Consider the following 56,035-nt stretch of genomic DNA (forward strand, 5'->3'; position numbering starts at 1 on the left):
CCTGCTTCGAGGTTCGCGGTCAATTTCTGGCTAAAACCCGGCGCGATGTTTTCACGCTCTTCTACCACCATCACCCCTTTCAGGATTTCCCACTCCAGCGCTTTCTGGCTGTTGTTTTTGATGATGAACTGGGTTTTACCCGCCTGCACATTGAGTGACATCGGCTCACACTGTTTGTCAGTGACGGTAACCGTGACTTGCGGGATGGATGCAGCAGATGCAGCGCCTGAGAGAGCCAGCATTGAAACCAACAGCGCCTTACGGCGGAAGCGAATCGTCATAGTGATATCCCTGTTACATGGAAGAACAGGCGCGCAATCGCGCCTGATTTAATTTCAGCGTGTGGTGCGTGCAGCACTGGCCGTTGGGCGTGCCGGGAAGAAGAACAGCAGCAGCGCCGGAATCAGGTAGATAAGCCAGGCAGCCACTTCACTGACGCTTGGCGTTTCCTGATAACCGAGAATGCCTTCCAGCAGCGTACCGACCACCGAGTGGGTGGAGAGCGTGTTGCTAAGATCGAAAGCAATGTCCTGGAAGTGGTTCCAGAGCCCTGCTTCGTGGAAAGCACGGATCGCACCTGCCGCGAGGCCTGCGGCAACAAAGAGAATGAATAAGCTGGTCCAGCGGAAGAAGCTCGCCAGGTTGAGGCGGATGCCGCCGTAGTAGAGCAGCATGCCCAATACAATCGCCGTTAACAGGCCGAGTACTGCACCAATCGGCGGCGCGTAGCCGACATCCTGGGTGAAAGCGGCGAGCAGGAAGAATACCGATTCCAGCCCCTCACGAGCAACGGCCAGAAAGACCATGAGAACCAGCGGGAAGCCACCGCCGCCCTGTTTTTGCAATGCCTGATCCACCGAGCGTTCCAGTGTGGCTTTGATGTTGCGCGAGACTCTGCGCATCCAGAACACCATGGACGTGAGGATGACCACCGCGACGACCGCCACGATGCCTTCAAACAGTTCTTGTTGTTTTTGCGGAAATTCACCGGTGGTTTCATTGATGAAGATGCCAAGGCCTAAGCAGAGTGCCGCGGCAATGAAGACACCCGCCCACATCGCGGGGAACCACTGTGTACGCTGGGTGCGTTTCAGGTAGCTGGCAATCAGGCTGACGATGAGAGCTGCTTCAAGACCTTCACGCAGCATAATGAGAAACGGTACGAACATCACCAACCTCTTGATTGTTAAGCAGGGTAAACCTTAGGTAAAAATACGTAAATTGCAAACGATATCGATTATCATTATCGCGGGTAAAATTACAAGTCACTTAATGAAATTATTTCTCATTTGCGGGAAGGGCGACGGATTCTATGCCAAGGGGATCGCGGCGTTTCGTCTGGTAAGTGGAGTTTTAAGTCGTCGATCACCGCTAAGCCTGCAGTGGATGGGCATGAATTCATGTTCAGTGCAGGGGGATCGCTGTAGGTTTAGTGCACTGGTATCGCTGCAGGTTTAGTGCACTGGTATCGCTGCAGGTTTAGTGCAGTGGTATCGCTGCAGGTTCAGTGTAAAGGTATCGCTGCACGTTCAGCGCTCTGTCCACTAAAGGCCATCCCGATCGCGAAGAAACCACGCATCCCTGCAGATCGGCCGCGCCGTCCATGGCGCGGACGCTTCGCTCCTCGGAATGGCCTTTATTGGACGTTTGGCTATGGCATTGCTTTGAATTGAGGGTTTAAGCCTTGATGATTCGATACTAAAAACCGCCGTTTAACAGTCGGCAGTTCAAAGTGCGGACGCTTCGCTCCTCGGAATGGCCTTTATTGGACGCTGAGCTATGTCATCGCTTTGAATTGAGCGTTGAAGCGCTGTCGAATCAATAAAAAAGCCCGCCGTTTAACGGGCGGGCTTGATATGTCAGAGACCACATTACTTGGTGTTAAATTCAGCTTCAGCCGCAGCAAAGCGCGCTTGCGCTTCTTCTGATGGGCCTTTGCCGATCAGGCTGAACACCACAATCGCGATGCTGGCGAAGATGAAGCCTGGAATGATTTCATACATTTCGGTGTAACCATACTGTTTCCACAGCAGCACCGTCAGTGCACCAATCACCATCCCGGCCAGCGCGCCGTTGCGTGTCATACGCTTCCAGCACACCCCGAACATGACAACCGGACCGAAGGCGGCACCAAAGCCTGCCCATGCATAGCTGACCAGGCCCAGCACGCGGTTTTCCGGGTTGGCCGCCAGCGCGATAGCGATCAACGCAATCAGCAGCACCATCAAACGCCCTACCCACACCAGCTCTTTCTGGCTGGCATTTTTACGCAGGAAGCCTTTGTAGAGGTCTTCTGTCAGGGCGCTTGAGCACACCAGCAACTGGCAGCTCAGGGTGGACATCACCGCTGCCAGAATCGCAGACAGCAGGATGCCAGCAATCCATGGGTTAAACAGGATACGCGCCAGTTCAATGAACACGCGTTCACCGTTCTGGCTAACGCCTGCCGCTTGTTCAGGGTGGTTCTGGAAGTAGGCAATACCGAAGAAGCCTACCGCTACGGCACCGGCCAGGCACAGGATCATCCAGGTCATGCCAATGCGACGTGCTGTGCGAATCGAGTGATGTGAATCCGCCGCCATAAAGCGCGCCAGGATATGCGGTTGTCCAAAGTAGCCCAGGCCCCAGCCGAGTAAGGAGATCACAGCAACAAAGTTGAGCCCTTTCAGCATGTCGAGGTTTTCAAGACTTTTCGCTTCGATCACCGCCAGTGAATCATCGAAACCACCTACCGCGATAATCACAAACACCGGGGTGAGGATCAGCGCGAAGATCATCAGGCTGGCCTGCACGGTATCGGTCCAGCTGACCGCCAGGAATCCGCCCACCAGCGTATAAAGGATGGTTGCAGCAGCACCGGCCCACAGCGCGGTTTGGTAATCCATACCGAAGGTGCTTTCAAACAGACGTGCACCCGCAACCACGCCAGATGCGCAATAAATGGTGAAGAAGATGAGGATAACCACAGCGGAGATGACACGCAGCAGCTTGCTTTTGTCCTCGAAACGGCTGGAGAAGAAGTCCGGCAGCGTTAAGGCATTATCGTGATGTTCGGTCTGCACGCGCAGGCGACCTGCCACAATTTTCCAGTTCAGCCAGGCACCGATGGTCAGGCCAATGGCGATCCAGCTTTCTGAAATGCCGGAAAGGAAGATGGCGCCGGGTAAGCCCATCAGCAACCAACCGCTCATATCTGATGCACCCGCTGACAGTGCGGTGACCACGCTGCCTAAACTGCGTCCACCCAGAATGTAGTCGTCAAAGTTTTTGGTTGAACGGTAGGCAATAAAACCAATCAGCACCATTCCCAGGATATAAATTACAAAGGTCACCAACATCGGTGTGCTTACACTCATACTCTCTCCACTTATTATTTAATCCGTTAAGAGAAATCTTTTTCCTGCGTCATCGGAACGTGATAACGCAGGGCTTTACCGCATCCAGAGAAAGCGATTTCTCTTAAGGCGCGGTATCCTGCCGCAAAGGGGCGGCGCGCACAATGCATTTAACACAGCTGTCACAATGGTTTCACCTGACTTCGATGATTTAATGCCAATAGGTTGCACACGCTCACACTTTGAGTTGCACCTTATTCAACATGATAGTGCTCTCGTTGACCGGAGTTGCAACTTTGGCGAGCTTCTTGCAGCAAGTTCTGTGCCGCTTTTTCATCAGATTGATTTTAAGCGGTGATAAACGTGCAACTCAGGTCACATTTAACATGGTTGCACAAAGTTGCAACATGAGTGATAGTGCAGCCCACGCTGATGTCGAATCATATTTTGAGGACGAGGAAATCATGGGAACCACCACCATGGGGGTGAAGCTGGATGAAGCCACCCGCGATCGCATTAAACTGGCGGCAGGTAAAATTGACCGCACGCCACACTGGCTGATCAAACAGGCGATTTTTAACTACCTTTCGCAGCTGGAAGCCGGTGAATCTTTGCCAGAAATTCCCCTGCAACTTGCCGATGCCGCCAGTGAAGAAGGCACGCCAGACGAGTCATTCCAGCCCTTCCTCGACTTCGCTGAACATATTTTGCCGCAGTCGGTCACGCGCTCAGCCATCACCGCTGCGTGGCGTCGTCCGGAAACCGATGCGGTACCGATGCTGCTGGAGCAGGCGCGTCTCCCTGCCCCGCTGGCCGAGAAAACTCATCAGCTTGCTTACAGCCTGGCGGATAAGCTTCGGCACCAAAAAGGTGCAACCGGGCGCGCCGGAATGGTGCAAAGCCTGTTGCAGGAGTTCTCCCTTTCTTCACAGGAAGGCGTGGCGCTGATGTGTCTGGCGGAGGCGCTGCTGCGTATTCCCGACAAGCCAACCCGCGATGCGCTGATTCGCGACAAAATCAGTAACGGTAACTGGCAGTCGCACCTCGGCCGCAGCCCGTCGATGTTCGTCAATGCTGCGACCTGGGGACTGCTGTTTACCGGGCGTCTGGTATCGACCCACAATGAAGCCAATTTGTCGCGTTCGCTTAACCGCATTATTGGCAAGAGTGGCGAACCGCTGATCCGCAAAGGTGTGGATATGGCGATGCGTCTGATGGGCGAGCAGTTCGTCACCGGCGAAACCATTGCGGAAGCACTGGCCAATGCGCGCAAGCTGGAAGAGAAAGGCTTTCGCTACTCTTACGATATGCTGGGCGAAGCGGCACTGACCGCCAGCGATGCCAAAGCTTATCTGGTGTCTTATCAGCAGGCGATCCATGCCATTGGTAAAGCTTCCAATGGTCGTGGCATCTATGAAGGTCCAGGCATCTCAATCAAACTGTCGGCCCTGCATCCTCGCTATAGCCGTGCACAGTATGAGCGCGTGATGGAAGAGCTGTATCCGATCCTCAAATCACTGACCTTACTGGCGCGCTCTTACGACATCGGTATCAATATTGATGCAGAAGAAGCAGACCGTCTGGAGCTGTCGCTCGACCTGCTGGAAAAGCTATGCTTCGAGCCGGAACTGGACGGCTGGAACGGGATTGGCTTTGTCATTCAGGCATATCAGAAGCGCTGTCCGTTTGTGATCGACTCCCTGATCGATCTCGCCCAACGCAGCCGCCGTCGCCTGATGATTCGTCTGGTGAAAGGCGCGTATTGGGATAGCGAAATCAAACGCGCGCAGATTGAAGGGCTGGAAGGTTATCCGGTTTATACCCGCAAGGTGTACACCGACATCTCTTACCTGGCTTGCGCCCGCAAACTGCTGGCGGTACCGAATCTGATCTATCCGCAATTTGCTACCCACAACGCCCACACGCTGGCAGCGATCTATCAGCTGGCAGGCAATAACTACTATCCGGGTCAGTACGAGTTCCAGTGCCTGCACGGCATGGGCGAACCGCTGTATGAGCAGGTGGTCGGCAAAGTGGCAGACGGTAAACTGAACCGTCCGTGCCGTATCTACGCACCGGTCGGCACCCATGAAACCCTGCTCGCTTATCTGGTCCGTCGCTTACTGGAAAACGGGGCCAACACCTCGTTTGTTAACCGCATCGCGGATAACACCCTGCCGCTGGATGAGCTGGTTGCCGATCCGGTTTCTGCGGTGGAGAAGATGGCGCTGACCGAAGGCGCAGTCGGTTTACCGCATCCGAAAATCCCGCTGCCGCGCGATCTGTATGGTGAGAAGCGCGCCAACTCAGCCGGTCTGGATTTGGCGAACGAACATCGTCTGGCGTCACTCTCCAGCGCCCTGCTCAATAGCGCCAGCCAGCCATGGGTTGCCCAGCCGCTGGTCGAGGGTGAGCTGGGTGACGGCGTGAGCCGTCCGGTACTCAACCCTTCTGCACCAGCCGATGTGGTGGGCAGCGTGCGCGAAGCCAGCGAAGCAGAAGTTTCGGAAGCGCTGGATGCCGCAGTGAATGCCGGTCCAATCTGGTTTGCCACCCCGCCACAAGAACGCGCTGCGATTCTGGAGCGCGCAGCCGAAGCAATGGAAGGCCAGATGCAGCAGCTGATTGGCCTGCTGGTGCGTGAAGCAGGTAAGACCTACAACAACGCCATTGCCGAAGTGCGCGAAGCGGTCGATTTCCTCTATTACTACGCCGGTATGGTGCGTGATGATTTCGATAACGAAACCCATCGTCCGCTCGGCCCGGTGGTGTGCATCAGCCCATGGAACTTCCCGCTGGCGATCTTCACCGGTCAGATTGCTGCAGCACTGGCAGCCGGTAACAGCGTGCTGGCGAAACCCGCTGAGCAGACGCCGCTGATTGCCGCGCAGGCGGTACAAATCATGCTGGATGCGGGCGTGCCGTCAGGCGTGCTGCAACTGCTGCCGGGCCAGGGCGAGACTGTAGGTGCACAGTTAACGGGTGACGAGCGAGTACGCGGTGTGATGTTCACCGGTTCCACCGCCGTCGCGACGCTGCTGCAACGCAATCTGGCGGGTCGTCTCGATCCGCAAGGCCGCCCAACGCCGCTGATTGCTGAAACCGGCGGCATGAACGCCATGATCGTGGATTCCTCGGCGCTGACTGAGCAGGTGGTGATCGATATCGTTGCCTCCGCCTTTGACAGCGCCGGACAACGTTGCTCGGCGCTGCGTCTGCTGTGCGTACAAGATGATGTCGCCGATCACACCCTGAAAATGCTGCGTGGCGCGATGGCCGAATGCCGCATGGGCAATCCGGAACGTCTCTCAACGGATATCGGCCCGGTGATCGATGCCGAAGCCAAAGGCAACATCGAGCGCCATATTCAGGCGATGCGCAATAAAGGTTTCACCGTGTATCAGGCGGCACAGGACAATCCGCAAGACAGCAAAGAGTGGACCAGCGGCACCTTTATCAAGCCAACCCTGATCGAGCTGGGTCAGGTCAGCGATCTGGATAAAGAAGTGTTCGGCCCGGTGCTGCACGTGGTGCGTTATGCGCGTAATAACCTGCCACAGCTGATCGATCAGATTAACGCCTCTGGTTACGGTCTGACGCTGGGTGTGCATACGCGTATCGATGAAACCATCGCGCAGGTCACGGCAGGTGCGAAGGTCGGTAACCTGTATGTGAACCGCAATATGGTCGGCGCGGTCGTCGGCGTGCAGCCCTTTGGTGGTGAAGGTTTATCGGGCACCGGTCCAAAAGCCGGCGGTCCTTTGTATCTCTATCGCCTGCTGGCAAACCGCCCGGACAATGCACTGCGTAAGACCTTCGATCGTCAGGATGCCGAGCGTCCGGTTGACAGTTCCGTGCGTGCTGAGCTGATGAGCGCGCACCAGGCATTGCAGAGCTGGGCGCAGGATAAACCTGAGCTGCTGGCACTCTGTCAGCGTTATGACGAGTTGGCGCAGGCGGGTACGGTGCGACTGCTGCCGGGTCCAACCGGTGAACGTAACACCTTCACGCTGCTGCCGCGCGATCACGTCCTCTGTATTGCGGATAACGAGCAGGATGCACTGACGCAACTGGCGGCAGTAACCAGCGTGGGCAGCCAGGCGCTGTGGCAGGATGATGAGTTGCATCGCGCGCTGCGCAAATCTCTACCTGCGGCCGTACAAAAACACGTAGTGCTGGTGAAAGATGTGCTGGCAGCCGGGTTTGATGCGGTGATCTATCACGGGGACGCGGATCAATTGCGTGTGCTGTGCGAGCAGGTTGCCGCGCGGGACGGTGCGATTGTTTCGGTGCAGGGCTTCGCGCGTGGCGAAACCAATCTACTGCTGGAACGTCTGTTGATAGAGCGCTCACTGAGCGTGAATACCGCCGCAGCGGGTGGTAACGCCAGTTTGATGACCATTGGTTAAAAAGATAAGGGCCCAAACGGGCCCTTATCCATGACGCGCCGCGACGAATTTACCTATTCGTTGCGGCGTTGTTTTTGACGCTTTGTATTTACGCCGCAGACTTGTTGCGCTTCATGCCAATCAAGGTCGGGAAAACAAACAGCGACTGCCCCAACCCACGATTGGTTACAGACCACACCGCCACCGACAGCAGTGAGCAAATCCCCACAATCGCAACCGGATAGAAACACGCCCACAGCACGGAGAACCAGGCATAATCAAACAGATGATGGCGCTGAGCGAACAAAATCGCTGACATGCCGAAAAACTCAATGAAAATGCGATGAATCACGTAGATTTGCAGGGTGTTACGGCCAATCCAGTTAAAGTACGTCATCTTAAAGTGCGCATTGAGCCAGCGGCAGGCCGCCACGCTCGCCAGCACTGCGATGATGCACAGGAACAGGCTCTTATCCAGACCGAAGATAATGTGAATCCCTGAGACCGCCGCCAGCAGCGCCCATGGCACGAGATTTTCACTACGCCATTCGCTCATACGCAGCATCAGCGGGCTCCAGAACGCGCCCAGCAGGAAGAACAGGAAGTACTGCGCCACGCTTTGCGGTCCCCAGTATGGAATGATCTTCTCCACCGCCAGATAGTTAAGCGCAACCGCGACCACCAACAACGCCACTTTCTGTTTGTGGAAGATCTTCGCACACAGGAAATACAGTGCCAGTCCGTACAGATACCACGAGGTGCTCATCGCCATAAACGTCAGCTTCAGGAACTCCAACAGTGAACCCGCATAGGCGGCATTCAGATTGTGTGAGATGCGCTGGCCGGTAATCTCTGTCGAGATACCCACAATCGACCACCACTGAATAAAGCCCCACAAAATATAGAGATAGAACAGATTGGTAATACGACTGGTAAATACCTGCTTCCAGGGACGATTAAGAATCCCGTTGGTTGCCAGCAAGCCCGAAACAAAGAAAAAGGCTGGCATACGCAGCGGAGATAAAACGGTATTAAACTGCACCCATATTTCTGCCGGTATCCAACCCGCCGTCAATAATTTCACCGTTCCTTCAAATCCGGGTAATACGGTGTGGTACAACACCACCAGCAATATGCAGGCCCCTTTCAGGGTATTGACCCATGCAATATCTTCTTTCCTGGCGTTATTCATATGATTAACTCCCGCTGCTGTGTAGGTCTAAAAGGAGAAGTATGAGGAAATAAGCAATGATGCATTTCTGGTTATTCAACGATTATTAAACAAGCTGGCGGGGGATGACTCTAGCGAAAGTCCTAAAAGTTTTTTACTGGTCCTGATATAACAATACTTTACAGTTCCAGACATTAATCAAATGCTAAGCAGGCTAACAATATCTTCCCAAATTAGAGTCACTAAGGGTATGAAGAGGGAAATAAGGTGAGCAATTAATACAGGGAAATTAAGAGCAATCCACCACAAACAAACCAAATTAAAATCAAATTTTATTCGGATAATTATGAAATGTGGCAGATGGATAAACGCGGATATTAATATTGTGCTAGGCGGAAATAATTAGGGCCAGCAAACTGGCCCTATTTGATTATTGCAGCGGTGCCGCTTTTGTCTCTGGCACGGGTTTTCGCAACAGTCGAGGATAAAGGAATAACATTCTGCCTGGACCGCGATTCAGCAGTGACCACACCGCCAGGGAGATTGTCACGCAGAGCGCCACGCCCGTTATCGGCATCAGCAGCGCCCATGCCCAACTGAAGGCCGCATGACCAAACCAGCCGTAATGCAGCGCCAGGGCAATCGCGCTCAGTCCCAGCAACTCAATGAAGATGCGGTGCAGGACATAAATCTGCAGCGTGTTACGGCCAATCCAGTTCAGCCACGCCATGTTCAGGCGCTCATTGAGGAAACGGCACACAACGATACCAAACACGATGGTCAACAGACTGTAGAACGGATTTTTATAGATCCCCCCCACATGATGCACCACGCCAATCACCGCGATGCCTGCCAGCAGCAGCCAGTGTTGGCGCTTAAGTTGGCTGATCTCAATCAGAGACTGGCTGAAGAATACGCCGAGCAGGAAGTAGAGATAGTTTTGCGCCACGCTGGCCGGCCCCCAACCGGGGATCAGGCTGAACTGCGCAGCGTAGGTTGCGACAATCGCCAGTGCCATCAGCGCCATTTTCTGGCGATGGAACAGCTTGGTGAACAGGAAGAAACCCGCCAGCGCGTACAGATACCACAGGCTGGTCATGGAGGTCAGCAGCAGTTTAAGGAACTCTAACGGCGTGTCGGCATAGGCCGCGTTTTTGGTGCTGGATAGCCGCTCACCGAGGTGCGTGGAGATATAGTGAATGCTCAGCCACTGAATCACTCCCCACAGCAAATAGAGATACACGATATTGCTGAACTTCTTGGTGAACACCTCTTTCCAGCTCTTCTTGACGATCGAACTGGCCGCCAGCAGGCCCGAGACAAAGAAAAAGGCGGGCATACGCAGCGGAGAAAGATAGGTATTGAAGGTCACCCACCAGTGCGCAGGCACCATGCCGGCCGTGAGGTGATGCAGGGAGGGAGCGAAAGTGGTGATGATCGAGTGGTGCAGCACTACGAGTAAGATGCAGGCCCCTTTTAGCGTGTTGATCCAGAGGACTTCATTTCTGGCATGTGTCATTTTATGATCCTGATTGCGCCATGAATTTGTAAAGAATTATTTATATTTACAAAGATGTCTCAACCAGAGGCGTCTTAAAAATCATTCTGCCTGTTGCCAGTGAAATTCTGCAGACAATAAAATATTATATTTCAGTTAGTTAATTGAAGTTTCTTTAACAATTTTCAGAGGATACTGAGAGGGAGAATTCAGACAGGAGAAGAGAAAGCGCCGTCAGTTCCAGACGACGCTTGAGACTATTGGTTAAGAAACTTGTCAAGAAATTGCCGGGTACGTGCCTGCTGCGGATGGCTGAACAGCTCTTTCGCTGCGCCCTGCTCCACGATACGGCCCTGATCCATAAAGATCGCTCGATCGGCCACATCACGCGCAAAACTCATCTCATGCGTGACGATCACCATGGTGCGCTTCTCCTGCGCCAGCGCGCGAATGGTATTCAGCACTTCGCCCACCAACTCTGGGTCCAGGGCCGAAGTCGGCTCATCAAACAGAATCACTTCCGGGCGCATCGCCAGCGCACGCGCAATGGCAACACGCTGCTGCTGTCCACCGGACAGACGACGCGGAAAACTCTCCTCTTTGCCGTGCAGACCGACCTTTTCCAGTAAGCTGCGGGCGCGGGCAATGGCTTCCGCTTTCGGTTCACCCTTCACGATCACCGGCCCTTCAATGATGTTCTCCAGCACTGAACGATGCGGGAACAAATTGAAGTTCTGGAACACGAAACCCACCTGCTGACGCAAACGGCGAACCTGCTCCTTCTGCTTATTGAGCCCGATACTGGCATCAATGGTGATATTACCCACCGTGACGCGACCGCTATCGGGCACTTCCAGCAGATTAATACTGCGCAGCAAGGTGGTTTTTCCCGAACCGCTTGGCCCAATAATCGCCACCACTTCGCCCGGAGCCACATCCAAATCGATACCGTGCAACACGGTCTGGCCGTGGAACTGCTTGACCAGCTGACGTACTTCAATCGCACTCATTTTGCCTCCCGATCCTGTCGATTCACATGCGCTTCCAGGCGATTTTGCAATGCCGACAGCACGGTCGCCATTACCCAGTAAATCAGCGAGGCAGCCAGATACATGGTGAACACTTCCAGCGTACGTGAGGTGATCAATTGCGCCTGACGGAATAGCTCGGGCACCTGAATGGTGGCCGCCAGCGAGGTGTCTTTCACCAGACTGATAAAGCTGTTACCCAACGGCGGCAAAGCAGTGCGCGCTGCTTGCGGCAGGATCACGCGGCGCAAGGTTTGCCATGGCGTCATGCCGATACTGGCCGCCGCTTCCCACTGTCCACGTTCAATGGCAGCAATCGCACCACGCAGTGATTCAGAGGCGTAAGCGGCGGTATTGAGTGACAAACCGATCATCGCTGATGGGATAGGATCCAGCTCGATACCGAACTGCGGCAAGCCGTAGTAGATCATAAACAGCTGGGCGATCAGCGGCGTGCCACGGAAAATAGACACATAGATACGCGCCAGCCAGTTTACTGGCCAGAAATGTGACAGGCGCATCAGCGCCAGCACAAAGCCGAGTACCAGACCGAAGAACATCCCGCCGATACTCAGCTGCAGCGTGAACAGCGCGCCTTTGAGTAAGAATGGTGCTGAATCCAGCACCAGTTGTAAGCTTTCCTGCATTATTTTGTGACGTCCGCGCCGAACCATTTCTCAGAGAGTTTGCTCAGCGAGCCATCTTTCTGCATATCAGCAATCGCTGCATCAATGGCTTTCAGCAGGTCGTCATTGCCCTTACGCAGCGCCACGCCGGATTCCAGACGGGAGAAGGCCGGGCCCGCTACCGCCATGGTGTCGCCGGTTTTCTTCACCAGATCCAGCGCCGCTAAGCGGTCCACCAGAATGGCATCAACACGGCCTGAGCGCAGATCCTGGTATTTGGTTGGGTCATCATCATAGGTACGGATATCGACGCCTTTGACGTTGTCACGCAGCCACTGCTCGTAGTTAGAACCCAGGCCGACACCGACTTTCTTACCAGAGAGATCCTCTGGCTTGGTGATGCTGCCGGCATTTTTCTTCATCGTCAGCGCCTGAACGCCAGAGATGGTGTATGGCGTGGAGAAGTCATACTTCTTCTTACGCTCGGGTGAAATCGTTACCTGATTGATCACCACGTCGATACGCTTAGAATCCAGTGCCGCCAGCATGCCATCCCACTTGGTCGGTTTCAGATCCGCTTTGACGCCAAGGTGCTTCGCCAGCTCTTGCGCGAACTCCACTTCGAAACCGGTCAGCTTGCCGCTCTCATCCTGGAAACTGAACGGCGGATAGGTGCCTTCCAGACCCACGCGCAGCTCACCTTTACTCTTCACCTGCGCCAGCAGATCTTCTGCGGCGAACGTTTTGACGTTAACGCCCGCGACCAGCGCGACCGCCATCATGCCCATCACCAGTTGGCGACGAATTGGAGAGAAAGCCATGTTTACCCCATTTATTGTGATGTGTTGTGTGCTATGAGGCAGCGAAACCGGGGTTTGCCGCCTTATCGTTATTGGCGCTGCATTCAGGCCCATTTCAGGCCAGAACAGCAGCTGCAGGATTATAAACCTTTTTTATCTTAGCCTTAGACCGAAGGATGATAAGCAAATAACGCAGGCGCGCCGCCAGTATGAATAAACAGCAGCGGCCCTTCACGACGGAAGCGATTCTGCGCAATGCCATCAATCAATCCGGCCATCGCTTTACCGGTGTAGACCGGGTCCAGCATGATGCCTTCAAGGCGCGCCAGCAGTTTCACCGCTTCCATGCCTTCCTCATTAGGTTCACCGTAACGCGGCGCGAAATAGTCATCCCAAAGCGTGATCGGCGCGTGCGTCTGCACTTCCAGTTGTTCAGCCAGCGCGCTGCAGATGCGCTCTACCACCGGCAACTGCGCGTCAACTTTGCGTGAAACCGTCACGCCGACCAGCTCTGTATTGGGCAGCAACTGGCCCAGCCCCACCGCCAAACCTGCATGGGTGCCGGCGCTGCCCGATGCTACCACCACAGCGGCGAAATCCACCACGCCTTCGCTTTGATGCGCGATCTCCTGCGCACACTCCACGTAGCCGAGCGCGCCCAGTGCGTTGGAACCGCCAACCGGCACGATATAAGGACGGAAACCCTGAGCTTCGAGACGTTCAGCCTGTTCGGCCAGCTGTTCAGTGGGATTGTGCAACGCATCGACCATCACCACCTCGACGTCCATCAGGTCGAGCATCAGGCGATTGCCGTTGGTGAGGTAGTTTTCTGAGGTGGTGCCAATCGGATTTTCCAGCAGCGCCACACACTTGAGGCCAAGGCGCGCCGCCACCGCCGCTGTCTGACGCACATGGTTGGATTGAATCGCGCCCGCCGTCAGCAGAACATCCGCGCCCTCGCGCAGCGCATCGGCCGCCAGGAATTCGAGTTTGCGCAGTTTGTTGCCGCCCATCGCCACAGGCGTGAAGTCATCGCGCTTGATAAAGATATCGCGACCGAGATAATCAGAAAGCCGTGGCAGATGCTCAAGCGGCGTAGGTGCACCGAGTAATTCAAGACGTGGGAACTGGTGCAAGAGATGTAAAGACAATGCAGCCTCCATTCGGGCAATGTGCAATTATCCATACAGTGTTGCAGAAGATGAGAAAAGTCGCACCCGGAATTCTGCGAGTGCGGCCCCTGTTGCTGCTATGCTCAGCAACAACAAGGGCAGGATCACAATCAGCCCTGCTGCCAGCCTAAAAACTGGTCATATTTACGCAGTGCGATGCGGTAATTGTTGTGACCCGCATCCGGCAAATCGTTTTCCAAACATTCATGCCAGCTGTTGCCCCGTAATCTGTCGGCCGGGAAATTTTTCGCTTTCAGCATGTCATCAAGACGACGCAGCCGCACCACATACTCGCGAATGGTGCTGTGACTCATCTCGGTCTGCTCAAACAGATACTGTTTGAACGCCATAATGTCGAAGTAATTAGGATGGGTATTACAAAAAATATCGCTGCAGAAACGACATAACGCGGTCAGTTCCGGCTGGAGTTTCATCCATACCTGGTCATCAATCATCTGGTCCATCCGCGCGATGGCCTCTTTATTGATGATCTGTCCACGAAACACTAACGCCATACGATCTAAAACTTTGCCACAATGTGAACAGTTGCTTTGGCTGTGTTTATAGTCTTTAAGATAACGACTTAAAGGTCTGGCTTTGGCTTTGGCTCCCATTGCTGAGTCCCCGGTATTTTTATTTTTTCGATGCCAGGTACTGAGTCTGTCAGCGCGCCCCCGCTAACCGGGCACGCAGGCGTTTAATCGCCTGACTGTGCAGTTGACTGACGCGGGATTCCCCCACTTCCAGCACTGCGCCAATCTCTTTCAGGTTCAGTTCTTCCTGGTAGTACAGTGTGAGCACTAATTTTTCACGATCGGGCAATGCCTCGATGGCTTCAATCACGCGATCACGCAGGCTTCCTTCCATTAACTGATGAAGCGGGTTGGCTTCTTCATGCCCCTCCGTCACCAGCTCCGCGCTGTCACCGTGCTCTTCCCGATACTCGTCGTAGGAGAAGAGTTGGCTGTTATTGGTATCGAGCAGAATCTGCCGATACTCTTCCAGCGAAACATTCAACTGTTCAGCCACTTCCTGCTCAGTAGCCGAGCGCCCCAACGCTTGTTCTACCTGATGCATCGCACCGGCTACTTCGCGCGCATTACGACGCACGCTGCGAGGTGCCCAGTCGCGGCTGCGCAGTTCATCCAGCATTGCGCCCCGGATACGCTGCACGGCATAAGTGGTAAAGGCGGTGCCTTGCAGCGCGTCGTAGCGCTCCACGGCATTTAATAAACCAATGCCACCGGCCTGCAGCAGATCGTCAAGCTCAACGCTGGCTGGCAGACGTACCTGCAAGCGCAACGCTTCGTGTCGCACCAGAGGAACGTAGCGCTGCCAGAGCGAATGTTTATCCATCACGCCTTCGGGCGTATAGAGATCGTTCACGGTGACTACCCTGCGTTAATAAAGTTATCGGCATGATTATCCAATTCTGTAGGGGTTTCGATTGGCAGAATAGGCGGGCAAAAGCGAGGTTATTTCAAATTTGTTATGGATGGCGGTGGAATGCACCGCCATAGGCGAAGCCGCTAGCGTAGATTGCGCAGCCGTTGCCGCGTGCCAGGCGGCACGGCGTCCCACAATGCACAGGTTTTACCATCAAGTGCCTGATAAAAATCGCTAATCGGCGCTTCAGTTTCCAGCAGTGGATTAAACATCACCTGCCCGGATTCCGCGTCGATACTTATCATTTTATTGATAAACAACCGCTGTAAGTCACTGCGCAGGAACAAGCCGTTATCGACGCTGTTATCGGCAAGAAAACCTTCTTCATTTTCCTGTGTATCGATATAACATGCCTCCACCCACGGCCAGCTGTGACGTTCCGTAAGCTGCGTGCCGGTGATAATACAGGCGCCATAGCGCGCTTTAACGGCTGAATTAAACTCTGCCTGGCTGGCACGCTGGAACACTTTCGCCTTTACGCGCCGCCCGACTTCTGCGCCTGGCATCACCGCCGTCGGCACTTTATGCTGCGGCGTACTCAGCACCACCAGAAACTGAATTTTGCGCGACAGCGGGAAGCAAGGGTGTGCATGCGGGTCGAACAGCTGCCAGTACTCCTCCTCTTCCGTCTGTCGCATCAACACCAGCTTGAAGCCCCGACTGGTGAGCAGGTTCTGCGCTTCTGCCGAATTCGGATCCAGCATGGCGTAAACCTGGGTTTCACCCACCACCTTCCAGCGCCCCTCCTTCTTTATTTCATCGTTACGGCGGAAATAAAGGAAAGCTTGCTGGCTTTTTAAATAGTGCTCAAAACGGCGCAGATAGTTTTTGCGCTCGTTATCGTCAGAGACGAACAGCAGATCCTCTAACGGACTGTTGATCTCCTCCTGCGCGAACACCGCGCGGATCACCAAATTGCGAAAGCTGGTCGACGGGCTCAGCAACCCGCGGGCGGTGAGTTCTTTCTCATCAGGATGCTGCTGCGCATAGCGCAACGCGATCTCTTCGAAGGTCAGTAACTCACCCGGTAACAAGTCATAATTGAAGCGCATAGACACCCCAGAAACAGAAAAAAGTCGTGCAAAAAAATGAGAATGATTCTGGGGTAGTTATCGGCATTTCAGCACGGGACTGTAACAGGTTGGTTACTTTTTTGGGGTTATAGGGTGCTGGGGGAAATCATCGTCGCTGATGAGATCAAATTTGGTTTAATGCAGGAATTATCACTGCGGTGCGAAGTTGATCACCATATGTTTGGTCTTCTCATGCACTTCTGCCGAAGGCGGTGCCGGCAGCTCAGCATGCTTAGCCGCATACAACGCTACAGTACAGAGCGATAAATCTCCGGTGCGCATATGTACGCCGCTTAACTGCCCTTTGTCATCCAGATCAATGTCTATCTGACAGGTTTTACCAATGAAGTGGTCGGCGTCAAAAAACTGCGTCTGAATAGCAAAGTGGACGGCGTCATAATAGCTTTTGAGATCGGTCACGACGGGTACAGGAGGATTTTGCGTGTGTGTGCGATGGTGTTTTATCGGCGCGCAGCCAGAAACCAGGAGAAGCGTTAATAGGGCAAATCGATTACGCATGGCTCACGTCCTGTGAAAAGTAAGAGAAATGAGTATACCTGCATATTCATGATATGCAGGTATAAAAAAACCCCGCCGAAGCGGGGTTTGATAAGCAAGGAGCTTAAGTAGCGATTAGCCCTGCAGCAGAGACAGAACCTGCTGTGGAACCTGGTTAGCTTTAGCCAACACTGAGTTACCCGCCTGCTGGATGATCTGTGCTTTAGACATGTTTGAAACTTCAGTAGCGTAGTCAGCATCCTGAATACGAGACTGTGCTTCAGACAGGTTGGTAGTGGTGTTGTTCAGGTTAGTTACCGCTGAATCCAGACGGTTCTGAATCGCACCCAGTGAAGAACGGAACTTATCGATGCTGCTGATAGCTGAGTCCAGTGCTGCCAGTGGATCAGTAGTAGCGGTACCGGCGCTGGTGGTTTCAGTAGTCAGTTTACCAGCAGAGTTAACGTAAGCCTGCGCACCAACTTCTGCAGCATATTTGCCAGTTGCACCCGCACCATTAGAAGCAACGGTTACAGTACCAGTATCTTTATCTACATTATAGTTAACAGTGTATGAAGCAGTAGTTGTCAGTTCTTTATCACTGTCAACATAGGTGTTCAATGCATTTCCAGCACCGTTGGTGTTAGCACCACCGAATGTGGCAGCGAAGGTCTGCACACCGCTGTTGTAATTGATAGTTGCGCCGGTTACAGCGGCGTTCGCCGTTGCAGCAGCGTTAATATCACTAAGAACAGCATCTTTGCTAACAGTTTTGGTGTAAGTTAAGCCTGAATCAGCAGTGCCCGCGAAGTTGTAAGTTGTTCCGCTAAGTTTGATAGAACCTGCTGAAGCGACATCACTTCCACTTTGGAACATAGTTGCCAATGTAGCAGCAGTAGTACCTGCACCAGCGTTGTTCGTTGTCAGGTTACCTTCAGTTGTCAGGTAAGCTGCTTGACCGCCAATTGTTACTGCACCGTTTGCATCAACATCAAAATCGACACTGCCTGTGCTACGAGTGTAAGTACCAGAAGCGGTAGTTCCAGCCGCAGGCTTCAAGGTGTTTGCAAAGGTAGTTGTATTAGCATCGGTAACAGTTGCAGTAGTGGTGAAATTGCCTTTATCTGCGTCGTACGTATACGTAGCACCACTGGTACCAGTAGTAACAACAGTGTCACCAGTTTTCAGGCGAGACAGCGCATCGCTTGCGGTCAGAGATGCGTTAGTAGTGGTGACAGCATATGGGCCTGCACCAGTAACGTTAGCACCAGCAGCAGACAGGTCACTAATAGTAGCTGCTTTGTTAGCAATGGTGCCTGAACCATTCACATTGAAACCGTTCAGACCCAGAGTAGAAGAGTCGATCTTCTTCAGGTCGATAGAGATGGTCTGGCCATCGTTCGCGCCAACCTGAATTTTCAGGGAGCCGTCTTTTGACAGTACGTTCACGCCGTTGAACTGAGTCTGACCTGATACGCGGTCAATTTCGTCCAGACGTGATTTGATTTCGTCCTGAATTGAGTCCAGGTCAGACTGGCTGTTGGTGCCGTTCTGAGACTGTACAGTCAGTTCACGAACACGCTGTAAGTTGTTGTTGATTTCAGACAGTGCGCCTTCAGTCGTCTGCGCAGCAGAGATACCGTCGTTGGCGTTACGAGCAGCCTGAGTCAAGCCGGTGATGTTAGACTGGAAGCGGTTGGCAATTGCCTGACCAGCTGCATCGTCTTTTGCGCTGTTGATACGCAGACCAGATGACAGACGCTCGATAGAGGTTGAGAGCGCTGACTGGTTTTTGTTGATGTTGTTCTGGGTGATCAGCGAGAGGCTGTTGGTGTTAATTACTTGAGCCATGGTTAAGTTCCTATTAATCAAGTCTTTGGTTAAGGTGTGGGCTTCAACCCGCCGGCTTCAGCGCCGTCAAAGTTGTTATCGTCTGCCTTCAAACAACCTTTAGATTTTTTTTAGTACCAGGCGAAAATTTTTCCCTTCAACCTGTCACGCTTATCTTTATCGCCCTGCCCCCGCACTTCTTTAGTGCAACTTGATCATTTTTCTAGCGCCAGAAATACCCTTCTCTATAGCCTTTATTCGCTTTATCACTCGCTGGTAAATAAATCTAAACTTTGCCTCAAATAAGCCGATAACCGCGGTATTCACTCTCCGTGTCGACATGAAAAGGAAACAACATGGCTAGTATCACTACCCTCGGTGTCGGTTCAGGCCTCGACTTAAGTAGTATCCTGGATAGCTTATCCACTGCGGAAAAAGCCTCCTTAACACCGATCTCCAATCAGCAGAGCGCTTATACCGCAAAGCTGAGTGCCTACGGTACGCTCTCCAGTGCGTTGACGACTTTCCAGACCGCCAACACCGCGCTGAACAGTGCAGACCTGTTCTCTGCCACCACCGCCACCAGTAGCAGCAGCGCCTTTAGCGCGACAACGTCTGGCACTGTGGTTGCCGGTAAATATAATGTGGCTGTCACGCAGTTGGCACAGTCGCAGACCCTGACCTCTGCGGTGCAAACCAGCAACACCACCGCATTGGGCGACAGCTCTGCCACCAGCCGCACCCTGACCATCAAGCTCGCTGATGGCTCCAGCAAAGATATCTCGCTGACCACCGACCAGACGTCATTGACTGGCATGCGTGACGCCATCAACGGTGCCAGCGCCGGCGTCAGCGCAAGTATTATCAAAGTGGCTGACGGCTCTTACCGCTTGTCGCTGACCTCTTCCAAAACGGGTGAGGCCAATGCCGTTTCATCGATTAGCGTGACGGGCGATGACACCCTGAACAATATCGTAGGTTTTGATTCGACCAAGACCGATGCCGATAACCCGATGGACGTGAGCGTGGCGGCGCAGGATGCCAAACTGACGGTGAACAACGTTGAGATCACCAACAGCAGCAACACCATCAGTGATGCGCTGGAAGGGATCACGCTCAACCTTAATGACACGACCACCGGTAACCAGACGCTGACCGTCGCGCAAGATACCTCTAAAGCGACCACTGCAATCTCAAACTTTGTCACTGCATACAACACACTGCTGGATCAGTTCAATAGCCTGACCAAATACACAGCAGTCGACGTTGGTTCAGATGCGCAAGACACCAGTAACGGCGCTCTGGTGGGTGATAGCACACTGCGCGGGATCCAGACCCAGATAAAGAGCATGCTGACCAACTCGTCCAGCTCTTCAACCTATAAAACGCTGGCACAGATTGGCATTACGACTGACCCGACGACGGGTGAGTTAACGCTGGATTCCGACAAGCTCAAAACCGAGCTGACGAAGGATCCGGATGGCATCAAGCAGATGATTGTGGGTGACGGTAAAACCACCGGCATCACCACCACCTTAGCCACTAACCTCACCAGCTGGCTCTCTTCCACTGGCAGCATTCAGTCAGCGAAAGACGGCGTGAGTAAAACGCTGAACAATCTGACCGAGCAGTACAACGACATGAACACGCGTATCAACAATATGATCGCGCGTTACAAAGCGCAGTTTACCCAGCTCGACGTCACCATGAGCTCGCTGAACAGCACCAGTTCTTACCTGACGCAGCAGTTCGATACGTCAAGCAGCTCTAGCTCGAAATCGTAAGGAGTGAACATGTACAGCGCAAATGGCACTCAGGCCTATGCAAAAATTGGTGTGGAAAGCTCCGTAATGAGCGCCAACCAACAGCAACTGATTACGCTGCTGTTTGACGGCGCGATCAGTGCACTGATCCGTGCTCGCCTGTTTATGCAGGATGGCAATATTCAGGGAAAAGGTAATTCGATTTCCAAAGCGATTAACATCATCGAAAGTGGACTGAAGCAGGGTCTGGATGAGCAGTCAGGCGATGACCTCACCGACAATCTGTTAGGTCTTTATGCCTATATGGTTCGCCGTTTGATTCAGGCGAATCTGCGTAATGATGTTGAAGCTCTCGAAGAAGTAGAAGGCCTTCTGCGTAACATCGCGGATGCCTGGAAAGAAGTCGCACAACCTCAACACCTTCAGGACGCCGTTTAATGAATAACGCACCGCAACTGATAAACGTTTACCAACAGCTACTCGATCTCAGCCATGGAATGCTGCGCCTGGCCGCAGACGGCGAATGGGATGACCTGATTATTAAGGAAGTGGATTACGTCAGTGCGGTGCAAACGTTGGCCCGCTCGACTGAGGCCTCGCCACCGTCCAACTCTATGCAAGAACAACTGCGCCCGGTACTGCGCCATATCCTGGACAATGAGAGTGAAGTCAGACGTCTACTACAGGCGCGCATGGACGAACTGTCGCAGTTGATTGGTCAATCCACGATGCAAAAGTCGGTGATGAGTGCTTACGGCAAGCAAGGAAATGTGTATCTGCCGCAGAATTAATGCGCGGCGGGCTGAATGAGAAACGGGTGAGCTGATGCTCACCCGTTTTTTTATGCTTTGCTTACGGCATCACTTCTGCGCAGGGACCGACACTGGCTCCATAATCTGCGGCTGAATATCCTGAATCACCGCCTCTTTTGGACGCTTCGCCACCTGCTCCAGCGCCTGCTGGCACTCAACGGTGGGTTGATCGACCTTGCGCATGCGCAAGCCGTCATAACGCAGTTCACCGTTCTCCAGCGTTATCGGCATGACGCGCACCTGACGCGTCACGTTGACCCACTCATCGCTCAGGCGGGTTAACTTGCCCGGCTTAGCAATCACGCGCTGCCACTGGCGGCAGTCCAGTGTGTCGCCTTCTGCACCAATGATCAGGCTGCCCATTGCCTGGCCACTGATCAACTTGCTCTGCGGTCCGACAGTTTGCCAGTTACCTTGCAATTCCACTGGTGCCGGGGTTTTTACCGCTTCATCGTAATTGCTGATTTGCGCACATCCGCTCAAGCCCAGCGCGGCCAATACCATCCACTTTTTCATTCCTGGTCCCTACACTCGCCTCAATGGCGGCTACGTTATAATTTTTCGCGTAAGTTACGCAAGGAATCTCGGTGAAAACCCGGCTGAGCCTGACAATACGGCTCGCGCACGTTACACTAGCGCGCAAGTCGATAAGCAGGAAATTCGCATGAAAACCCCAGAAGAGTATTACGCCCAGGCACGCACGATGTTTATTGCCGCGCACGCTGATTTTCAAGCCGCGCTGGATGAACTGACCGAGAGCGACGCACGCGCGGCCAACTTGTCACTGCGCCAACTGCGCGAGTGGCACGCTGAGCGCATTTATGCGGCATTCTTACGCCAGAAAAAGCTGGATGGCATGCTGTTTTCCATCCAACTGGCAGAGCCTGATAAAGCGGTTGCTGCTGAAGCCATTGAAACTTACCTGAAATCACATGCGGAAGCGCTCGGCATGACGTGGGAAGAGTTTTGCATCAAGAACGAACTTTAAGCGCAGCGGCCCTAAAAATATATCTCAAGCACACCTCCAACCACACAAATCGGCAAGGAAAAAGTTGTACAAGTCAGCAGAAGTTGTATAACTTGTATCTGACGGCTTCGGTCGTAGATTGTCCTTGAACGAAGGTGCTGTTGCGCCGCCTCTGGAGGAGTTGCTGGATTTCCCCTCCAGAGGTAGTATTTTTTGGTTACCCCTCGCGCTCAATCCCTTTCACTTCCACATAACTTGCCACCGCCAACAGACGATTAATGTGCGTCAGAAGCAGATCCACATCGGACTGTAAAAATTGCTGCCCGGCACGCGATGCGGTCAAAATGGCATCCTGCACAGTGTCGCTAATGGTTAAGTTGTTATCCTGCTTCGCCTGAATCAATAAGGCCGCAATCAATAATGACTGAGCCTCAACCTGCGCCACCAACTCTTTTGCTTCCGTATCCATTTTTGCCATTTTCAACAAAATATCGATCACCAGTTGACGCATGTTTACCCCCTAAATAAGCCAATTCCCTGTTTAACGCTGTTGAGTATCAGTGTAAATCCCGCCAACCACATCTCAGAAAGAAAAATATTACGCCTCACAGGGCTTCGAGCCTTGCCACTGTTTTTATTTACAGTAATATGACGCACCCTCATTAAAGAATGGACTGCCCTGATGTTTGTGGAGCTGATTTACGATAAGCGCAACGTCGCCGGTTTACCGGGCGCACGTGAGATGATATTGCAGGAATTGGAGAAGCGCGTGCAACGCGTATTTCCCGAGATCGAGGTACGCGTCAAGCCAATGGAGCGAAACGCCATTGATACCGATCTGAGTAAGAATGATAAAGCGACGGTGGCACGTATTGTCGAAGAGATGTTCGATGAAGCCGAGATGTGGCTGGTGGCCGATTAAGCCACCAGCGCGAGGGAACTTAGCCTTCTTGCTCGCTGTGATTGATGGCGATCTCTAAATCCTGAATCGCCAGCTCAATATCATCTAACAGCTGTCCCTGCTTGTTGAGCAGCGTGTCAAAACGTCCCGCATACTCTTTGTCTTTGTACTCGCCTGCATCAAATGCCAACCAGTGGCTGGATAGCGTCTCAGTATTAGTCTGCGCATAGTGACGCATCTCTTTTAACTGGGAGGTGACATCACGCAGGTAGTCAGTTTTGGTTTTGATTGCCTCTGTATCACTCATGCTATCTTCCTTTTCGCTAATTAAACCCGTTTAAATAACGTCTGAATGATTAAAGTTAGTAGAAAATAGCGAGACCGCATTAAGAATAATCGGAAGATGAAAAGGCGACCCGAAGGCCGCCACAGAATTAAAGATACTTGCGCGCGAGGGCAATCAGCTCATCCTTTGCCGCCGCACCTAGCTTCTCAACCCCATTTTCAACAAAGTTAAATGCCTGAGTAAAGTCCTTCACGCTGGCGTTGATGTCCTGACTGACAGCATCCGTAATGACTCCTGCTACAGGCTGCTCAGCCAGATTGCCGACGGTAGAAGCCGATGAAGGCCCGGCGCTGGCAGAACCGTTTGCTAGCGGATCCGGCGTGGCCAACTGCTGAGTGAGATCCGTTGCATCCGCTACGGCCGCTGCAGGTTGTGCCTCGCTGCCAGCATTCACTGCTGGCGTTGAGGTGTCTGGGACAGCTGCACTGTCTTCAGCGGGAAGTGTGGCGTCAGCTGCTGGAAAACTATTCACCGCGGGCGTAGAAGCATCCGACGCTGGCACGCTACTCACGGCTGCTGTTGAGACGTCCTGTGCTGGTTCACTATCCACGTTTGTCGTTGAAGCATCCGTTGCAGGCACGCTGCTTAACACTGGTGCTATGGCGTCCTGCCCTGGCGCGTTACTCACGGCTGAGGTTGAGCCATCTGCCGCTGATGCACTGCTCTCCGCCTTCCCCGCCACCTCATTAGCAAAACTCTCTAACGGTGACAGCGTGCTGGCATCCGGTGTTGCAGTTGTTGCACTATTTTCGATTACAGTTTGGTCGCTCATAATTTTCTCCTTCTTGCTTAATAAAGACCGCAATCGGCCGAAGCCAACTGCAATCCGCTCGGTAATACTCATCATGGCCTCCTTAATGCGTCGATTCGGGCGGCGCGTCCTCCCCCACAACCTGCTTCACTTTGTCCGCCGTTTTGTTCGCGGTGCGATCGGGCAAGCCGTCGAGTTTTTTCTGCAACGTCACTAACTGGCTGGTCAGTTCGGCCACCCGCGCCTCCCTCCGGTCCGAAATCGCACGGTACTGCTGGCGAATGTCTTCCACCCGGCGATTGGCGCTGTTATTCACGAACACGAACATAATTGTCATCGCCACACACAGCAGCGACAGCATCAGTAGCAGGCCGCCTAGCAGTAGCTGGCGCCGGTGGCCTCGCACTGAAAACTCACTGTTTATCTGCACCATCGCGACTCTCCTCTAAGGTGGTGATCAGTTGATTGATCTGACTGCGGAATTTATCGCTATGATCAGATTCCGTGGTGGCTAACAGAATGCCCAACGCGTTCTTTATCAGCCGTAGATCGGTCTCCAGCGAAGAGATGCGCCGCAGGTTTTTGTCGTGGCGAATACGCAGGTCATCATTCTCCTGGCGCATCAGCGCATGGCTCTCTTTGAGAAGCATCACCTGCTCTTTATAGCTGGTGATGATCTCGCCGCCGGCGCGATTGCTGGTGACGATGGCCGCGATGCCTGCCATTAAGGGTTTCCAGAACACAGCTGCCGCACCGCCACCGAGAAGCAGCGCACCGACGCTGGTCACCAAACTACTTTCCATGCCTCACCTCTCTTTACTGGCAAGGGATCCACCTGAGGAACATGTTGCCCGCCCTTGCCAGTGATGCGGCCAACATCAGAATTTAAGTTTACTTTAATTAATGAATTTAAGTATACTTAAGTAAAACACAGAGGAGTTGTCAAGATGATGAAAAAAGAATCTGTGGGTGAGCGCATCCGCAGCCGTCGTAAAAACCTGAAGCTGACACAGCAAGGGGTGGCAAGCGGCATTGGCGTGTCACACGTTGCTGTTTCACAATGGGAAAAGGACGAGACCCTTCCGCGTGGCGAGAATCTGTTAAGGCTGGCAGAACTGCTGCAATGTACTGCCGCATGGATTATTGATGGTGAGGGCGAGGTGTTTACCACCCCGTCTAAAGTCAGTGACGTCAGCGCCCTGCCGTTGATCACTCTGACACAAGCGGCAGCATGGATGCAGGAGCAGCGCTTATTGATTCAGCAGCAGGCAACCCGCTTTCTCTATAGCGATAGCAAACTGAGTGAATCGGCGTTGGCGATCACTCTGGATGATGCCGCGATGCAACCTGACTACCGACCCGGCGATACGCTGATTTTCGACCCAGCGGTTGCGCCGCAACCGGGTGATGTGGTGTTGGCGCACATCAATAGCGAGGTTCTGGTACGTATTTATCGCCTGATGACTGAACAGCACGACGAACAAATTTTCTCGTTACGACCGTTGAATGAGGATTTTCCTGTGCAGACATCGTCTGAGAAAAAGATTGAATTAATCGGAACTATGATGGAAATGCGCCGCTATCGCGTCAGGTAACAGAATGCAAAAAACCCGCCTATGAGCGGGTCAAAACAAGCAAAACTACGGCAATTATTACAAAACGTCGGTCAGATGATCGACGACAACCCTCCCGTGCACATCCTTCTGCGTAATGCGATAGTTAACGCAATATGAGCGGCGATTGCAGAGCTTGTCGAACAGCGTCACGCTGCCTTTTTGCTTGCCGTCTACGCTAACAATATGCCATTCAGTGACATCTTCCTGACCGCGGTTGTTGAGTCTTAATACGCTCTGTTCAACTAAACGGTCGCTATCATCAATCTTTAAATAGTCGCGTAACATTATGCTCACCTCTGGTTAACGAGGGCCAAGATACGCTTTTTATTTATCCATTCAATCGAAATTATTTATCGTAGATACTCCCCCAGTGCAATTAATTAACAATTCGATTTGACGCCCTTTCGCTAGCCGTTTCGGTTAGCTCATAAATTGGAAAATAGTTTACGGTTCGAGTCTATATTGGTGGACAGCCCCCGCCCCAAGCCTGCTACTGTAGGCCCCACAATAAAAAGCTGTCCGGACAATCGCTATGCTTACCACCATCATTTATCGCAGCCACCTCCATGACCATGTTCCTATCAAGACACTCGAAGACATGGTGAAAAAAGCGAATAACAAAAACAGCTCGCACGATGTCACAGGCATTCTGCTTTTTGATGGACTGCACTTCTTCCAGCTACTTGAAGGGCCACGCGAAGCCGTACAGGGTATTTATGATCGCATCTGCCAGGACGCCCGCCACCACAATCTGGTGGAGTTAATGCATGACTTTGCTCCCGCTCGCCGCTTCGGCAAAGTTGGGATGGAGCTGTTTGATTTACGCGAGCATGATAAATCCATGGTGCTACAAGCCGTGTTAGACAAAGGCACCTCGCGCTATCAGCTGACCTACGATGATCGCGCATTGCAATTCCTGCGCACCTTTGTAATCGCTCGTGATAAAGAAAACTACTTTGAAATCCCCGCAGCCAGCACCTGGGAATTCATTGCGGATGAGCCCTCTCGTACCCTTCAGGATGAAGTCATTGACTCACTGAAAGAGTGCCACTTTGCCTTTCAGCCGATTATCGATCCGTTTGCACGCCGCGTGGCGTCATATGAGGCGTTAATCCGCACCCCGAATGGCGGTTCACCTGACGAGTACTTTTCTGCCTTTGGTGGCGAGGCTGTTTATCAAGCGGATATTCAGTCTAAAAAGCTGGCGTTCGAACTGGCGAAAAAGTTAGGTATTGGCGAACACAGTATCTCCATTAACCTGCTGCCAATGTCTTTGGTCACGGTTCCTGATGCGGTGGAGTTTCTGCTGACGCAGATTGAAGCCAATGGTTTGGTACCCGAGCAGGTGATTGTTGAAGTCACTGAAAATGAGATCATCTCGCGCACCGATGAGTTTGCGGCACAGGTGCGTAAACTGAAATCGGCGGGTATCAGTCTGGCATTGGATGATTTCGGCGCGGGCTTTGCTGGCCTGTCACTATTATCCAAATTCCAGCCGGACAAAATTAAGATTGATCGTGAGTTGATCAGCGATGTGCACAAAAGCGGTCCTAAACAGGCCATTTTGCATGCCATCATTAAGTGCTGTAACTCGCTGGAAATTGCGGTCATCGCCGAAGGCGTGGAGAAAGCGGAAGAGTGGATGTGGCTGGAAGCCGCGGGCATTAGCCAGTTCCAGGGATATTTGTTCGCCCGTCCGCAGTTAAACGGCTTCCCGGCCATCGCCTGGCCGGAAATTAAGTCCTGAGCCCCAGAAATGACAAAAACCGCCCATCAGCCGGCGGTTTTTTAATTTAAAGCGGGAAATAACCCGGTGGTAATAATCGATCGCTGATGACCTGGTAATTCATTAACTTAAAAGAGCTTAACGTGATGGGCACGGCAACGCAGGGACGATACCAGCCAAACTGCTTTATATATCGCCAGACTTCTGGTGGATTATCTTTATCTCTAACCCAGTAATAACCTTCTTTCATTCTTACACGCTTCTTGTCGCTGCAGCCCTTACTCAACACTCCTCAACGCCTCGCGTGATGCGCATGTTGCACACCGAGTTCCCTGCTCTGAAGAATGCTTTCCTGACTGGCACACTCTATCATACCGAAGGCGTATTTGATCAGTAAGTTATTGTTTTATTTAGCGCTTCGCTTATCGACGCCGATATTAACGGCGTAAAAAAAGCCGCATTTGCGGCTTACTCAGGCATCAATAATAGGTGACATCTATGGTGCCGTACTGCCTATCCGTCACTTGCCCTGCGGCGTCGGTGGTTACGGTGTCGCAACGGAAAGGGACATCATTCTTATATTGGCACTGGGTGGTGACCGTCTTGCTCTGCTCGTTTCTTTGCACCGTCGTGACCACGTCGGATATCTTTTTCGCGTCCGTATCATGTTTGGCACTGGCGCGTGAAACTTCCTCATCGCCCTTCTTAATACTTAACAGCGTCATATCACCGACGTTATTGTAGGTCAGATGGAATTTAACATCAGAGGCGGGAGAGGAGATTTGATCGACCCAACCCTGTTCGTTATAGCCAATATCCACCGTCATGGTGGGCGTGACTTTTTTTAATAGCGCGCACTGCTTATTCAGCGTGACGACCACATCCTGGCCGTTCTCAGTGCCAGTCAGTTTATCACCTTCCCGCGTCACTTCGGTGATCTCTCCGGCTTTATCGATCGATTTCACATGGGAAATACAGCCTTGCCCATCGAACGCGATATCGACATCAAAGATTGGCGTGTCATCGGCGCTAAACAGGCGCTGATGAGTGCTTTTGACTTTGCCGGGAATGGCTTCGAACTGATAGAGGTAAGCGTAATTTTTCATCTGCGGTGCAAAGTCCGCATTTTTATTATCACAGCCGGATAGCAAGATCGTTGCCATCAGCAGCAGCAGGGTGGGCTTCACGTGAGAATCCTCTTCTCGATATACGCTGTGTGTCAGGCCAGCATCATGCCGCTGTTACTGAAAAAGATAAATGCTTTCCCGCCTGACACCGCAACAATCTGTGCCGCTACTACACCTGCATATTCATGATATCGGTGTACGCCGAGACCAGTTTGTTACGCACCTGAATCCCCATTTGCATGGAAATGGAGGATTTCTGCAGATCGACCATCACATCGTTTAACTGGATGCCCGGTTTGCCCATTTCAAAATCCTGCGCCTGGGTGCGAGCCGCGGTTTGCGTGTCGCTGATCTTATCCAGTGCGGCTTTCATGGTGGCACCAAAATCTACCTGATTGGTTGACTCGGCCTGCTTGCCGCTGGCCTGTAACGACGTTAACTGCAGCTGCTGCAACACACCATCAATTGCCTGAATCGACATTGCCTGTACCTCATTAAAGAAGGGTTTAAATTTTCACGCTGCAAAAGTTAACACACTGTCAATAGGACAAAGGCGCTAAATAAACGTAAAAAACCCAGCTTATCCAGCCATCGAAGTGACCCGATTCATCAATAATGCCAGCCATAAGATTGGAATTTCATTTTTCATTTGGCCCCCAAAATAGTTCGCGCTGTAGCAAGGCGGCAAGTTCGCGAATCCCCAGGAGCTTACTCGAGTAAGTGACTGGGGTGAACGAACGCAGCCAACGCAGCTACAACGCGAAATATGATGGGGGAAGTCAGGGAGTCTGTTTTGTCACCACAACTTACCCGGTCAATTATGTCAGGCAGGAATCGGTCATGAATGCGAGTGCAGCCGCCACACAAGATACCGCAAAGAAAGGTCTGAATGACCTTCTGGCCCGCCTGCGCGCCAATCCGCGAATTCCTATCATTGTTGCTGCCGCTGCCGCTATCGCAGTGGTTTTTGCATTGGTGCTGTGGGCTAAAGCCCCTGACTATCGCGTCCTTTATAACAACCTCTCCGATGAGGATGGCGGTGCGATTGTCACCCAACTGACGCAAATGAACATTCCTTACCAGTTCGCCGAAAACGGCGGTGCCTTGATGGTGCCTGCCGATAAGGTACATGAACTGCGTCTGCGCCTGGCGCAACAGGGGCTGCCGAAAGGTGGCTCTGTTGGCTTTGAGCTGATGGACAAAGAGAAGTTCGGCATCAGCCAGTTCAGCGAGCAGATCAACTACCAGCGTGCGCTGGAAGGTGAGCTGGCCCGCACCATTGAAACGCTCGGCCCGGTCAAGAGCGCGCGCGTGCATCTGGCGATGCCAAAGCCCACGCTGTTCGTGCGTGAGCAGAAAGCGCCTTCGGCCTCCGTGACATTGAACCTGCAACCGGGTCGTGCATTAGATGAAGGCCAGATTCAGGCCATTCAGCATATGGTGTCGAGCAGCGTCGCCGGTCTGCCGCCAGGCAACGTGACCGTGGTGGATCAGGCCGGTCGCCTGCTGACCCGTTCTGACAGCGAAGGTCGTGACCTGAATGATGCACAGCTGAAGTACGCGTCAGAAGTGGAAGCGCGTTACCAGCAACGTATCGAAGCCATCCTGAATCCGATCGTTGGCCAGGGCAATGTGCATGCGCAGGTGACAGCGCAGATCAACTTTGACCGCAGCGAACAAACTGACGAGAAGTACAAACCGAACGCCGATCCGAACAGCACGGCGATTCGCTCGCGTCAGACCAATACTAACCAGCAGAACGGTAGCCCTTACCCAGGCGGCGTGCCGGGTGCGTTGTCGAATCAACCTGCCCCTGCGAATACTGCGCCGGTTACCAATCCGCAGCAGCAAAATGCCAACGGTCAGAATGCCAATGGTCAGAATGCTAATGGCCAGAACAACGCGGCAAACAACAACGGCACCACCACCAGCACGCAGCAAAGCAGCGGCCCGAGCAGTTCAAGCCGTAACGACACCGTGAACTACGAGCTGGACCGCACCATTCGCCACACCAAGGTGAACGTCGGCGATGTGCAGCGTCTGTCAGTGGCCGTGGTGGTGAACTACCGTGATGACGGCAAAGGCAAAGCCGTTGCACTGAACGATCAGCAGATCAAACAGATTGAAGACCTGACCCGTGAAGCGATGGGCTACTCGCAGAATCGTGGCGACAGCATCAACGTGGTTAACTCGCAGTTCAACATGACTGAGCCGTCTGGCGGTGACCTGCCGTTCTGGCAATCGCAAGCCTTCTTCGACATGTTGATGAGCGGTGGTCGCTGGCTGCTGGTGGCGCTGGTTGCCTTCATCCTGTATCGCAAACTGGTTCGTCCGCAGCTGATGCGTAAGAAAGCGCAGGAGCAGGCAGCAGCAGAGGCGGCGGCAGCACGTGCAGAAGCACTGGAATCTGAAGAAGCCTACAGTGTGCAGCTCAGTAAAGATGAGTTGGATCAAGAGCGTAAATCGAATAACCGCATGAGCGCCGAGGTGATGAGCCAGCGCATCCGCGATATGTCTGAAAACGATCCGCGCGTTGTGGCGCTGGTTATCCGCGAATGGATGAGTAAAGAACTATGAGTCTGACCGGTACTGAAAAAAGCGCCATTCTGATGATGACCATTGGCGAAGAGCGTGCGGCCGAGGTGTTCAAACATCTCAACCAGCGTGAAGTGCAGCACCTGAGCGCCGCGATGGCGGGGATGCGTCAGGTGTCGCACAAGCAACTGACCGAAGTGCTGCGCGAGTTTGAAGCGGATGCCGAGCAGTTTGCGGCGCTGAGCCTCAACTCCAACGACTACCTGCGTTCGGTGCTGATCAAAGCGCTGGGCGAGGAGCGTGCCTCCAGCCTGCTGGAAGATATTCTCGAGAAAAACGAGACCACCAGCGGCATGGAAACGCTCAACTTTATGGAACCGCAGGCAGCGGCCGATCTTATCCGCGACGAACATCCGCAGATTATCGCCACCATCCTGGTGCACCTCAAACGTGGCCAGGCCGCAGATATTCTGGCGCTGTTCGACGAACGCCTGCGTCACGACGTGATGCTGCGTATTGCCACCTTCGGCGGTGTCCAGCCAGCGGCGCTGGCAGAACTGACCGAGGTACTGAACGGTCTGCTGGATGGTACCAACCTCAAGCGTGCGAAGATGGGCGGCGTGAGAACCGCAGCCGAAATCATCAACCTGATGAAAACGCAGCAGGAAGAGGCGGTTATCGAAGCGGTACGCGACTTCGACGGCGAGCTGGCACAGAAGATCATCGACGAGATGTTCCTGTTCGAAAACCTGGTGGAAGTGGACGATCGCAGCATCCAGCGCCTGCTGCAGGAAGTGGAGTCCGAGCAGTTGCTGGTTGCACTGAAAGGTGCCGAACAGCCGCTGCGCGAGAAGTTCCTCAAGAACATGTCAGCGCGTGCAGCCGATATCCTGCGCGACGATCTGGCCAACCGTGGCCCGGTGCGTATGTCGGCCGTGGAGAACGAACAGAAAGCGATCCTGCTGGTGGTCCGTCGCCTGGCAGAATCCGGCGAAATGGTAATTGGTGGTGGCGAGGAAACTTATGTCTGATTCCTTTTCCGCCCGTGCGTGGCAGCGCTGGCAGCCTGATGATTTAGGCAGCACCTTCAAAGTGGCAGAAGAACCGCCGCAGGAAGAGCCGGCTGTGGATGTCGAAATGAGTGCCGAAGCTGAGCAACAGCAGATGCTGGAGCGCATGCAGCAGCAGATGCGCAAAGATGCACAGACGCAAGGCTACAGCGAAGGCTATCAAAAGGGTTTTGCCGAGTCGCAGCAGAACGGTTACGACGCCGGTTTCCAGCAGGGACTGGCCGATGCCCAACAGCAGCAGGCACCCTTGCAGGCGCGTATGCAGCAGTTAGTGACTGAGTTCCATCACACGCTGGAAGCGCTGGATAGCGTCATCGCCTCACGTCTGATGCAGCTGGCGCTGGAAGCAGCGCGCACGGTGATTGGCCAGGCCACACAAGTGGATGGCACCGCCCTGCTGCGCCAGATTCAGCAACTGATTCAGCAAGAACCGATGTTCAGCGGCAAACCGCAGCTGCGCGTGCATCCTGATGATTTACAGCGCATTGAGCAGACACTGGGCCCGACGCTGGATCTGCACGGCTGGAAACTGCTCGCCGATAACTCACTGCATCCCGGCGGCTGTAAACTCAGCGCCGAAGATGGTGATCTCGATGCCAGCGTGGCAACCCGCTGGCAGGAACTGTGCCGTCTGGCCGCACCGGGGACCTTGTAATGACCTCGTCGCGTCTTTCCCGCTGGCTTGGCGCACTCGATGCATTCGAGGATCGTATTTCGCAGGTGCAGACCGTGCGCCGCTATGGTCGTCTGACCCGCGCCACCGGTTTAGTACTGGAAGCCACCGGACTGCAACTGCCGCTCGGTGCGACCTGCATCATCGAACGTCACGACGGCAACAACATCACTGAAGTTGAAAGCGAAGTGGTGGGTTTCAACGGTCAGAAACTGTTGATGATGCCACTGGAAGAAGTGGACGGCATTTTGCCAGGTGCGCGCGTTTATGCCCGTTTTAGCGGTGACAACGCACAAGGCGGTAAACAACTGCTACTTGGGCCAGAACTGCTCGGCCGCGTGCTGGATGGCGCAGGCAAACCGCTGGATGGTTTACCTGCTCCGGACACCGGCTATCGCGCGCCGTTGATCACCGCACCGTTCAACCCACTGCAACGTACGCCAATCCACGATGTGCTGGATACCGGCGTCCGGGCGATCAACGCCCTGCTTACCGTTGGGCGCGGTCAGCGTATGGGCCTGTTTGCGGGTTCCGGCGTCGGTAAGTCGGTGCTGCTTGGCATGATGGCACGTTACACCAAAGCCGATGTGATTGTGGTTGGCCTGATCGGTGAACGTGGCCGTGAAGTTAAGGAATTCATTGAGAACATCCTCGGCGCTGAGGGTCGTGCGCGCTCGGTGGTGATCGCCGCACCAGCTGACGTTTCACCGCTGCTGCGTATGCAGGGTGCCGCGTATGCCACACGCATCGCGGAAGATTTCCGCGATCGCGGCCAGCACGTGCTGCTGATCATGGACTCCCTCACCCGCTACGCCATGGCGCAGCGTGAGATCGCCCTGGCGATTGGTGAGCCACCGGCCACCAAAGGTTATCCGCCTTCCGTGTTCGCGAAGCTCCCCGCCCTGGTGGAACGCGCCGGGAACGGCACCCACGGCGGCGGTTCGATTACGGCGTTCTATACCGTGCTTACCGAAGGTGACGATCAGCAAGACCCGATTGCCGACTCGGCGCGCGCCATTCTTGATGGTCACATTGTCTTGTCGCGCCGTCTGGCCGAAGCCGGTCACTATCCGGCGATTGATATTGAAGCCTCAATCAGCCGTGCGATGACCGCGTTAATTGATGACAACCACTACGCGCGCGTGCGTCAGTTCAAACAACTGCTCTCCAGTTTCCAGCGCAACCGCGATCTGGTGAGTGTAGGCGCGTATGCCGCTGGAAGCGATCCGATGCTCGATAAAGCCATCAAGCTTTACCCTGAGATGGAAGCCTTCCTGCAACAGGGTATTTTCGAACGCAGCGACTATGACGACGCCAGTCTGCACCTGCAGGCCATGTTCGGCTAGCGCGAACCCAAGCGAGGTAAGCCATGAAAACTGCCAGTGCAATCGATAAGCTGCGCGATATGGCGGAGCAGGATCTGGAACAGGCCGTGATTCATTTAGGTGACATGCGCCGTGGCGTAAAGCAGGCAGATGAGCAGCTCACCATGCTGCTCGACTATCAGGATGAGTACCGCAATAAGCTCAACACCGATATGTCAGGCGGTATTTCCAGCCTGCGCTGGACCAACTATCACCAGTTTATCCAGACGCTGGAAAAAGCCATTGAACAGCATCGGCAACAGTTGAATCAGTGGAATCAACGTTTGGATCAGGCGCTGAGCAGCTGGCAAGAAAAGCATAAGCGATTGAATGCTTATCAAACGCTGATCACTCGGGCTGCCGAAAACGCATTACGACAAGAAAACCGTCTCGATCAGAAACGGATGGATGAATTTGCCCAACGGGCCGCTATGAGGAGAGGCGAATGATTACGCTGCCAACTATGGTTACGCAAACCTCTAAAGTCAGCGATGCAGACAGTGCTGTTGCATCGGACAATTTACTGGGTACAGATGCGCTGCCACAGGGTTTTATCACTGAACTGGGTAACCGCTTACTGACACTGGCTCAGCAACAAGGTGTTAACACGCAATCGACTGATCTGACAGCAGAAGTCGATGAAAAAGGCGTCACAAAAGCGTCATTAAGCGCGTTATTGCAGGCACTGGACAAACCAGAGGCGTTAAACGCACTTTTACAACCGGAAAACACTAAAGCCACGCTGAAATCAGCCGATGATAAAGATAAGTCTGAAGCAAGTTCGTTAAGTGCCAGCGACTTACAGAATGTTCAGGCACTGTTCGCGATGTTACCGGTTGCGGTTGAGGCGCGAAACAGTCAGAGCGCCGTCAGCGCCAGCACGGATAAATCATCTGCCGACGCAAGGACTACGCTAAACGGATCATTGTTAAGCCGAACACTGCAGAGCGCCGTGAAAGATGAACAAGAGGCACAGTCCGACAGTACGCCTCATAAGAAATCCAGCGATGTGCTGAGCGGTGTTAGCCGAGATACCAGTACGACGCCAGCCAGTAGCAGTGCCGCTGCCGCCAGCACCACGGCCAGCAACAGTAACAGCGCGCTGTCACTGGATGAAAGCTTTAAGCAGGTGCTGAGCACGCTCAGCAAACCGGAAGAACATCGTAATACTCAGAGCGACACGGTAACAGCATTAACCAGCGCCCCGGTCAGCAGCAGTAGCACACTGACCAACAGTACGGCGACGACCAGCACCACTCCGTCGACGCCGATGCTGAATGCCCAACTCGGCAGCAATGAGTGGCAGCAGGCGTTAAGCCAGCAAATCGTGATGTTTAGTCGCAACGGTCAGCAAAATGCCGAATTGCGCTTACATCCCGAAGATTTGGGTGCAATCCAGATCAACCTGACCCTCGACAAGGATCAGGCGCAGTTAAGCATGGTTTCCAGCCACAGCCAAGTGAGGGCCGCGCTGGAAGCGGCTCTTCCTCAGCTGCGTTCAGCGCTGGCGGAGAGCGGTATTAACCTGGGACAGAGTAATGTCAGCAGCGACGCCTTCGCACAAAGCCAGAATTATCAGGGCCAGCAGGAAGGACGCCGTGATGGCCAGTACGGCAGCTTTACCCTCTCCCAGGACAGTGAAAACGAGATAACGCCTATTGCCGTCCCGGCAGCCCTCCAGGCGCGCGCGACAGGTAACGGCGCTGTCGATATCTTTGCCTGACAGCGGCTAAACGCTGAAGGTAAGCGTAAAACCCGCGTCTTTTCTTCCCATTGTTTGACTTAAGACGCGGGATAATCTGTCCAGGCGAGCCGAGAGGCTTGCCCATAATTCACAGGAAGTAACTGCAAACATGTCTGATAACGCGAAAGCTAAAGGCCGCAAACGTTCACTACTAATACCGGTGTTACTGATTGTAACGCTGGCCGCTTGCAGCGTGGCAGGCTATGCAGTCTGGCGAATGATGAATAAACACGGGGATGACAAACCGGAAGCGGCGAAAGTTGAGCCACCGGCCGCCCCTGTATTTTTTGCAATGGATACGTTTACGGTTAACCTGGTCAATCCTGACAACGATCCCGACCGTGTGTTGTACGTAGGATTTACCCTGCGTCTGCCCGATGAGGATACCCGTCGTCGGTTGAATGATTACCTGCCTGAGGTGCGCAGCCGTTTATTGCTGCTGCTCTCACGTCAAAGTGCCGCTCAGCTTGCCACCGAACAAGGTAAGCAGGCCCTGGTTGAGCAGATCAAACAGGCATTGGCGCCACCGCTGGTAAAAACGCAACCGCCACAGGTGGTCAGTGACGTGCTGTTTACCGCCTTCATTTTGAGGTGATTTAATGGGCGATAGCATTCTCTCCCAGGCTGAGATTGACGCGCTGCTTAATGGCGACAGTGACAGCGCGGAAGTAGAGAACAGTTCCAAAGGGACCGATGGCGATATCCGTCCCTATGATCCCAATACCCAGCGTCGCGTGGTGCGCGAGCGTCTGCAGGCGCTGGAGATCATTAACGAGCGTTTTGCCCGTCATTTTCGTATGGCGCTGTTTAACCTGCTGCGCCGTAGCCCGGATATCAGTGTCGGTGCGATCAAGATTCAGCCTTACCATGAGTTTGCCCGCAATTTACCGGTGCCAACCAACCTGAACCTGATCCACCTGAAACCGCTGCGCGGTACTGCGCTGGTGGTATTTTCACCGAGTCTGGTGTTTATCGCCGTAGATAACCTGTTTGGTGGTGATGGCCGTTTCCCGACCAAAGTGGAAGGCCGTGAGTTTACCCATACCGAGCAACGCGTCATCCGCCGCATGCTGAAGCTGGCGCTGGATGGTTACAGCGATGCCTGGAAAGCGATTTACCCGCTGGATGTTGAGTACGTCCGTTCGGAAATGCAGGTGAAATTTACCAACATCACCACTTCACCGAACGATATCGTCGTCAACACTCCGTTCCAGGTAGAGATTGGTAACCTGGTGGGTGAATTTAATATCTGTATTCCGTTTTCAATGATTGAGCCGCTGCGCGAGCTGCTGGTCAATCCACCACTGGAAAACTCCCGTCAGGAAGATACGCACTGGCGCGACAATCTGGTGAAACAGGTGCAGCACTCGGAGCTGGAGCTGATTGCCCACTTCGCGGAAACATCCATGCGCCTGTCACGTATTTTGCAATTGAAACCTGGTGACGTCCTGCCCATTGAGAAGCCGGACCGCATCATTGCTCACGTCGATGGCGTACCCGTGCTGACCAGCCAATATGGCACCATGAATGGCCAGTACGCGCTGCGTGTTGAACACCTGATTAACCCGATTTTGAATTCGCTGAACGAGGAACAGCCCGATGAGTGACAGCAAAAAACCGTCCGATGATATTTCTGCGGACGACCTGTGGGCTGAGGCAATGAACGAGCAGGCAACCACCAGCACGCCTGATCCAACAGAGAACGTTTTCAAATCGTTTGAGAGCAACGGCGCCAGTGGCTCGCTGCAAGACATCGATCTGATTATGGATATTCCGGTCAAACTCACCGTGGAACTGGGTCGCACCAAGATGACCATCAAAGAACTGTTGCGCCTGACGCAGGGTTCCGTGGTGGCATTGGATGGCCTGGCGGGTGAACCCCTGGATATTCTGATCAACGGCTACCTGATTGCGCAGGGCGAAGTCGTGGTCGTGAACGACAAATATGGCGTGCGTATCACCGACATTATTACGCCATCTGAACGTATGCGTCGTCTGAGCCGTTAAGCATGTTAAAGAACGCGCAAATTGGCCAGCCTGTTCATAGCCAGCCGGTGGTCTCTACCGGTTCGGTGATTGGACAAGTCAGCAGCGTGCTGGCAGTGATTGTTCTGCTGATTCTGGCCTGTGGCTGGCTGGCAAAACGCCTTGGCTTTGCGCCCAAAACCGTTAACACTCAGGCGCTAAAAATCAGCGCCAGCGTGCAGGTGGGTCGTCAGGAGCGGGTAGTGATTGTTGATACCGCCGATGCGCGTTTAGTGCTGGGCGTCACCGCCCAGCAAATTACCCATCTGCATTCACTGCCGCCGCTGCCACCTGAAGAGTTGGTGAGCAAAACCGTGGCGCCGCAGGATTTTCGTCAGCTGTTGCAGAACCTGGTTAAACGTCCCGGAAAACCCCAATGATGCGTCGATTGCTTCCCCTTTTGCCACTGCTGTTGCTGGCACCGGTTGCCCATGCGCAATTGCCAGGACTGGTCAGCCAGCCTCTGGCGAATGGCGGCCAGAGCTGGTCACTGCCGGTGCAGACGCTGGTGTTTATCACCTCGCTGACCTTTATTCCGGCCATTTTGCTGATGATGACCAGCTTCACGCGCATCATCATTGTTTTTGGCTTGCTGCGTAACGCCTTAGGCACGCCTTCTGCGCCACCCAATCAGGTTTTGCTTGGCCTTGCGCTGTTTTTAACCTTCTTTATTATGGCGCCGACCTTCGACAAGATTTACAGCGATGCCTATTTGCCGTTCAGCCAGGACAAAATCAGCATGGATGTAGCGATCGACAAAGGCGCTCAGCCGCTGCGTGAGTTTATGCTGCGCCAAACACGTGAAGCCGATTTAGCGCTGTTTGCTCGTCTTGCCAACACCGCGCCGATTCAAGGCCCGGAAGCCGTGCCGATGCGCATTTTGCTGCCGGCTTACGTCACCAGTGAACTGAAAACCGCTTTCCAGATTGGCTTTACTGTATTTATCCCGTTCCTGATCATCGACCTGGTGGTTGCCAGCGTGTTGATGGCGTTGGGGATGATGATGGTGCCGCCGGCGACCATTTCTCTGCCATTCAAGCTGATGTTATTTGTGTTGGTGGATGGCTGGCAGCTGCTGGTGGGTTCACTGGCACAAAGTTTCTACTCCTAGCGGCGCAGAGAAAAGTCGATGGCAACTCTCAATCCGGTCGGCCTCACAGCCGCAGCATATAACGCCAGGAGCGCAGCATGACACCCGAATCGGTTATGGTCATCGGCCAGGAAGCAATGCGAATTGCCCTGATGCTCGCCGCCCCGCTGTTGCTGGCGGCACTGGTCAGCGGTCTGATCATCAGTCTGTTACAGGCGGCCACGCAGGTCAACGAACAGACACTCTCCTTTATTCCTAAGATCCTTGCCGTTGCCGCCACCGCGGTGATTGCCGGTCCGTGGATGCTGAACCTGATACTGGATTACATGCGTAATCTGTTGACCAACTTGCCTTATATCATCGGCTGATGATTAATCTCGATAGCAGCCAGCTGGTCCATTGGGTCGCGCAATTTTTCTGGCCGATGGTGCGTTTGCTGGCACTCTTCGCCAGTGCGCCGGTGCTGAGTGAGAAATCCATTCCCAAGCGCGTGAAAGTGGGCCTCGCAGTTTTGACGACCTGGATCGTCATTCCTGTTTTGCCCCCGGTTGAAGTCACGTTATTTACCCCCGCCGGTTTTTGGATCCTGTTACAGCAATTATTGATTGGTGTAGGGATTGGCCTGACGATGCAACTGGCGTTTGCCGCGGTGCGTATGGCCGGTGAAGTCGTGGGTTTACAGATGGGCTTATCCTTTGCCACCTTCTTTGATCCTGGCAGCCGCCTTAACATGCCGGTGCTGGCGCGTTTTCTCGATATGCTGGCGATGCTGCTGTTTCTGACCTTCAACGGACACCTGTGGCTGATTTCGCTGCTGGTGGACAGTTTTCATACCCTGCCGATTAACGATCAACCCCTCAACGCCAATGCTTTTATGGCGCTGGTGAAGTCCGCCGGGTTAATTTTCCTTAATGGGATGATGTTAGCGCTACCCTTAATTGTTTTATTGCTCACGCTAAACATGGCACTAGGTTTGTTAAACCGTGTTTCACCACAACTGTCGGTTTTCGCGATTGGCTTTCCGATTACCTTAACGGTGGGGATCCTCAGCCTGGGTATGATGATGCCGCTGCTCGCCCCCTTCTGCGAACATCTCTTCGGCGAAGTCTTTGATTTACTCGCGCAGTTTGTCTCAGAACTCTCCCGCGCACGATAATTAACGATTCTGTAGAAGTTCTTATGCGATAGTTAAGTATTCAAAATCAATCTGCGCATTTTTCGAACCATATTTCTCAGAAATCAACTGAGGTTATTCTGATAAATGCGCATTTCAGGTGAAAATTATTCTTATTAAACGGCGCTTCGCGTATTTTAGTCAGACGATTCCTAAGGCGATAAACCTTGTGAATTGGTTGAATAAATGCTCAAAGGGCTGTTTTTAAACAAAAAAAATTTTACAGCGATTTTTCTTGTCTAAATCCCTTTTTTCCGGCATTGTCAACACTCGCTGAAACGTCACACTTTCGCGATTCAAATGTTTTTAAGAATTGTCCTATCAGATTTGTCTGTGACTTGCGCGATAGTGACAGGGCTCTCAAAAACAGAGCGAATTACACACTTAATGCAAACTCCCGGCGATTCCCACTATCGCGGGGACAAGAGTGACGTGGAAGTAACACAAAAAACTTCGCAGAAGGGTTCAGGGATAGAGTCATGATGGCGCACGGATATCATTCGCCAATCTGCCGAGCAGAATAAAAAAGTGTCTTTGGAAATCTCTCTCGTACCGCAAACGCGTATTCATCGTTGATTTAAACGGATAACAAATTGGTGAGGGTCGCTATAATGCCAACGATTATTATGGATTCATGTAACTACACACGCCTGGGATTATCAGACTATATGTCGGCCAAAGGAGTTAAAAAGAAAAATATTACTCCGGTCTCTGATATTGAACAATTGCAACAAAGATGTGAACAGCTTAAACCTGGTGTCGTCTTTATTAATGAAGAATGTTTTATTCATGAAGCTGATTCCAGCGATCGTATTCGCGCCATTATTATGCAGCATCCAGATACGCTATTTTTTATCTTTATGGCGATCTCGAACATCCATTTTGAGGAATACCTCTACGTTCGTAAGAACTTGATTATTACATCAAAATCGGTGAAAACTTCGACTCTGGACTCACTGCTTGGCACTTACCTGCAAAAGAAACTCAGCGCAACCCCGCGTATTTCAGCAGGCCTGGATATTCACCCACTGACATTAAGTCAGACTGAGTCAAATATGCTGAAAATGTGGATGTCAGGTCATGACACCATTCAAATTTCAGACAAGATGCAAATTAAAGCCAAAACGGTATCGTCACACAAAGGTAATATAAAACGCAAAATTAAGACACATAATAAACAGGTTATTTATCATGTGGTGCGACTGACCGATAACGTGACCTCCGGTATTTATGTCAACGTGCGATAGTCCTGCATGTGAACAGTTTGAGTAAATAGCCGTAGCCGACAAAGGGCCAATCCGCAGATTGGCCCTTTGTCGTTTTGCCTGGATCTGCGAGCCAGGTCTCACTTCGCCCCCTAATCCTTTGGCCTGAACTGCCGATGCTTGTTCTCAGAACACCTACCCAAAATGAGAGCAAGGATATGAAAACAGCATCGATTGATGAGCAATATAAGCTCAGCATCTGGCAGAACCTGCGCCTGATGCCTCTTTTCAGCATGATCTTTGGTGGCATTCTGCTACTTTTTGCCCTGTGTATCGGCCTCGCCAGCTATTTTTTAATCCAGAGTAATAATTCCCTCAACGATGCGACGGATGAAATTCAAATCCGTATGGGCATCTCTAATAGCTCGAACCATCTGCGTACCGCTCGCCTGAACGTGCTGCAATCCGGCGCCGCAGCCCGTATTGGGGAAATGGACGGCTATCGTGCCGATCTGGCACGCACCGAGACACGCATCAAGCAAGCGCGTGACGGTTTTAAAATCTATATGGACCGTAAGGCGAAAACGCCAGAAGATATCGCGCTGGATGCGCCACTCACCGCGTCATTTAATGACTATATCGATAAGGGATTAAAGCCGATGATTGAGTCGGCTAAGCAAGGCAGCTTCGAAGGGATCGTGGCGCAGGAAACCGACGTGACACGCAAGTTGGATGATGCGTATAACGCGGTATTACTGAAAGCGATAAAAATTCGTACTGACCGTGCCGAAGCGATCAACGCGGAAGCAGCGCACCAGTCCCGCGTCGGCTTTATTGCCATGGCTGTGGCCTTTGCTGCTGCACTGCTATTGGTGCTCCTCACCTTCGTCTTCCTGCGCCGTGTAGTGATCAGTCCACTGCGTCAGTCGGTTGAGCGCATCGGGCGCATTGCTCAGGGCGATCTGACCGCACCGGAACAAGCGTATGGCCGTAGCGAGATCGGCAGCCTGTTGCATAATCTGCAACTGATGCAGGCCGCACTGGTGCGTACCGTCGGCACCGTCCGCGAAGGCGCGGTTGCGATCTATCAAGGATCAAGCGAGATTTCCGCCGGTAACACCGATTTGTCCTCACGCACTGAAGAGCAGGCTTCTGCGCTGGAGCAAACTGCTGCCAGCATGGAACAGCTCACCGCGACCGTGAAGCAAAATGCGGAGAACGCCCACCATGCCAGTCAACTGGCTGCGGATGCTTCCGGTAAAGCCCGTAGCGGTGGCGAGTTGGTGCATGGCGTAGTGAAAACCATGAACAATATCTCTGGCAGCTCGAAGAAAATTGCTGAGATCACCAACGTCATTAACAGTATCGCCTTCCAGACCAATATCCTGGCGCTGAACGCGGCGGTAGAAGCAGCGCGTGCTGGTGAGCAAGGGCGTGGTTTCGCTGTCGTGGCGAGCGAAGTGCGCAATCTGGCCCAGCGCAGTGCCCAGGCCGCGAAAGAGATTGAATCGCTGATTGCCGAGTCGGTTGACCTGATTAATAACGGTTCACATCAGGTAGGTGAAGCCGGCTCGACCATGGGTGAGATCGTCGAGGCGGTGCGTCGTGTAACCGATATTATGTCGGAAATTGCCGCCGCCTCCGATGAGCAGAGCCGTGGCATTCAGCAGGTGAGCCTGGCGGTTACCGAGATGGACAACGTGACCCAGCAGAACGCCTCGCTGGTGGAAGAAGCCTCTTCAGCGGCAGCCTCGCTGGAAGATCAGGCGGGTCGTCTGACGCAGGCCGTTGCGGCATTTAAACTTAACGATTCGCCCGCATCGCGGGTGATGGCGCCTTCATCAGCCACCCTGAAGTCCCCTACGCTGACACCGCGTCCAGCATTGGCAGCGGCGAACAGCAATGACAACTGGGAAACGTTCTAAACCCTCTCGCCGATATTGATGGCAGGGGGTGATACGCATCAGGTGCACCTTATGTGCACCTGATTTTTTTACGCAGTCTTAAGCTTCCTCGTAGGGCTCAACAAATACCCCTTCCGCATGGTCGCTTTCATTAAAGAACCAAATCCCCAGCGGATAATCCTCCAGCGCCACCAGATACATGGTCCCTTCGTTAAAGCCTTCAACTGCCAGTACCGTACCCACGCGACGTGGGCCGCCATCGGTTTTTACCGTTACGCGGTCATTCACCTGCATTGATTACTCTCCAGATATTGTCCTGAATACAGTGTAACGGAAGAAAATGGCGGCTGCCTGATCCGGATCAGCGTCGGGCGATTACCCACACGGCATGCACAATGCCCGGGATATACCCGCACAACGTGAGCAGGATATTCAGCCAGAAGGCGCCGCCAAAGCCCACCTGCAGAAATACACCCAGCGGTGGCAGTAAAATCGCAATTACAATTCGAATAAAATCCATACTAACTCCCTGATATCACTTATTTATCGTCAAGCTCTAAGCATAGCCGCTGATTCGATTAATGAGATGACAGGTGGGTAAAGTTCTGTCAGAACGCGGCTTTTCACTTTCTTAACAGTACGCAGAGAGACTTCTGACGCGGGCAGCCCGTACACTTCTTCGTACTGCACCAACCCCAAAGGCGCAGTCAACCTAAAAGTAACAAGGATTTTTGCCCGCGCAGCGCGGGCTTTTTTTTGCCTGAAATCCGCCCTTTCCTGCCCATTCTCCCCGTTGTCTATACTGATAAAGAATCTCATCGCCTCTGGGAGGCCGACTATGACAACCGCAAAAGAGTACAGTGACAACGTGCAGCGCGAAGTGAACATTGACGTTGAAGCATTGCTGGAAGCGATTCAGAAGAAAACCTCAGGCGAGGTTAAAGAGTTCATGGAAGCGGAACACGCTCACCGGGTGAAAGTGAATGGTGAAGCCTATGACTCTTATATCGAACTGGCTGAGGCATTTGAACTCGATATCCGTGACTTCTCGATCACTGAAGTTAACCGTTGAAATCGATTTCAAAAAAAAATACCCGGCGGGATGGCCGGGTAAAATAATTCAGTAAATTCGTTACACTAGGAAATTCTTAACACCTGACTCAGACTACGCTTTAGTCAACACAAGACAAGTCCCAATCTTGCGTGTAAAACGAACAAAAAAGCATGACCTTCCCCATTTGTTACCGAAAACACCGTGTGCCTACTGTGTTTCTTTTATGCGCAATGTGTGCACGTCCCTAATCGTCACCCTGTTGATTTAAGATTTATCCTGGAAGTTGACGTGAACCACTCGCATAAAAGTGTGATCGTCATAACGCTATTATACTGATTACTCTCTGCTTTACGGACGCGCCTGGCGTAAGGAGTGTGTTGATGCTCAGACTTAACTCGTCGCTGATGATTGTGACCGATCTCGATGGCTCGCTGTTAGATCATCATGATTACAACTGGGATGCCGCCAGTGAATGGTTGCAGCGCCTCAAACAGCAGGCGATTCCCGTGGTGTTTTGTTCCAGTAAAACGGCCGCTGAAATGATCCCCTTACAGAAACGCCTGGGTCTTTCCGGTACCCCTTTCATCGCTGAAAACGGGGCGTTTATCGCTTTTAATGGCGAGCAGATTGCAGCGGAGGAACCGGGCGAAAACTATCTTGCGCTGTGCCGATCATTGAAAACACTGCAACCCACCTTCCGTTTCACCGGTTTTCACGACTTCAGTGATGCGGACGTGGCCCGCTTCACCGGATTAACCCTGGCCGAAGCCAGCCAGAGCCGCTTGCGCGATGCTTCAGAAGTCATACTTTGGCGCGATGATGGCGAAAAGCTGGATGATTTTCGCGCGGCGCTGGCGGAACACAACCTGGCGCTCACCCAGGGAGGACGATTCTGGCATGTGATGCCAGCGGGCTGCGGTAAAGGCATTGCACTGCATCAGCTCCAGCAGCATCTCGAACAACGCACCGGGGAGAAGCGCACCACCATCGGCCTCGGCGATGGCCCCAATGATGTGCCGATGCTGGAGCAGGTGGATTATGCCGTGGTGATTAAAGGATTCAGTAAAACCCCGGTGATCCTCTCACGGCGCGATCAACAGAATGTCTATCACACCGCGCATGTCGGCCCGCAGGGCTGGCGTGAAGGGCTGGACTATTTTCTCGCGCAACCCGAATAACCCTCTGACCTAAGGATGAGAAAATGAGTGATTTTTACCAAAATGGTGTCATTACTAACTTTCATAATCTCACCCAACGCAGCGTTGAATCGCTGGAAAAAGAAATGGTACGTTTCGCGCGCAAACGCAAAATGGGGCTGATTCTGCCCTCCCTGTTCTCAGAACTGGAGGGTCCGGCGCTGGATAACATCGTCAATGAGCTGGCTAAAGTGCCTTATCTGGATGAGATTGTGATTGGCCTCGACCGCGCTGACCGCGGCCAGTTTCTCTTTGCTCTTGAGTTCTTTTCTCGTTTGCCACAACGCCATCGCATCCTGTGGAATGATGGCCCGCGATTGAAAGCACTGGATGCTGAACTGGATAAAGAAGGGTTGTCGCCGAGCCAGCCGGGCAAAGGGCGTAACGTGTGGTTCTGCACCGGGTATACGCTCGCCTCGGATCGCACCCAGTGCGTGGCGCTGCATGACTGCGATATCGTCACCTATGAGCGCAGCATGCTGGCGCGCTTACTCTACCCGCTCGCCAACCCCTCGTTTCAATACGAATTTTGTAAGGGGTTCTATGCGCGCGTTGCGGACGGCAAACTGAATGGCCGCGTGGGTCGCTTGCTGGTAGGCCCGTTGCTGCGTTCGCTACAAAAAGTGTATGGCCATTCTGAGTATCTGGATTACCTCACCAGCTTCCGCTACCCACTTTCCGGCGAATTCGCCATGCGCACCCATGTGCTGAACGGCATCAAAATTCCTGGCGACTGGGGGCTGGAAATTGGCGTGCTATCGGAGATTTACCGCAACTACACCACGCGACAAACCTGTCAGGTGGAGATTGCCAATAACTACGATCACAAACATCAGCCGCTGGCAGAAGAGGATGGCACCGGCGGCCTGAAACGTATGAGCAATGATATTGTGCAATCGCTGCTGCGCAAGCTGGCGACCATGGGCGTGCCGCTCACCAGTGATTCGTTCCGCGTGCTCAAAGCCACTTATTATCGCAACGCGCTGGATATGATGGAGATTTACAACCACGAAGCGACAATGAATGGCCTAAAGTTTGATCAGCATATTGAGGAAGCGGCGGTCGAGATGTTCACTCAGGCGATACTCGATGCCGGACAATCCTTTATTGAGCGGCCTAATGAGAAACCTTTCATTCCCAGCTGGAGCCGCGTGCAATCGGCTTTCCCGGATATCCTGCAGCGGATTTATCAGGCAGTGGAAGAGGATAACGAAGGCAAAGTTTAATCTTCCGCTACCACGCGGTTGCGACCGCCGGTTTTCGCCAGATACAGGCGGCGATCGGCGGTGGCTTGCAGGCTCTCCGCATCATAATCGCCTTGCTCCTCACTGCCGGTCACGCCAGCTGACAGGGTGATGTTGAACGTCGAATTACAATTGACCAGAATGGTTTTTGCCGCTAAACGCGTACGGATGCGCTCAGCGACGGCAATCGCATCCGCCAGCGTGGTTTCCGGCAGCACGATGCAAAACTCCTCTCCACCAATACGACCCGCCACATCATATTTGCGCAGCGTATGGCTAATCACGCCTGCCACTCTGATCAACGCCTGATCGCCCGCCGCATGGCCCCAGGTATCGTTCACTTTCTTGAAGTGATCGACATCCAGCTGAATCACCGCAAGCGGCGTTTGCTGCTGCTGACTGTGGGCAGAGATCGCGACAAACTGTTCAAAAAACGTATTACGGTTGAGTAGTCGCGTCATACCGTCGTAATTGGCGCGCCAGGTGAGTTTGGCGGAAAGATCGTCCATACGACGTACCAGACGAATAATGACCTGATGCGCCACCAGCAGCAGCAGAACAAACAGCAGCCACATGCTGAGTAAGAAGAGTGAAACGCGGCCCAGCTCCTGTGACATCCCCTGCCTCAGGCTCTGAATATTAACGATATACGCGTCCACATTCTTTAATTTGCTCCAACTGGCAAACTGAGTGCCAAGGCGCATGACACCACCGGGGAGTTGCCGGATTCGGCTCTCCAGACGCGCCTGCTGTTCAGGCGTCAGCGGCTCATCGTTGGGTGCATGCAAGCGGGTGATTTCTTTCAGCGAGCGGTCCACTATCAGCAGCTTGCCTTGCAGCAAGCTGTGTCGTGCTTCGGCCATCAACGCATGGATGCGTGACTGGGTGAAATCCATTGACAGCACACCATACCAATAACCATTACTGATGATCGGCGTGCTTACCGTCATCATCAGCCTTCGTTGAATTCACCCTGATAGGCTTCCGTCCAGCGCAACCTGGCATGCGACGGATTATTGGGTGCCTGGTCGCGAAAATAGGGACGTTGCGTCATGGTGCTATAACTCTCTTCCAGCTCTTGCGGGCTTTGCGGCGGACGTGAGCTAATAAAGAAACCGGCGCGCGAGATATACCAAAAGCGTGAGTGAAAATCCTGTGCGGGATCGCTGAACTGCATGATAAAGCTGAATTCCATTGCAGCGCGCAGTTCTGCAATCAATTGATCGTTTTTTCGCAGCAGCAAGGGATCACGCGCCAGCCAACTGTCACTCACGCCATTGAGCGGCATACTGCGCAGGCTGGCCAACTTTAATTGCCAGGTGGTTTGCTGGCGCAGCTGCTCAAAGCGGGTAATGGCTTCGCGCGTTTGGCTCGAATCGAGCGGATGCATCAATGCATAGTTGAGCATTTTCTCGTAAAACATCAGCTCATCGATACTTTCCTGAAACTGACTGTCGAGGCTTTTCTGGATTTCAGCCAGCTGTGCGCGCTGTCGCGCTTCATAGTTATTTTTCAGTTCAATCGCTTCATGCACGGTGAGAAAAGCAGAGAACAAAAAGACCGCCAGAAAGCAGAGATGCACCGGTAAAAAAGGATTACCAGTGCGTGGCGTCAAAGGCGTAGTGGGCATGGGCGACAGTTATTCGGTAAAGGGCGGATGCGAAAAGTGTAGTCAGCAGGAGAAAAGTCGTACAGGCAGGGATCAAAGGAAAATCAAATAGGTAAAAAACGCAACGGGACGGCATCACCGTCCCGCACACGCTTAGCTGGCCAGCTGGCGCGCTCCGGATAAGTGACTCAGTTCGTCACTACGGAACGCCTCACGGCGCACGCTGTAGCCATCATACCAACGACACTCTACCATTCCGCTGGCATAGCCGGTCACCACCATCGTGGGTCCGCCCTCTTTATGCTGAACTTCGTCACTGATCGCAAAGGTCATACCGCGCCCTCCCTTTTTCCGTTGAATGAACGAATAAAGTTATAGCAGCTGAACCCCATTTGTGCCTATAGGATAATGTTATTACTGTGACGAAATCGGAATAAGCAGTGTAAAATGTTGTTTATAAAAAAAGCCGATAAAAATTATTATCGGCTTTGAATGCTTTCCCGGGTGGGAAAATCAGATTTTGCAACCTTCACAGTCTGCTTCATCACTGATATCAGCCGGGACTTCATTGGCCTTTTCAGCCGCTTTCGCTTCAGCCTGTTCCAGCTGTGCATCGATATCAAATTCAAACATATCGTCGTTCATCATCGTTCTCCTGACCCGTGATTGATAAATTCCTGCGCTTTATACCGATTTACCGCGCACTTTCGCAACCAGATTTACCGCCAACAGCACGATCGACCCAATGATAAAGCCGAGTACCAGATTGGCACCGTTGCTCAGCAAGGCGGAGATAACGCCATGGAAGCCGCTGCTGTACTCACTGATGGCATGATGTAACGGGGCAATACCGTGCACAATGATGCCGCCACCGACCAGAAACATCGCTACCGTACCCACCACCGATAACACCTTCATCAGCCAGGGCGCCAGGGCTAATAGCGCACTGCCGATCGCCTGCGCCAGCGTGGAGGATTTTTCCCGCAGCCAGTACCCGAGGTCGTCGATTTTCACGATCATCGCCACGATGCCGTAAACGCCAATCGTGACCAGAATCGCGATCCCCGCCAGAATCAGTACCTGATTCAGCAGCGGTGCTTCAGAGACAATCCCTAAGGTAATCGCCACAATTTCCGCTGAAAGAATAAAATCGGTGCGTACAGCGCCTTTCACTTTATCTTTTTCGAACTGACGCGGATCCTGCTGCGCCAGCTTGTCCAGACGCTGTTGACGCGCCTCCGGGCTGCTTTCTGCTTTATCGTGATTCAGGCTATGCAGCACCTTTTCCACGCCTTCATAGCAAAGGTAAGCGCCGCCCAGCATCAACAGCGGTGTAATAAGCCAGGGCGCAAACGCCGAGATAATCAGCGCCAGCGGTACCAGGATTAATTTATTGAGAAAAGAGCCTTTCGCTACGCTCCAGACCACGGGTAATTCACGGTTGGCTTTTACGCCGGTGACCTGCTGCGCATTGAGTGAGAGATCATCCCCCAATACGCCAGCGGTCTTCTTTGCCGCGACCTTGCCCATCACTGAAATATCATCAAGCAGCGTTGCAATGTCGTCCAGAAGCGTGAGTAAACTTGTTCCTGCCAAAATAGTTATCCTTATTCCGGTTCGTGATCCTGACAACAGGGGCATCGCTCAACCGCCGTCACTGACATATCAGCGATGCCCGCACAGTCCCATTCGACGCGAAGTGTTTGCCCGGCCAGATCGCCAGCGTGCACATATTTGCTCACCGGACTTTCCGTCATTCCGCTGATCTCCTCGGTGGTCACCAGTTGCTCGCCCAAATAAATGCGTGCCGTTGCGTGGGTGTTCACCATCCGCTCATCATGGAGTTGATACAGGCGTTTGACAGTCAGTTTGATGCTGCTCATGGCTCGATTCCGCGTCCCAGAGAAAGAGAAGATCTAAACCGTTATGGCGGCTAAAAGCAACAATCACACGCTATTCAACGCGATAGTGATGCAAGCCTTGATGATCGATTTCGCCACTGTGCATAGCGGCCAGCAGCCACTCTTCCAGTCGTTCAATCAGCGCCTCATCTTCAAGGCGCAATTTACCGCGCAGCGCGCATTCCCAGACAATCAGCACTTTCCAGCCGCTTTGTTGTAATTGGCCGATATAACGGCGGTCACGTTCAACATTGCTGTTAATTTTGCCATTCCAGAACTCGGTGCGCGTCGCAGGCATCTTGAATAAATAGCAGTGATGACGATGCCAGAAACAGCCATGGACAAAGATAATCGCTCGTTCCTGTGGCAGGACAAAGTCAGGCCGACCCGGCAACGCTTTATCCTGCACACGATAGCTAAAGCCACGATCTTTTAAAATCAACGCGATACGCTGCTCTATCGCCGTGTCCTGATTGCGAATGGCGCGCATATTTTTGCTGCGAATGGCTTGCGAGTGGACGTCGACCATGGCGTCTCCTTTTTAATGAGGCTCTTTCAACTTTAGCGGTTTGGCGTAAAAGCGAAAGGCACGCGCAACAAGTGTGTGAAGGCGCGAGGAGTGATAGCATAGCGGCTTCACTGTTAAGGAAAAACGCATGCTTGCTATCGATCCCGCCGCGACGGTTTCACCCCCCTCATTTTCTGCCCCTTCGGATGACGCCACATCGCTGTTATTGCAGGTTCTCGATATCTATGCCGCACGCGATGTGGTGCACACCTTAACCGAAGCGGGGGGATGCGACTGGAGCGTGCCGCGTCTGAATCGCATTCGTCAGGGCAAAAGCAGCGTGCCTGCGCTTTCCAGCCGTGAAGTCAGCAGCCTGCAAGCGTTACTGCCTTCGCGCCCTGCACATTACGCCGCGCCTAAATTTCAATTTGTCGACCTGTTTGCCGGTATCGGTGGGATTCGCCGCGGCTTTGAACAGATTGGCGGCCAGTGCGTGTTCACCAGTGAATGGAATAAAGAAGCGGTACGCACGTATAAAGCCAATCACTATAGCGATCCGCAACGACACCAGTTCAACAGTGATATCCGATTGGTGACGCAGCCCGCAGGACTCGCTGACGAGCAGGCGATTTATCAGCATATCGACCAAACCATCCCGGACCATCAGGTGCTACTGGCGGGCTTTCCCTGCCAGCCGTTTTCACTGGCCGGCGTCAGCAAAAAAAATGCGTTAGGCCGTGCACACGGTTTCGAGTGTGAAGCACAAGGCACCTTGTTCTTTGATGTGGCGCGGATTTTGGCTGCCAAAAAGCCACCGTTCTTCGTATTGGAGAACGTGAAAAACCTCAAGAGCCACGACAAAGGACGCACCTTTGCCATCATCATGGCGACGCTGGACGAACTCGGATACGACGTTGCCGATGCCGCCGACAGCGCGACACCGGATGCAAAAGTGGTAGATGCGCGCCATTTTCTGCCGCAACATCGCGAACGTATTGTGCTGGTGGGTATTCGTCGTGACACCGGATTGAGCGACGGCTTTTCACTGCGCGCGCTCTCTCAACACTATCCGCAGCAGGTACCCACGCTGCAGAGTTTGCTTGAGCCGACACCGGACGCGAAGTACACCCTGTCACCGACACTGTGGAACTATCTCTATCAATACGCCAAAAAGCACAAGGCCAAAGGTAATGGCTTCGGCTTTGGTCTTAACGATCCCCGTAATCCCAACGTATGCGTACGCACCCTGTCAGCGCGCTACTATAAAGACGGTTCTGAAATCCTGATTGATCGCGGCTGGGATCAGGCGCAAGGTGAAGCGGATTTCCAGCACGCCAGCAATATGGCTCTGCGTCCGCGTCGGTTAACACCGCGCGAATGCGCCCGACTGATGGGGTTTGAGGCGCCGGGGCAAAGCCAGTTCCGTATTCCGGTCTCGGATACCCAGGCTTATAAGCAATTTGGCAACTCCGTGGTAGTCCCGGTTTTTGCTGCTGTGGCAAAGCTACTTTCGCCACTTATCGAACAGCATCTTAGCCAAAACGCTTAGCGCCACGGGGCCATAATTTCCTTTAGGGACGCGCATTATGCTGTTTTGCGCTGAATCGCGTCCGCTGTCACCGAACTGTCGCGCCCGCTCCCAATACTCCTTTTTATTTTTGGGGGCGTTAGATGTCACTCCTTTCTGTAATCTCGTTACCGCTGCGTTTACGTACTCGTCTTACCTGGCGTATGCCGCTTTGGCTGACCAGCCTGCGCAGCCAGTTTTTGCTGTTTATCGTGCTGTTTTGTTTACTGCAGTTCGCGGGCGTACTGCTGCTCAGTGATTACGTTAATCAGACGCAAATTTCACTCCAGCAAGCCAATCAACTGCGGGAAAGATTGGCCCTGCTGGATAAAGCACGTATCGAGTTGCTCACCGCCAGTGATAACAGCCACCGTGCCGGTATCTATTTAATGCAGGATCAGCAAAGTGGCTCAGTCGATAGCTGGAAAAGTCTGGCGGCCGCCTCTGATGATTCGTTAAAAAAAGCCCAGGTACTGTTCACCGCCTACCATGCTAAAGCGGACAGCCCGCTGGCTCAGGGCTTTGCAATGTTAGCGGAAGGTTTGCAAGAGCAGTTGAAAGGGTTAGCGGCCAATGACATCAATGCCTTCTTTATGGTGCCGATGCAGGCATTCCAGCAGCAGTTTAACGATGCCTGGTTCAGCGAGATTGAACAAGCCAACCATCAGTTGAGCAGCGTGAATCAAAATACCCTCAGTACGCTAAAGCAGAGTCGCAATATGTCGCTGATCGTTAGTGCCATTTTGATGGCGCTACTGGTGCTGGCCTCCAGCCTGCTGATGCGCGGCGTGCTATTGCCGCTACGACGCGCCAACCGACAGCTGGAACAGATTGCCACAGGTGACCTGGTACCGAGCCATGACACGCCGCGTCGCCAGTGCCTGGAGACGCGCCAGCTGTTTCAGTCGATCGAGTCGATGCGCTTCGGTCTGCAGCAGATTGTCAGTGACATTAATACTGTTGCGGTCAGCGTGGCGGCCGGTGCAGAAGATATGCAGCAGCATAACGAACAAGTCATGCAACAACATCAGGCGCAGAATGCCAGCTTCCACCATTTGTCACAGCGTTTACATCGCGTGTCTGAAGAGGTCGAAATTGGTGCGCAGTTCTCGCAGCAGGCCACACAGGAGGCGCAGTCAGCCGATGCCCTGATGCGCAACTGCGCCACGGAAGTCGACAACATGGAACTTAAAATGCAGCAGATCGTTACAGCTTCGGGTGATATCGCCGGAATTGTCGGCATGCTGGATAGCCTGTCGATGCAAACCCGTTTGCTGTCGTTGAATGCCGCGATTGAATCCGCCCACGCCGGTTCGTACGGTCGTAGTTTCTCCGTCGTCGCCAAAGAGATGGGACTGCTGTCGCAAAAGAGTGGTGAATCAACGCGTCAGATTAATGGTTTAATTCAGCACACTCAGCAGCATGTGAATGATGGTTTTGACAAAGTGAAAGCGCTGGAAGTGTTGTTTACACAAATCAGCGGCGCGGTGTCGGGGGTCGTAACGCAACTCGATGAGTTGCAGCAAAATAGCACTGCGCAAAGTCACCGCGTTAGTAAAATTGCGCACGAAGTGGTGGAGATGAGTAATCAGCTACAGCAAAACGAAGCGCTCAACGCCCATCAGGTCAATTCGGCTACGCAATTGCGTGAACTCTCTGATCGCCTCGCCCAGCGGGCACAGCAATTCCGCGTCGATGCCGCTTGAGTACAAAGATAAAAAAACCCGTCAATGACGGGTTTTTTATATCGCTTATTTTTTCTTTTTGCCTTTCTTCAGCAGTGCACGTACCTGCTTCAGTTCAGACGCGGAGAGCTGTTCAGCGACCGCTTCTTCGGTATTCAGACTATCGACGGCCGGTTGCTCAACCGCATGTAAACTGGCCTGCAGGCGGTTAACGATCTCCTGACTCATGGAGATTTGGTTATCGGCGGCTAACTGTTTGATGTGCTCTTTCAGAGCCGGGTCAATTTTAATGGTTAAGTTAACGGTCTCGGTCATCTTCATACTCCCTTTTGATTTACAACAACGTAGCGGAAGAAGATGAAAGTTAACAGACTGTCATAAAAATTTAATATTAAGAGTGTATAGGGCTGAAATCCCTTAATACAGACTCATCAATGCTGGTGAGATTGCCCTGCAATTCCGCGCACAGCTTAGCCATATAGTGCACCAGGAAATCCGCATTATGCTCCGCCAGCAGGCGCCCCGCTTCGGTTTGCATGGTTTCGGGCAAGCGTAAAAGTTTCTTCTGGAAGTGGTCCAACGTCCATTTCACATCGTCTAATTCACGTTCTTTTCCTAATGGATCTTCACTGTCAAACAGCGGACGGCCCAACACCCCGGCCGTGTAGAAAACGCGTGCGAGGCCGATAGCACCTAAAGACTCGAGGCGATCGGCATCCTGAACAATTTTTGCTTCCAATGTCAGTGGCGTGATGCGTGCGCTGAAACTGTGCGCCTGGACAGCATGGGCGACACCCTCGAGCAATTCCTGTGGGAAGTCCGGAAAGTCCTGCTGCAAAATTCGGCGTGTCTCTTCAGCCGCATAGGTGGAAGCCAGATGGCGCTCTGGATGGTTTTTGGGAAGGTTAACCACGTCATGGAAGTAACAGGCGGTGAGGACCACCATAGGATCGGCTGCACTGTGCTGCATGATGCGCGTGGCGCTCATCCAGACACGACGCAGGTGCGCGATATCATGGGCTTTATCATCGTGCAGCCAGTTTTGCTGCAGCCAGTTCTCGTAGCGTTGTTGCCAGCGGGTGAGTGACATCGTGCTTCTCCTTATTGCTGTTATAAAAGCACCGCCAATTCAGGGTGCTGCTCCTGGGGACATCATAGCGGTCTGGTCGTGACACTTTTTTTACATCCTTCCTGGATGTGCAAAGCGTAAAAATGCGATCCCGATCTTGTTATAGCGCTGTTAATGTCGCTTTCCCAGCGGAGATCACGTTTTAAGCATTTCCTTAGCGTCATTGCAGTTAAATAACTCTGTTAAACAGGCGTAATCTATTTCCACCATCAACAGTATTCACGCTTTTGAATTATTCCAGTTAATGATGCTAACTATCACAAGGTAAAAGCGATAAACGCTCACGGGAAAATCTGAAAAGATTCCCATGCAGGCCGTTATAACGTACTGTATAGGGGATATTTCTGGTTTTCTCTCGCCTGAGAAGGCATTTCCAGCATGTATTTTGCTTAAGCGCCATTTTTAAAACCGGAATATGCAGGAATAGCCTGATACTGAGGCGACAAATTATTAAGCAAATTGATTCAAACCCATTATGCTAACT

At 53.0% G+C, this 56,035-nt stretch carries 63 protein-coding genes (1 of these 63 only partly in view); 28 read left to right on the forward strand and 35 right to left on the reverse strand.

Annotation, left to right across the window (positions count from 1 at the left end):
* The 3 genes from efeO to putP all read right to left on the reverse strand — a co-directional run.
* Window positions 1-281, reverse strand: partial view of an iron uptake system protein EfeO gene (efeO, locus tag IAE30_RS20345; RefSeq protein ID WP_200537917.1) — the 5' portion only. The gene continues 838 nt to the left of window position 1, outside the view; the window shows 281 of its 1,119 coding nt (coding positions 1-281); it begins with the start codon at window positions 279-281; its stop codon lies beyond the left edge, outside the window.
* Between the two features lie 54 nt (window positions 282-335).
* Entirely contained in the window at window positions 336-1,169 is an 834-nt protein-coding gene (gene efeU / locus IAE30_RS20350) for an iron uptake transporter permease EfeU (protein WP_200680841.1), read from the reverse strand.
* A gap of 702 nt (window positions 1,170-1,871) precedes the next feature.
* Window positions 1,872-3,356, reverse strand: a complete 1,485-nt coding sequence (putP, locus tag IAE30_RS20355) for a sodium/proline symporter PutP (RefSeq protein WP_200680842.1) — start codon at window positions 3,354-3,356, stop codon at window positions 1,872-1,874.
* Between the two features lie 443 nt (window positions 3,357-3,799).
* Here putP and putA point away from each other — a divergent pair, with 443 nt between their 5' ends.
* Entirely contained in the window at window positions 3,800-7,744 is a 3,945-nt protein-coding gene (putA, locus tag IAE30_RS20360; protein WP_200680843.1) for a trifunctional transcriptional regulator/proline dehydrogenase/L-glutamate gamma-semialdehyde dehydrogenase, read from the forward strand.
* Between the two features lie 88 nt (window positions 7,745-7,832).
* Here putA and IAE30_RS20365 read toward each other — a convergent pair whose 3' ends face one another.
* From IAE30_RS20365 to IAE30_RS20415, 11 genes are all read right to left on the reverse strand, one after another.
* Window positions 7,833-8,915, reverse strand: a complete 1,083-nt coding sequence (locus IAE30_RS20365) for an acyltransferase family protein (RefSeq protein ID WP_038646391.1) — start codon at window positions 8,913-8,915, stop codon at window positions 7,833-7,835.
* Between the two features lie 409 nt (window positions 8,916-9,324).
* Entirely contained in the window at window positions 9,325-10,413 is a 1,089-nt protein-coding gene (locus tag IAE30_RS20370; protein WP_200680844.1) for an acyltransferase family protein, read from the reverse strand.
* Between the two features lie 236 nt (window positions 10,414-10,649).
* A complete protein-coding gene (gene tcyN / locus IAE30_RS20375) occupies window positions 10,650-11,402 on the reverse strand; it encodes an L-cystine ABC transporter ATP-binding protein TcyN (protein WP_038646388.1) in 753 nt (250 codons plus the stop codon).
* The gene (gene tcyL, locus IAE30_RS20380; protein ID WP_045815117.1) at window positions 11,399-12,067 is read right to left on the reverse strand and encodes a cystine ABC transporter permease; all 669 of its coding nucleotides are present in this window, start codon (window positions 12,065-12,067) and stop codon (window positions 11,399-11,401) included. The genes tcyN and tcyL overlap by 4 nt, the downstream gene beginning before the upstream one ends.
* Window positions 12,067-12,867: a cystine ABC transporter substrate-binding protein gene (tcyJ, locus tag IAE30_RS20385; RefSeq protein ID WP_200569739.1), complete on the reverse strand. Its 801-nt coding sequence runs from the start codon at window positions 12,865-12,867 to the stop codon at window positions 12,067-12,069. The genes tcyL and tcyJ overlap by 1 nt, the downstream gene beginning before the upstream one ends.
* A 143-nt stretch (window positions 12,868-13,010) precedes the next feature.
* The gene (locus IAE30_RS20390; RefSeq protein WP_200680845.1) at window positions 13,011-13,997 is read right to left on the reverse strand and encodes a D-cysteine desulfhydrase; all 987 of its coding nucleotides are present in this window, start codon (window positions 13,995-13,997) and stop codon (window positions 13,011-13,013) included.
* A gap of 131 nt (window positions 13,998-14,128) precedes the next feature.
* Window positions 14,129-14,632, reverse strand: coding sequence for a flagella biosynthesis regulatory protein FliZ (gene fliZ, locus IAE30_RS20395; protein ID WP_200680846.1), 504 nt, complete (start codon window positions 14,630-14,632; stop codon window positions 14,129-14,131).
* Window positions 14,633-14,681: 49 nt separating this feature from the next.
* On the reverse strand, window positions 14,682-15,404 hold the full coding sequence (locus tag IAE30_RS20400) for an RNA polymerase sigma factor FliA (RefSeq protein ID WP_200680847.1): 723 nt from the start codon (window positions 15,402-15,404) through the stop codon (window positions 14,682-14,684).
* Between the two features lie 143 nt (window positions 15,405-15,547).
* On the reverse strand, window positions 15,548-16,516 hold the full coding sequence (locus IAE30_RS20405) for an HNH endonuclease signature motif containing protein (protein WP_200680848.1): 969 nt from the start codon (window positions 16,514-16,516) through the stop codon (window positions 15,548-15,550).
* A 171-nt stretch (window positions 16,517-16,687) separates the two neighbouring features.
* Complete coding sequence (locus tag IAE30_RS20410; protein ID WP_200680849.1) at window positions 16,688-17,056, reverse strand: cell envelope integrity TolA C-terminal domain-containing protein; 369 nt, start codon at window positions 17,054-17,056, stop codon at window positions 16,688-16,690.
* A gap of 114 nt (window positions 17,057-17,170) precedes the next feature.
* On the reverse strand, window positions 17,171-18,886 hold the full coding sequence (locus IAE30_RS20415) for a FliC/FljB family flagellin (RefSeq protein WP_200680850.1): 1,716 nt from the start codon (window positions 18,884-18,886) through the stop codon (window positions 17,171-17,173).
* Window positions 18,887-19,221: 335 nt separating this feature from the next.
* Here IAE30_RS20415 and fliD point away from each other — a divergent pair, with 335 nt between their 5' ends.
* The 3 genes from fliD to fliT are packed head-to-tail and all read left to right on the forward strand — an operon-like array spanning window position 19,222 to window position 21,419.
* The gene (gene fliD / locus IAE30_RS20420; RefSeq protein WP_200537923.1) at window positions 19,222-20,649 is read left to right on the forward strand and encodes a flagellar filament capping protein FliD; all 1,428 of its coding nucleotides are present in this window, start codon (window positions 19,222-19,224) and stop codon (window positions 20,647-20,649) included.
* A 9-nt stretch (window positions 20,650-20,658) separates the two neighbouring features.
* Window positions 20,659-21,066: a flagellar export chaperone FliS gene (gene fliS / locus IAE30_RS20425; RefSeq protein ID WP_038646375.1), complete on the forward strand. Its 408-nt coding sequence runs from the start codon at window positions 20,659-20,661 to the stop codon at window positions 21,064-21,066.
* Complete coding sequence (gene fliT, locus IAE30_RS20430) at window positions 21,066-21,419, forward strand: flagella biosynthesis regulatory protein FliT (protein ID WP_038646372.1); 354 nt, start codon at window positions 21,066-21,068, stop codon at window positions 21,417-21,419. The genes fliS and fliT overlap by 1 nt, the downstream gene beginning before the upstream one ends.
* A gap of 69 nt (window positions 21,420-21,488) precedes the next feature.
* On the opposite strand, the gene yedD is transcribed toward fliT, so the two are convergent.
* Window positions 21,489-21,956, reverse strand: coding sequence for a lipoprotein YedD (gene yedD, locus IAE30_RS20435; protein ID WP_038646369.1), 468 nt, complete (start codon window positions 21,954-21,956; stop codon window positions 21,489-21,491).
* 148 nt (window positions 21,957-22,104) lie between these two features.
* On the opposite strand from yedD, the gene IAE30_RS20440 reads away from it, so the two are divergent.
* A complete protein-coding gene (locus tag IAE30_RS20440; RefSeq protein WP_200680851.1) occupies window positions 22,105-22,428 on the forward strand; it encodes a DUF6388 family protein in 324 nt (107 codons plus the stop codon).
* Window positions 22,429-22,624: 196 nt separating this feature from the next.
* On the opposite strand, the gene iraP is transcribed toward IAE30_RS20440, so the two are convergent.
* Entirely contained in the window at window positions 22,625-22,918 is a 294-nt protein-coding gene (iraP, locus tag IAE30_RS20445) for an anti-adapter protein IraP (protein WP_058959875.1), read from the reverse strand.
* A gap of 171 nt (window positions 22,919-23,089) precedes the next feature.
* On the opposite strand from iraP, the gene IAE30_RS20450 reads away from it, so the two are divergent.
* On the forward strand, window positions 23,090-23,329 hold the full coding sequence (locus tag IAE30_RS20450; protein WP_038646364.1) for a DinI-like family protein: 240 nt from the start codon (window positions 23,090-23,092) through the stop codon (window positions 23,327-23,329).
* Between the two features lie 19 nt (window positions 23,330-23,348).
* Here IAE30_RS20450 and IAE30_RS20455 read toward each other — a convergent pair whose 3' ends face one another.
* The 4 genes from IAE30_RS20455 to IAE30_RS20470 all read right to left on the reverse strand — a co-directional run bounded on the left by IAE30_RS20455 (window position 23,349) and on the right by IAE30_RS20470 (window position 25,208).
* The gene (locus tag IAE30_RS20455; protein WP_038646362.1) at window positions 23,349-23,615 is read right to left on the reverse strand and encodes a hypothetical protein; all 267 of its coding nucleotides are present in this window, start codon (window positions 23,613-23,615) and stop codon (window positions 23,349-23,351) included.
* 127 nt (window positions 23,616-23,742) lie between these two features.
* Window positions 23,743-24,426 carry a hypothetical protein gene (locus IAE30_RS20460; RefSeq protein WP_200680852.1) on the reverse strand — a complete coding sequence of 228 codons (684 nt, stop codon included), beginning with the start codon at window positions 24,424-24,426 and terminating at the stop codon, window positions 23,743-23,745.
* A gap of 82 nt (window positions 24,427-24,508) precedes the next feature.
* Window positions 24,509-24,811, reverse strand: coding sequence for a hypothetical protein (locus tag IAE30_RS20465; protein ID WP_370585628.1), 303 nt, complete (start codon window positions 24,809-24,811; stop codon window positions 24,509-24,511).
* A 7-nt stretch (window positions 24,812-24,818) separates the two neighbouring features.
* Entirely contained in the window at window positions 24,819-25,208 is a 390-nt protein-coding gene (locus tag IAE30_RS20470) for a hypothetical protein (protein ID WP_034824400.1), read from the reverse strand.
* Window positions 25,209-25,352: 144 nt separating this feature from the next.
* On the opposite strand from IAE30_RS20470, the gene IAE30_RS20475 reads away from it, so the two are divergent.
* Window positions 25,353-26,000 (forward strand): helix-turn-helix domain-containing protein, encoded by a 648-nt coding sequence (locus IAE30_RS20475; protein ID WP_052059387.1) that lies wholly within the window; start codon window positions 25,353-25,355, stop codon window positions 25,998-26,000.
* A 57-nt stretch (window positions 26,001-26,057) separates the two neighbouring features.
* On the opposite strand, the gene IAE30_RS20480 is transcribed toward IAE30_RS20475, so the two are convergent.
* A complete protein-coding gene (locus tag IAE30_RS20480) occupies window positions 26,058-26,306 on the reverse strand; it encodes a hypothetical protein (protein WP_038646357.1) in 249 nt (82 codons plus the stop codon).
* 247 nt (window positions 26,307-26,553) lie between these two features.
* Between IAE30_RS20480 and IAE30_RS20485 the strand changes: the two genes are divergently transcribed.
* Window positions 26,554-27,768 (forward strand): diguanylate phosphodiesterase, encoded by a 1,215-nt coding sequence (locus IAE30_RS20485; RefSeq protein WP_200680853.1) that lies wholly within the window; start codon window positions 26,554-26,556, stop codon window positions 27,766-27,768.
* A gap of 46 nt (window positions 27,769-27,814) precedes the next feature.
* Here IAE30_RS20485 and IAE30_RS20490 read toward each other — a convergent pair whose 3' ends face one another.
* From IAE30_RS20490 to fliE, 3 genes are all read right to left on the reverse strand, one after another.
* Window positions 27,815-27,997, reverse strand: a complete 183-nt coding sequence (locus IAE30_RS20490) for a hypothetical protein (RefSeq protein ID WP_045815127.1) — start codon at window positions 27,995-27,997, stop codon at window positions 27,815-27,817.
* A gap of 229 nt (window positions 27,998-28,226) precedes the next feature.
* Window positions 28,227-28,934, reverse strand: a complete 708-nt coding sequence (locus tag IAE30_RS20495; protein WP_038646352.1) for a YnfC family lipoprotein — start codon at window positions 28,932-28,934, stop codon at window positions 28,227-28,229.
* 109 nt (window positions 28,935-29,043) lie between these two features.
* Window positions 29,044-29,355, reverse strand: a complete 312-nt coding sequence (gene fliE / locus IAE30_RS20500) for a flagellar hook-basal body complex protein FliE (RefSeq protein WP_034824419.1) — start codon at window positions 29,353-29,355, stop codon at window positions 29,044-29,046.
* 359 nt (window positions 29,356-29,714) lie between these two features.
* Here fliE and fliF point away from each other — a divergent pair, with 359 nt between their 5' ends.
* From fliF to IAE30_RS20575, 15 genes are all read left to right on the forward strand, one after another.
* Entirely contained in the window at window positions 29,715-31,451 is a 1,737-nt protein-coding gene (gene fliF / locus IAE30_RS20505; protein WP_200680854.1) for a flagellar basal-body MS-ring/collar protein FliF, read from the forward strand.
* A complete protein-coding gene (gene fliG, locus IAE30_RS20510) occupies window positions 31,448-32,440 on the forward strand; it encodes a flagellar motor switch protein FliG (RefSeq protein ID WP_038646347.1) in 993 nt (330 codons plus the stop codon). Before fliF ends, fliG begins: the two co-directional genes overlap by 4 nt.
* A complete protein-coding gene (gene fliH / locus IAE30_RS20515; protein WP_200680855.1) occupies window positions 32,433-33,134 on the forward strand; it encodes a flagellar assembly protein FliH in 702 nt (233 codons plus the stop codon). The genes fliG and fliH overlap by 8 nt, the downstream gene beginning before the upstream one ends.
* Window positions 33,134-34,498: a flagellar protein export ATPase FliI gene (gene fliI, locus IAE30_RS20520; RefSeq protein ID WP_038646341.1), complete on the forward strand. Its 1,365-nt coding sequence runs from the start codon at window positions 33,134-33,136 to the stop codon at window positions 34,496-34,498. Before fliH ends, fliI begins: the two co-directional genes overlap by 1 nt.
* Before the next feature lie 23 nt (window positions 34,499-34,521).
* Window positions 34,522-34,965, forward strand: a complete 444-nt coding sequence (fliJ, locus tag IAE30_RS20525; RefSeq protein ID WP_038646338.1) for a flagellar export protein FliJ — start codon at window positions 34,522-34,524, stop codon at window positions 34,963-34,965.
* Window positions 34,962-36,239 (forward strand): flagellar hook-length control protein FliK, encoded by a 1,278-nt coding sequence (locus IAE30_RS20530; protein WP_200680856.1) that lies wholly within the window; start codon window positions 34,962-34,964, stop codon window positions 36,237-36,239. Before fliJ ends, IAE30_RS20530 begins: the two co-directional genes overlap by 4 nt.
* Window positions 36,240-36,369: 130 nt before the next feature.
* Complete coding sequence (fliL, locus tag IAE30_RS20535) at window positions 36,370-36,855, forward strand: flagellar basal body-associated protein FliL (protein WP_034824439.1); 486 nt, start codon at window positions 36,370-36,372, stop codon at window positions 36,853-36,855.
* A gap of 4 nt (window positions 36,856-36,859) precedes the next feature.
* Entirely contained in the window at window positions 36,860-37,867 is a 1,008-nt protein-coding gene (gene fliM, locus IAE30_RS20540; protein WP_034824442.1) for a flagellar motor switch protein FliM, read from the forward strand.
* Window positions 37,860-38,267, forward strand: coding sequence for a flagellar motor switch protein FliN (fliN, locus tag IAE30_RS20545; RefSeq protein WP_034824445.1), 408 nt, complete (start codon window positions 37,860-37,862; stop codon window positions 38,265-38,267). Before fliM ends, fliN begins: the two co-directional genes overlap by 8 nt.
* A gap of 2 nt (window positions 38,268-38,269) precedes the next feature.
* Window positions 38,270-38,665 (forward strand): flagellar biosynthetic protein FliO, encoded by a 396-nt coding sequence (fliO, locus tag IAE30_RS20550; RefSeq protein WP_038646335.1) that lies wholly within the window; start codon window positions 38,270-38,272, stop codon window positions 38,663-38,665.
* A complete protein-coding gene (gene fliP, locus IAE30_RS20555; protein WP_034825234.1) occupies window positions 38,665-39,396 on the forward strand; it encodes a flagellar type III secretion system pore protein FliP in 732 nt (243 codons plus the stop codon). The genes fliO and fliP overlap by 1 nt, the downstream gene beginning before the upstream one ends.
* Before the next feature lie 77 nt (window positions 39,397-39,473).
* Window positions 39,474-39,743, forward strand: a complete 270-nt coding sequence (gene fliQ, locus IAE30_RS20560; RefSeq protein ID WP_034824451.1) for a flagellar biosynthesis protein FliQ — start codon at window positions 39,474-39,476, stop codon at window positions 39,741-39,743.
* Window positions 39,743-40,531, forward strand: coding sequence for a flagellar biosynthetic protein FliR (gene fliR / locus IAE30_RS20565; RefSeq protein WP_160832785.1), 789 nt, complete (start codon window positions 39,743-39,745; stop codon window positions 40,529-40,531). The genes fliQ and fliR overlap by 1 nt, the downstream gene beginning before the upstream one ends.
* A gap of 629 nt (window positions 40,532-41,160) precedes the next feature.
* Complete coding sequence (rcsA, locus tag IAE30_RS20570) at window positions 41,161-41,796, forward strand: transcriptional regulator RcsA (RefSeq protein WP_038646331.1); 636 nt, start codon at window positions 41,161-41,163, stop codon at window positions 41,794-41,796.
* A gap of 176 nt (window positions 41,797-41,972) precedes the next feature.
* Window positions 41,973-43,679 (forward strand): methyl-accepting chemotaxis protein, encoded by a 1,707-nt coding sequence (locus IAE30_RS20575; RefSeq protein WP_045815134.1) that lies wholly within the window; start codon window positions 41,973-41,975, stop codon window positions 43,677-43,679.
* Between the two features lie 78 nt (window positions 43,680-43,757).
* On the opposite strand, the gene dsrB is transcribed toward IAE30_RS20575, so the two are convergent.
* Both dsrB and IAE30_RS20585 read right to left on the reverse strand, forming a co-directional pair.
* The gene (gene dsrB, locus IAE30_RS20580; protein WP_034824463.1) at window positions 43,758-43,952 is read right to left on the reverse strand and encodes a protein DsrB; all 195 of its coding nucleotides are present in this window, start codon (window positions 43,950-43,952) and stop codon (window positions 43,758-43,760) included.
* 67 nt (window positions 43,953-44,019) lie between these two features.
* Window positions 44,020-44,178 carry a YqaE/Pmp3 family membrane protein gene (locus IAE30_RS20585; RefSeq protein WP_034824466.1) on the reverse strand — a complete coding sequence of 53 codons (159 nt, stop codon included), beginning with the start codon at window positions 44,176-44,178 and terminating at the stop codon, window positions 44,020-44,022.
* A 318-nt stretch (window positions 44,179-44,496) separates the two neighbouring features.
* Here IAE30_RS20585 and yodD point away from each other — a divergent pair, with 318 nt between their 5' ends.
* The 3 genes from yodD to IAE30_RS20600 all read left to right on the forward strand — a co-directional run bounded on the left by yodD (window position 44,497) and on the right by IAE30_RS20600 (window position 47,134).
* Entirely contained in the window at window positions 44,497-44,730 is a 234-nt protein-coding gene (gene yodD / locus IAE30_RS20590; protein WP_038646324.1) for a YodD family peroxide/acid resistance protein, read from the forward strand.
* Between the two features lie 362 nt (window positions 44,731-45,092).
* Window positions 45,093-45,890 carry a mannosyl-3-phosphoglycerate phosphatase-related protein gene (locus IAE30_RS20595; RefSeq protein ID WP_045834035.1) on the forward strand — a complete coding sequence of 266 codons (798 nt, stop codon included), beginning with the start codon at window positions 45,093-45,095 and terminating at the stop codon, window positions 45,888-45,890.
* 23 nt (window positions 45,891-45,913) lie between these two features.
* Complete coding sequence (locus IAE30_RS20600; RefSeq protein WP_200680857.1) at window positions 45,914-47,134, forward strand: glycosyl transferase; 1,221 nt, start codon at window positions 45,914-45,916, stop codon at window positions 47,132-47,134.
* On the opposite strand, the gene IAE30_RS30095 is transcribed toward IAE30_RS20600, so the two are convergent.
* The 7 genes from IAE30_RS30095 to IAE30_RS20625 form a co-directional block, all read right to left on the reverse strand.
* The gene (locus IAE30_RS30095) at window positions 47,131-48,105 is read right to left on the reverse strand and encodes a diguanylate cyclase (RefSeq protein WP_234472812.1); all 975 of its coding nucleotides are present in this window, start codon (window positions 48,103-48,105) and stop codon (window positions 47,131-47,133) included. The two genes, IAE30_RS20600 and IAE30_RS30095, sit on opposite strands and share 4 nt — an antisense overlap.
* Complete coding sequence (locus IAE30_RS30100; protein ID WP_234472813.1) at window positions 48,105-48,707, reverse strand: hypothetical protein; 603 nt, start codon at window positions 48,705-48,707, stop codon at window positions 48,105-48,107. Before IAE30_RS30100 ends, IAE30_RS30095 begins: the two co-directional genes overlap by 1 nt.
* 207 nt (window positions 48,708-48,914) lie before the next feature.
* The gene (locus IAE30_RS20610) at window positions 48,915-49,094 is read right to left on the reverse strand and encodes a YodC family protein (protein ID WP_034824498.1); all 180 of its coding nucleotides are present in this window, start codon (window positions 49,092-49,094) and stop codon (window positions 48,915-48,917) included.
* Window positions 49,095-49,274: 180 nt separating this feature from the next.
* The gene (locus IAE30_RS30295) at window positions 49,275-49,409 is read right to left on the reverse strand and encodes a hypothetical protein (protein WP_255253243.1); all 135 of its coding nucleotides are present in this window, start codon (window positions 49,407-49,409) and stop codon (window positions 49,275-49,277) included.
* Between the two features lie 36 nt (window positions 49,410-49,445).
* A complete protein-coding gene (locus IAE30_RS20615) occupies window positions 49,446-50,357 on the reverse strand; it encodes a DUF808 domain-containing protein (protein WP_038646314.1) in 912 nt (303 codons plus the stop codon).
* 11 nt (window positions 50,358-50,368) lie between these two features.
* A complete protein-coding gene (locus tag IAE30_RS20620; protein WP_200680858.1) occupies window positions 50,369-50,644 on the reverse strand; it encodes a hypothetical protein in 276 nt (91 codons plus the stop codon).
* 70 nt (window positions 50,645-50,714) lie between these two features.
* Window positions 50,715-51,191, reverse strand: coding sequence for a very short patch repair endonuclease (locus tag IAE30_RS20625; protein ID WP_038646309.1), 477 nt, complete (start codon window positions 51,189-51,191; stop codon window positions 50,715-50,717).
* A 127-nt stretch (window positions 51,192-51,318) separates the two neighbouring features.
* Between IAE30_RS20625 and dcm the strand changes: the two genes are divergently transcribed.
* Together dcm and IAE30_RS20635 are read left to right on the forward strand one after the other, a co-directional pair.
* On the forward strand, window positions 51,319-52,719 hold the full coding sequence (gene dcm / locus IAE30_RS20630; protein ID WP_200680859.1) for a DNA (cytosine-5-)-methyltransferase: 1,401 nt from the start codon (window positions 51,319-51,321) through the stop codon (window positions 52,717-52,719).
* Between the two features lie 122 nt (window positions 52,720-52,841).
* Window positions 52,842-54,443 carry a methyl-accepting chemotaxis protein gene (locus IAE30_RS20635; RefSeq protein ID WP_200680860.1) on the forward strand — a complete coding sequence of 534 codons (1,602 nt, stop codon included), beginning with the start codon at window positions 52,842-52,844 and terminating at the stop codon, window positions 54,441-54,443.
* Window positions 54,444-54,488: 45 nt separating this feature from the next.
* Here the strand turns inward: IAE30_RS20635 and IAE30_RS20640 are convergent, their stop codons facing one another.
* Entirely contained in the window at window positions 54,489-54,737 is a 249-nt protein-coding gene (locus IAE30_RS20640) for a hypothetical protein (RefSeq protein WP_034824521.1), read from the reverse strand.
* A gap of 76 nt (window positions 54,738-54,813) precedes the next feature.
* A complete protein-coding gene (locus IAE30_RS20645) occupies window positions 54,814-55,512 on the reverse strand; it encodes a phosphohydrolase (protein ID WP_200680861.1) in 699 nt (232 codons plus the stop codon).
* Window positions 55,513-56,035: the final 523 nt, after the last annotated feature.

Origin of the sequence: Pantoea sp. S61, from assembly GCF_016625145.1 — a bacterium.
GTDB classification, from domain to species: domain Bacteria; phylum Pseudomonadota; class Gammaproteobacteria; order Enterobacterales; family Enterobacteriaceae; genus Pantoea; species Pantoea rwandensis_B.

Coding starts and splice junctions, on each gene's coding strand:
- efeU (WP_200680841.1), bottom strand. CDS start 1,169: ATGTTCGTACCGTTTCTCATTATGCTGCGTGAAGGTCTTGAAGCAGCT.
- putP (WP_200680842.1), bottom strand. CDS start 3,356: ATGAGTGTAAGCACACCGATGTTGGTGACCTTTGTAATTTATATCCTG.
- putA (WP_200680843.1), top strand. CDS start 3,800: ATGGGAACCACCACCATGGGGGTGAAGCTGGATGAAGCCACCCGCGAT.
- IAE30_RS20365 (WP_038646391.1), bottom strand. CDS start 8,915: ATGAATAACGCCAGGAAAGAAGATATTGCATGGGTCAATACCCTGAAA.
- IAE30_RS20370 (WP_200680844.1), bottom strand. CDS start 10,413: ATGACACATGCCAGAAATGAAGTCCTCTGGATCAACACGCTAAAAGGG.
- tcyN (WP_038646388.1), bottom strand. CDS start 11,402: ATGAGTGCGATTGAAGTACGTCAGCTGGTCAAGCAGTTCCACGGCCAG.
- tcyL (WP_045815117.1), bottom strand. CDS start 12,067: ATGCAGGAAAGCTTACAACTGGTGCTGGATTCAGCACCATTCTTACTC.
- tcyJ (WP_200569739.1), bottom strand. CDS start 12,867: ATGGCTTTCTCTCCAATTCGTCGCCAACTGGTGATGGGCATGATGGCG.
- fliZ (WP_200680846.1), bottom strand. CDS start 14,632: ATGGGAGCCAAAGCCAAAGCCAGACCTTTAAGTCGTTATCTTAAAGAC.
- IAE30_RS20405 (WP_200680848.1), bottom strand. CDS start 16,516: ATGCGCTTCAATTATGACTTGTTACCGGGTGAGTTACTGACCTTCGAA.
- IAE30_RS20410 (WP_200680849.1), bottom strand. CDS start 17,056: ATGCGTAATCGATTTGCCCTATTAACGCTTCTCCTGGTTTCTGGCTGC.
- IAE30_RS20415 (WP_200680850.1), bottom strand. CDS start 18,886: ATGGCTCAAGTAATTAACACCAACAGCCTCTCGCTGATCACCCAGAAC.
- fliD (WP_200537923.1), top strand. CDS start 19,222: ATGGCTAGTATCACTACCCTCGGTGTCGGTTCAGGCCTCGACTTAAGT.
- fliS (WP_038646375.1), top strand. CDS start 20,659: ATGTACAGCGCAAATGGCACTCAGGCCTATGCAAAAATTGGTGTGGAA.
- fliT (WP_038646372.1), top strand. CDS start 21,066: ATGAATAACGCACCGCAACTGATAAACGTTTACCAACAGCTACTCGAT.
- yedD (WP_038646369.1), bottom strand. CDS start 21,956: ATGAAAAAGTGGATGGTATTGGCCGCGCTGGGCTTGAGCGGATGTGCG.
- IAE30_RS20440 (WP_200680851.1), top strand. CDS start 22,105: ATGAAAACCCCAGAAGAGTATTACGCCCAGGCACGCACGATGTTTATT.
- iraP (WP_058959875.1), bottom strand. CDS start 22,918: ATGCGTCAACTGGTGATCGATATTTTGTTGAAAATGGCAAAAATGGAT.
- IAE30_RS20450 (WP_038646364.1), top strand. CDS start 23,090: ATGTTTGTGGAGCTGATTTACGATAAGCGCAACGTCGCCGGTTTACCG.
- IAE30_RS20455 (WP_038646362.1), bottom strand. CDS start 23,615: ATGAGTGATACAGAGGCAATCAAAACCAAAACTGACTACCTGCGTGAT.
- IAE30_RS20460 (WP_200680852.1), bottom strand. CDS start 24,426: ATGAGCGACCAAACTGTAATCGAAAATAGTGCAACAACTGCAACACCG.
- IAE30_RS20470 (WP_034824400.1), bottom strand. CDS start 25,208: ATGGAAAGTAGTTTGGTGACCAGCGTCGGTGCGCTGCTTCTCGGTGGC.
- IAE30_RS20475 (WP_052059387.1), top strand. CDS start 25,353: ATGATGAAAAAAGAATCTGTGGGTGAGCGCATCCGCAGCCGTCGTAAA.
- IAE30_RS20480 (WP_038646357.1), bottom strand. CDS start 26,306: ATGTTACGCGACTATTTAAAGATTGATGATAGCGACCGTTTAGTTGAA.
- IAE30_RS20485 (WP_200680853.1), top strand. CDS start 26,554: ATGCTTACCACCATCATTTATCGCAGCCACCTCCATGACCATGTTCCT.
- IAE30_RS20490 (WP_045815127.1), bottom strand. CDS start 27,997: ATGAAAGAAGGTTATTACTGGGTTAGAGATAAAGATAATCCACCAGAA.
- fliE (WP_034824419.1), bottom strand. CDS start 29,355: ATGTCGATTCAGGCAATTGATGGTGTGTTGCAGCAGCTGCAGTTAACG.
- fliF (WP_200680854.1), top strand. CDS start 29,715: ATGAATGCGAGTGCAGCCGCCACACAAGATACCGCAAAGAAAGGTCTG.
- fliG (WP_038646347.1), top strand. CDS start 31,448: ATGAGTCTGACCGGTACTGAAAAAAGCGCCATTCTGATGATGACCATT.
- fliH (WP_200680855.1), top strand. CDS start 32,433: ATGTCTGATTCCTTTTCCGCCCGTGCGTGGCAGCGCTGGCAGCCTGAT.
- fliI (WP_038646341.1), top strand. CDS start 33,134: ATGACCTCGTCGCGTCTTTCCCGCTGGCTTGGCGCACTCGATGCATTC.
- fliJ (WP_038646338.1), top strand. CDS start 34,522: ATGAAAACTGCCAGTGCAATCGATAAGCTGCGCGATATGGCGGAGCAG.
- IAE30_RS20530 (WP_200680856.1), top strand. CDS start 34,962: ATGATTACGCTGCCAACTATGGTTACGCAAACCTCTAAAGTCAGCGAT.
- fliL (WP_034824439.1), top strand. CDS start 36,370: ATGTCTGATAACGCGAAAGCTAAAGGCCGCAAACGTTCACTACTAATA.
- fliM (WP_034824442.1), top strand. CDS start 36,860: ATGGGCGATAGCATTCTCTCCCAGGCTGAGATTGACGCGCTGCTTAAT.
- fliN (WP_034824445.1), top strand. CDS start 37,860: ATGAGTGACAGCAAAAAACCGTCCGATGATATTTCTGCGGACGACCTG.
- fliO (WP_038646335.1), top strand. CDS start 38,270: ATGTTAAAGAACGCGCAAATTGGCCAGCCTGTTCATAGCCAGCCGGTG.
- fliP (WP_034825234.1), top strand. CDS start 38,665: ATGCGTCGATTGCTTCCCCTTTTGCCACTGCTGTTGCTGGCACCGGTT.
- fliQ (WP_034824451.1), top strand. CDS start 39,474: ATGACACCCGAATCGGTTATGGTCATCGGCCAGGAAGCAATGCGAATT.
- fliR (WP_160832785.1), top strand. CDS start 39,743: ATGATTAATCTCGATAGCAGCCAGCTGGTCCATTGGGTCGCGCAATTT.
- rcsA (WP_038646331.1), top strand. CDS start 41,161: ATGCCAACGATTATTATGGATTCATGTAACTACACACGCCTGGGATTA.
- IAE30_RS20575 (WP_045815134.1), top strand. CDS start 41,973: ATGAAAACAGCATCGATTGATGAGCAATATAAGCTCAGCATCTGGCAG.
- dsrB (WP_034824463.1), bottom strand. CDS start 43,952: ATGCAGGTGAATGACCGCGTAACGGTAAAAACCGATGGCGGCCCACGT.
- IAE30_RS20585 (WP_034824466.1), bottom strand. CDS start 44,178: ATGGATTTTATTCGAATTGTAATTGCGATTTTACTGCCACCGCTGGGT.
- yodD (WP_038646324.1), top strand. CDS start 44,497: ATGACAACCGCAAAAGAGTACAGTGACAACGTGCAGCGCGAAGTGAAC.
- IAE30_RS20595 (WP_045834035.1), top strand. CDS start 45,093: ATGCTCAGACTTAACTCGTCGCTGATGATTGTGACCGATCTCGATGGC.
- IAE30_RS20600 (WP_200680857.1), top strand. CDS start 45,914: ATGAGTGATTTTTACCAAAATGGTGTCATTACTAACTTTCATAATCTC.
- IAE30_RS30095 (WP_234472812.1), bottom strand. CDS start 48,105: ATGATGACGGTAAGCACGCCGATCATCAGTAATGGTTATTGGTATGGT.
- IAE30_RS20610 (WP_034824498.1), bottom strand. CDS start 49,094: ATGACCTTTGCGATCAGTGACGAAGTTCAGCATAAAGAGGGCGGACCC.
- IAE30_RS30295 (WP_255253243.1), bottom strand. CDS start 49,409: ATGATGAACGACGATATGTTTGAATTTGATATCGATGCACAGCTGGAA.
- IAE30_RS20620 (WP_200680858.1), bottom strand. CDS start 50,644: ATGAGCAGCATCAAACTGACTGTCAAACGCCTGTATCAACTCCATGAT.
- IAE30_RS20625 (WP_038646309.1), bottom strand. CDS start 51,191: ATGGTCGACGTCCACTCGCAAGCCATTCGCAGCAAAAATATGCGCGCC.
- dcm (WP_200680859.1), top strand. CDS start 51,319: ATGCTTGCTATCGATCCCGCCGCGACGGTTTCACCCCCCTCATTTTCT.
- IAE30_RS20635 (WP_200680860.1), top strand. CDS start 52,842: ATGTCACTCCTTTCTGTAATCTCGTTACCGCTGCGTTTACGTACTCGT.
- IAE30_RS20640 (WP_034824521.1), bottom strand. CDS start 54,737: ATGACCGAGACCGTTAACTTAACCATTAAAATTGACCCGGCTCTGAAA.
- IAE30_RS20645 (WP_200680861.1), bottom strand. CDS start 55,512: ATGTCACTCACCCGCTGGCAACAACGCTACGAGAACTGGCTGCAGCAA.